Source organism: Ruania zhangjianzhongii (assembly GCF_008000995.1).
Taxonomy (GTDB): Bacteria; Actinomycetota; Actinomycetes; order Actinomycetales; family Beutenbergiaceae; genus Ruania; species Ruania zhangjianzhongii.
Map to the genome: position 1 here is coordinate 224,387 of NZ_CP042828.1, position 57,671 is coordinate 282,057.

Genomic DNA, 57,671 nt, shown 5'->3' on the forward strand with positions numbered 1-57,671 from the left:
TGCCCCGCACCGGCAGCACCAGACGGCCCCCGTCCGCCAGCTGGTCGGTGAGCGGGGTGGGGACCTCCTGCGCCTCGGCGGAGACCAGGATCCGCTGGTACGGCGCACCGGCCGGCCAGCCGAGCACCTCCGGGTCTGCCTGGTGCACCTGCGCCCACTCCATCCCGGCGGCCGCCACGTTCTGACCACCCCAGGTGGCGAGATCCTCGCGCAGCTCCACGGCGTGCACGACGCCGGTGGCCCCGACCAGGTGTGCCAGCAGCGCGGTGGTCCAGCCCGAGCCGCTGCCGACGTCGAGCACTGCATCGCCGGGTTCAGGGTCCAGGAGGGCAAGCATGGTTCGCACGGTGGTCGGCTGGGAGCAGGTCTGCCCGGCGGTCAGCTCGATCGGCTGGTCCAGGCCCGCCTCGCCACGCAGCTCCAGTGGCAGGAAGCCCTCGCGCCGCACGGCCTGCATCGCTTCATCAGCGCGGGCGAGGGCCGCTGCGCCGGAGTCCCGGTCTGCTCGGGAGAATCGGTCCGCCATCGTTGCCTCCACAGCCATGGTAGGCACGTCCGTTGCTTCTTCGTAGACTAGGCGGAGGTCGACGACGGGAGAGGCGGGGCAATGTTCGCAGGCATCACTGTGCTGATCGCATGTATCGCCGCAGCGGTGGTGCTGGCTGGCGTGGTGATGCTGCTCGTGATGCTGGGCCACCAGGACACGAAGAACCAGCCCGATCCGTGGCAGCAGAACGGGTCCGGCTATCCCCCTCCGCCGCCCGGCGGCCCCTCGCCGTACGACCACCCGGACGGTGCCGCACCGCAGGACCAGCAGCCGCCCCCTGCGCGCTGAGCGCCTCAGAGCGGCAGCATCGGGCGCCGGTACCGCGCCCGCGCGTCCGCGAGCTCGCTGTGATAGCGGGAACCCAGGTCCACCTCGCGCCCGTGGAACCGCCAGAGCACCAGGTGATCAACGGAGAACCCCGGCCGGCATCGGGTGCAGGACATCGGCCGGGTGGGTCGGCGGAATCGCTCGTGCCGGTGCCCGGCGGGGCACTGGCCCACCCAGGGCGCCGGGACCGTCGGAGCGTCTTCGGCCACGCAGCGTTGCCCGGTGGCACCGATCTCCCGTGCCACCCGGCGCCACTTCGGCCCGTGCGCGGCCTTTGGTCCGGCGAGTGCGTGCGCGATCTCGTGCAATACCGTCTCCCGGACCTCCGCCGGAGAATACAGCGCGGTCAGCGGCCGGCTCAGGCTGATCGCCCGGGTGTCGTAGCGGCACAGCCCAGCCCGTCGTTTCGCCGAGTCGAATTCCAGCGACCACCGGTGCAGACCGTGCTCATCCATCAAGGCCCGGGCCAGCTCCCGCGCGCCGGTCATGTCCATGCTTGCGTCCCTTCCGCCATCTACTCCGGGACGCTAACACCGCTCGCCCACGGTGTGGACCTGGCCTGTGGATACACAGTCGGAACGAGAGGGCCGCTGCTATCGCTGCGGCAGGCTCCGCTCAAGCAGGTCAGCCCTACCCGTCGCCGTTGGCCGGGTTCTGGCCACCAGACGGCGGTTCGCCACTGGGCATCTCGCCGTCCGGTGGCTCGCCCGACCCGTCCGGGCCGCTATCGGGACCATCGTGCCCACCGGGCGCGCCCTCGCCACCGGGTCCGCCCTCGGGTACGGAGCCACCGGTCGGCTCGGTGGCGGTGTCCACGCCTACCGTGAGCGCGACCGCGAGACTGGAACCGGTGTCCCCGGTGACCGTCGCGAGCTGGGCGGCCCCGCCGTCGTCACCGAACACGTTGTCCTGCTCGAGGTTGACCTGGGCGAGATTGGTGACCGACTGCTCGTAGCCCGCGGTGGCATACATCCGGTCGCACACGTCCGCCGGGAGAGCCACCTGGGAGGTGGCGATCGCCGTCGTCGCATCGTTGATGGTCTCGCCGTCCGGGTAGACCTCGAAGTGGATGTGCGGCCAGCGGCCGGAGTAGCAGGCCGGAAAGATGCTGGTGAAGGAGACCACGCCGTCCTCGTCGGCGATCTGCACCCCGCGCAAGTAGTTCTCCTCGGTGATGCCGTCTGAGTAGAGCGAATACTCACCGTCCCGGGTGCAGTGCCACACGTACACGGCCACCCCGGCGAACGGGACCCCATCGCGAGCCAGGTCGAGGATCGTCAGATCCAGGGTCATCGGGATGCCCTCGGCTACGCCGGAGGCCTCACCGAAGCTGGTGGTGAGGTCGCTGCGCACGATCCCGCTCTGCTCCAGCGCATTCGGTCCGTTCGAGCCATCACCCGGGTACGGCCCGGCGGTCTCGTCCGGTATCTCGGGCACTGAGCCGGAGCCGGCAGTGCTGCCGGTGGCGTCGGTGGTGCAGGCGGCGAGGCCGAGCCCGACCGTACCCGCACTGAGCGCACCGAGCAGACCACGCCGGCTGAGCACCGTGACCACGTCGAACTGCAGTCCCTGATCCTCGACATCCTCCTCCGGATGTGGAAGGGCTCGGCCCTCGTAGGTTCCGCTGGCCGGTCGGAACGGGACGGCGTGGCGCAGGAATCGATTCAGCTCGGTTGTCATAGCGCTGACGCTAGGCAGCCCGCCCGAGGAATCGCTGGGAACTATCTGGGCGCTGGCCCAGAACCGTCGCCCGCACCGAGCACCCGGACCAGGCGGATCCGGCGCTTGTCCACCGCCACCACCTCGAGCACCCCGGTGCCGACGGGGACCCGGTCACCGGGGCGCGCCAGCCGCCCGAGCGCGGTGAGCAGATAGCCGGCCACGGTCTCGTACGGTCCGTCCTCGAGCACCATCCCGCTCGCCTCGGTGAACTCTTCGATGGTCAGCCCTGCGTCGTAGGTGTCCGCCGCCCGGTTCGGTTCCTGCGGGTCGTACTCGTCCCGGATGTCGCCGACGATCTCCTCCATCACGTCTTCCATGGTGATGATCCCGTCGGTGCCGCCGTACTCGTCCACCACCACCGCCAGATGCCTGCGGGAGCGCTGCATCACGGAGAGCGAGGTGAGTAGCTGGTTCGTCGTCGGCAGGTGCACGATGGCCCGGGCCAGGTCGGCGACCGTGGCGCCCTCCTTGGTCCCCGGCGGTGGTTGCAGCACATCGCGAACATGGACGAAACCGAGCACATCGTCGAAGTCGGCACCGGTGACCGGATAGCGGGAGTAGGGATGTTCCCGGATTACCTCCGCTGCCTCGGCCAGCGAGAGCGCAGCGTCCAGGAAGGTCACTTCTCCCCGGGGGCGCATCGCTTCGGCCACCGACCGGTCCGAGGCGCGGAACACGTCGGTGAGCAGCCGGCGCTCGTTCTCCGGCAGGCTCTCGTGCGCGATCACGATGTCGCGCAGCTCCTCCTCGGACAATGCCTCGCTGCGGGCCGAGGGGTCCCCGCCGAGCAGGCGGACCACTGCGTTGGTGGAGCGGGACAGCAGCCAGATCACCGGCCGCATCACCGTGGCGAACCGGTCCAGCGGCGGCGCCACCGCCAGGGCGAACTGCTCCGAACGCTGCAGTGCCAGCCGTTTCGGCACCAGCTCCCCGAGCACCAGGGAGCAATACGCGATCAGCAGGGTGAGCAAGACCAGGGCGAGCGTTGCGGCGGCCGATTCGGGCAGGCCGAGGGTGACCAGCAACGGGGCGAAGTCCGGAGCCAAGGTGGAGGCACCGTAGGCGGCGGAGAAGAACCCGGCCACGGTCACTCCGATCTGCACCGCGGAGAGGAACCGGTTCGGGTCCCGGGCCACCGAGGCGACCCGCTGCCCCCGTGGGCCGCGCTCGTGCAGCTGGCGGATCTGGCTCTCCCGCAGGGACACCAGCGCGAACTCGGTGCCGGCGAACACTCCACCGAGCAGGATGAACAGCAGGACCAGGCCGATGCTGCCCCAGGTCGCAGCGTCCATCAGCCCTCCCGGTCCGGTTGCGCGCCCACCCCCTGATCATGACATCCCCTGTGCTGTGAGCGCTCTCTCGCGCGGCAGAATCGACCGACCCTGGCGCCGCTCCACGGCGCCCTCGCGAGCCCCAGGCGCTCCTCAGCCGCCCGCTAGAGCATCCGGGGCCAGCAGTACCAGCAGCAGCACACAGACCACCGCGACCGCCATGCTCAACGTGAACGGCAGCCGGCTGTGCGGCCGGCGGTTGCCCACCACACCTCCCGCCGTGGCCAGCACGCCGGCCAGCACCATCCCGGCCCAGCCGACCGGCCCCGGCCAGTGCCCGGGGCCGAGCACGATCACCGCAGTGGCGAGGGCGAGGATCACCGGGGCAAGGACGCTCGAGGCCCTCCGCCCGATCCGGTGCGGGAACCCGTGCACCCCGGTACGGCGATCCTCCTCCAGATCCGGGAGGGTATTGGCGACGTGCGCGCCGACGCCGAGCAACGCCGTCGCCAGCACCACCCAGGCGGGCACGCTCGCCCCGGCCACTGCAGCCGGTATCACGAACAACGGCAGCAGACCGAAGAAGACGGCGTACGGCAACCAGGACAGCGGCGTGGACTTCAGCCCGAGGTTGTACGTCCAGGCGCTCGCCACCGCGGCCAGGTGCACCAGGGCGGGCAGCACCCACCCGGCGGCCAACGAGAGCAGCACACATCCAGCCAGCGCTATCAGCGCCGCCCGGCGCAGCCCCGCCACGGTGACCCGCCCGGCGACTGTCGGCTTGTCCGTGCGGCCGCTGGTCGCGTCCCTCCCGGCGTCGATCCAGTCGTTCGACCAGCCCACCGAGAGCTGACCGGCCAGCACGGCCGAGGCCGCCAAGGCCGCCCGCCCTCCCGGCGCGCCCACACCCAGGGCGAGCGCGAGGGCGAGCATGGTCACCACCGCCGTCGGGCCCGGGTGGCAGGCCGTGAGGAGGGCGACGGCGGACCGCGGGTGGGACTTCACCGGTCCTCCCGCCTCTCGGGCCACTGCCGGAGCGTCGTATGCCTCCGGGCTGCCGGAGGACGTGCTCCGTGACACGATGCCACCATGCCGCATTTGCTGGCTGTCGGAGGTGCACTGCCCGGCCCGCCCCACGCGCAGCAGGAGGTCACCGCAGCGATCGGCCCCCTGCTCACCGATGACCGCCACCGGCTGGACGCGCTGCACCGGTTGCACGCCGCGAGCGGGGTGATGAGCAGGCACCTGGCCCTCCCGCTGGAGGAGTACCGCGACCTGACCTCGTTCGGCCGGGCCAACGATCTCTTCCTTCGCGAGGGACGGCTGTTGGCGGAGGAGGTGACCCGCGCGGCGCTGGCTGGTGCCGGGCTCCCCCCGGACGCCGTCGACTTCCTCCTGTTCACGTCGGTCACCGGAATCTCCGCTCCGTCCATCGACGCCGGGCTGGTCTCCTCCGTGGGGCTGCGTCCGGACGTGCGGCGGATGCCCTCGTTCGGCCTGGGCTGTGCCGGTGGCGCCGCGGGCATCGCCCGAGTACACGACTACCTGCTCGGGCACCCGGACCAGGTCGGGATGCTGGTCTCGGTGGAGCTGTGCTCGTTGACGTTCCAGGCCGGCGACGACTCCACCGCCAACCTGGTGGCCAGCGGCCTGTTCGGCGACGGTGCCGCGGCGGTGGTGCTGGTCGGGGATGAGCACCCGCGCGCCCGTGGAGCCGATCTTGACGTGCTGGGCACCCGGAGCGGGCTGTACCCCGGCACCGCCGACCAGCTGGGGTGGCACGTGCGGGACAGCGGGTTCGAGATCATGCTTGCCGCCGGCCTGCCGGAGACGATCAGCACTCACCTCGCCGCGGACGTCGGCGCGCTGCTCGCCGAGCACGGTCTGACCCCGGCGGACGTGGCCACCTGGGTGGTGCACGCCGGCGGGCCGCGGATCTTCGACGCAGTCAGCGACGCCCTCGGCCTGCCCGAGGACGCCCTGGCGGTGAGCCGCGAGTCGTTGACCGCGGTCGGCAACCTGTCCTCTGCCTCCGTGCTGCACGTGCTCGCTGACACGCTGCGCCGCGGCGACCCCGCCGCCGGTGGCTATCTGGTGGTGATGGCGTTCGGACCCGGGGTGAGTGCCGAGCTCGTGCTGCTGCAGCGCCCGGCCGGCTGATGGGCCCGATGACGATCGTCTTCGTGGTGCTGGTGGCTGCCACTGCCCTGGAACGGCTGGCCGAGCTGGTGCTCTCCGCACGGCACGCGCGCTGGGCGTTCGCTCGCGGTGGGGTGGAATCCGGCCGGGGGCACTTTCCGGCGATGGTGAGCCTGCACACCGCGCTGCTGATCGCCTGTGTGGCCGAGGTCTGGTTCGCCGGCCGGCCCTTCCTGCCGGTCCTCGGTGCGGCGGCGCTCGCCGTGGTGCTGGCCAGCCAGGCGCTGCGCTGGTGGTGCATCGCCAGCCTCGGCAAGCACTGGAACACCCGGATCGTGGTGGTCCCCGGGCTGCCGCTGGTGGCGCGCGGACCCTACCGATGGTTGCGGCACCCGAACTACGTGGCGGTGGTGGCCGAAGGAGTAGCGCTGCCGCTGATGCACACCGCCTGGATCACTGCGGCGGCTTTCACCGTGCTGAACGCCATCCTGCTGCTCGGCTTCCGCATCCCGGCCGAGGAACGCGCCCTGGCCCGCGCCGCGCCGGCACCAGCCCGGACACCGCAGTGAGCACGAAGTCGACTGGCACCGGGTCGGCCAGCACCGGGTCGGCCAGCACCGGGCCGACCAGCACCGAGGTGCTCGTGATCGGCGGCGGTCCGATCGGGTTGGCGGCGGCGATCGAGTCCCGCAGGGCCGGTCGGGAGGTGGTGGTGGTGGAACCGCGCCCGGCGCCGATCGACAAGGCCTGCGGCGAAGGGCTGATGCCGGGGGCGCTGCGCGGCCTGCACGAGCTGGGCATCGATCCGGTGGGACACCCGCTCGTCGGGATCAGCTATCGCGACGGCCGGCGCCAGGTCGACCACCGGTTCCGCAGCGGCCCGGGCCGCGGGGTGCGCCGGACCACGCTCCAGCAGGCGATGGCCGACCGGGCGGAGCAGCTCGGCGTGCGGATGGTGCGGGCCAAGGCGGAGAGCATCGAGTACCGGCCCGGTGGTGTCGCGGCGGCGGGGATCACCGCCCGGTGGCTGCTCGCCTGCGACGGCCTGCACTCACCCACCCGCCGGGCCCTCGGCCTCGAAGGCGCCCCCAGCACCTCGCGGCCGGAGCGCAGGTTCGGGCTGCGGCAGCACTTCCGGGTGCCCGCGTGGACCGACTTCGTCGAGGTGCACTGGGGCAGCGGCGTGGAGGCGTACGTGACCCCGGTCGGCACCGACGAGGTCGGGGTCGCCCTGCTCGGCCCACCGGGGCTGGACTACCGCGCCGAACTGGCCGGCTTCGCTGAGCTGTCGGAACGGTTGCGCGGCGCCGAGCCGCTCGGCCCGGTGCGTGGTGCCGGTCCGTTGCGGCAACGTTCCCGACGGCGGACGGCCGGCCCGGTCCGTCTGGTCGGGGATGCCTCCGGTTACGTGGATGCGCTCACCGGCGAGGGCATTCGGGTAGGTCTGGCGCAGGCCCGGGCAGCGGTGGCCACCCTGGAGCAGGATCCGGCGGACTATGAGCGGGAGTGGTCCCGGGCCACCCGCAGCTACCGAGTGCTCACCAGCGGCCTGGTGCAGTGGGCGTCCTCGCCGGTGCGGGGTGCGATCGTCCCGGTGGCCACCACGTTTCCCAGGCTGTATGGCGCGATCGTCGACCGCCTCGCCCAGTAGGCCGCCCGGATCCGAGCCGCTGGCGGGTGAGAGTACTGGGGTCATACCCCCAGTGATCTCACCCGCGAACGCTCAGGCGTCGGCGAGGGGCCTTGCGTATCCTCTTCGCCGAGACCGACACCGGCGTGCCAGAACTTTCCACATCAGGTCATGACGGTGTCGCGCTCGCGGGCAGGCCGAACCGGGCGAAGAGGCGCAGGTCGAAGAAGGCCACGATGTGCGAGATCCCGGTCGGGGTGAGGGTGAGCACCTGGAGGTTGAAGGCACGGTGTACACCGCGCTCGTCGGGCAGGTAGAGACCGAAAGCCGGCTGGCCGTTGGCGGCAGTGGGCAGGAGCAGGTGGTCGCCAGGGTGCTGTGCAGGGCTCTGCGCGGCAACCATCCGCCCAATCATCTCCGCGCCGCGGAACCAGGCCGGGTAGGGCGGCATCTCCCAGACGGCGTCAGCGGTCAGGACTGCGACGAGGCCCCCGATGTCGTTGGCGTGCATGGCCGTGACGTAGCGGCTGAGTAGCTCGCGCTGCTCGGGAGCGTGCGGTTCCTCGACATGGCCCTCGTCGACCCGCGCGTGGTCGAGCTGGGCCCGGGCTCGTTGCAGCAAGCTGTTCACCGCGGCTGGGGAGATGGCTAGCATCGCGGCGACCTCGGCGGCGCTGAACGCCAGGACCTCACGCAGCAGCAGCACTGCGCGCTGGCGCGGGGGAAGGTACTGCAGGGCCGCGATGAATGCCAGCCGCACGCTCTGGCGCCGGGTCACCGTGGCGAGCGGGTCGCCGGTATCGGTGCTCCCGCCGAGCATGGTGTCCGGGAGCGGCTCCAGCCAGGGAAGGTCGGGCCATTCGGGCAGGTCGGCGGAAGGGTTCTGGTCCGGGCCGCCCAGGCCCGTGGGCAGGGCTCGCCTGCTGCGGTTCTCCAGTGCACGCAGGCAGGTGTTCGTCGCGATCCGATACAACCAGGTCCGGATCGAGGAGCGATCCTCGAAACCGTCGTAACCGCGCCAGGCACGCAGGTAGGTCTCTTGTACGGCGTCCTCGGCGTCATGGATGGAGCCCAGCATCCGGTAGCTGTGGGCCAGTAGCTCGGGCCGGTAGCCCCGTGCCCGGTGATCGAAGTCGTCGCTGAGGGCAGTCATCCTAGTGGCCGCGTCCGTACTGCGGACCTGCGGGGTGTGCGCAGCAGGATTGCGGCACCGAGCGCCCCGAACAGCGCCAGCCCGGCCAGCACGAGCAGGGCCAGCCCGAGCCCTTCGCTGAGCGCTGCTGTGCCCGGCGAGTCGATGGCCCCGCGGGTGGCGAACCCGATCGCGATCGCCGAGGCGAGTCCCGCGCCCAAGGTATTGCCGACGGCGAAGGCCGTTTCCTCGAGCCCTGCTGCCAGCCCGGAATCGCGTTCGTGCACGTCCGCCAGTGCGGCGATCTGCCCGGCGACGAACGCCGCACCCATCCCGACGCCGAAGATGACCAGGCCTGCCAGAAGATCCTTGACCAGCGCGCCCTCGGCCGGCAGCGGACTCAGCAACAGGCATCCGACCACCAGCAAGATCATGCCGGAGACGCCCACGAGCCGGAATCCGGACCGGGTGACCAGATGCTGTCCGGCCAGCACCCCCAGCACCGAAGTGACGGTCATGATCGCCATCGTCAGACCGAACTCGAGCGCGGAGAACCCCAACACCTGCTGGGCATACAAGGTCACGACGATCAGCAGTCCATCGACCGCGATTCCGGCGATCACCACGATCAGGTTGCCGCCGACCAAGGTGCGCGAGGCGAAGATTCGCATCGGTACCAGCGGCGCCGGACTGCGCCGTTCGACGCCGACGAATGCCGTCGCCAACACCGCTGCCCCGGCGCCGAAGACCAGCACGAGGGGGTCCGTCCCGTGCTCGGCAATACGAAACAGGGTCAGGAGTAGCAGCACCAGTGCCCCGGTGGCCGTGATCGCACCCGGTAGGTCGAGCCGCACCCTGTTCCCGGGGCTTTCGGGCAGCAGCATCACGCTGAGCAGCAGCACCACGACGCACACGGGCACATTGGTGAAGAAGATCCAGGCCCACCCGGCCCAATCCGTGAGGACGCCGCCGAGCAGCAGCCCGGCCGATGCCCCGGTGCCGCCTAGGCCTCCCCAGATCCCCAGCGCCTTGTTCCGGTCTCGGCCATCGGGGAAGACCTGCATCAGGATGGATAGCCCGGCCGGCGTCATGACCGCCGCGCCGATACCTTGAGCGACCCGCGTTGCGATCAACACCTCGCTGGACGGGGCCAGACCACAGGCTAGCGACGCTGCCGCGAACACCCCCACCGCAGCCATGAACACCCGCCGCCGGCCCGCATAGTCGGCCAATCTCCCACCCAGGAGCAGCAACCCGCCGATCGCTACCCCGTAGGCGGTGATCACCCACTGGATCTCCGCCGGCTCGAAACCCAGATCCAGTGCTATCGCCGGTAATGCGGCATACACGCTGGTGGAGTCCAAGACCCCCATGAACATCGCCATGGACACGACGGCCAATGCCCACCACCGGTGTACTGCCACAGCCGGTCGCACAGAAGTACTCACCGCGTTTCCTCTCGCCGCACCGATATCGCCAGGAGCCTCGAGGGCCCCACAGAGGTAGATACGTGGCGCGGCCTCGACTCATCGCCAGGCTCGGTCAGCCCGCCTGCTCAGGCGTCGGCGAGGGCCTTGCGGATCCGCTTCTCCGAGACCGGCCCGGGCGTACCGAGCTGCTGGGCGAAGAAGCTCACCCGCAGCTCCTCCAGCTGCCAGCGGATCGGGGCCAGCCGGGCGGCCCGGATCGGCTCGTGCTCCGCACTGCGCACCGCTGACCACCAGGCGTCGGACAGCTCACCGATCTTCCACGCCAGATCGGCATCCCGGTGCGGGTTGGCCTCCGCCTTCTCCAGGCGCACGACGGCGGCCCGCAGGTAGCGCGGCAGGTGCACCAGCTGCTCGGGAGGGGTGTCGGTGAGATAGCCGGCGTAGACGAGCTCGCTGTGCTGGTCGCGCACGTCGGTGAGCACGTTCAGCAGCGCCATCGAGGTGGCCTGCTTGATGGTGGCCTCCAGCTCTCGGGAGGCGGTCTGGATCGTCGCGGCCAGGTCCGCGAGCCGCTGGACTTCGTCCTCGAAGGAGTCCCGCAGCGCGGTCGCCAGCTCCTCGAACGCCTCCCGGCTGCGCACTCGCGCCAGGTCACGGTCAGCGGTCAGTGCGGCGATCGCCGCGGCTTGGAGGCCGGTCACCAGTGCGTCGGTGTTCCGGTAGGGGCTCGCGGCCAGCGTCAGCGACTGGGCGCCGCTCCATCGGGAGGTGACCCGGGACGTGGCCAGGCTCAGCCGGCCGGCGAGCAGCTGCGCCACCCCGCGCCGATGCTCGATCGCCTGCCGGGCGGCATCGGTGAGCACGCGCAGGCCCACGGACTTCCCCTCGGCCACCAGCGCCGGATAGCCGCGCACCTCCAGCCCGCCCGGTCCGGTGGAGGTCACTGTGGTGGGGATCTGCGCCAGCTCCGGCCAGTCGGTCAGGCCCGCGACCTCGGCCAGACCCGGCGTGGTCACCCCCGCGCCGCCGCCGCCGCCACCGCCGGACGCGCCCGGCCCGCCGCCGGTGCGCCCGCCTGCCTGACCCCCCGCCTGGGCGCGCGGATCGCGCGGCCGGGCTGCGCCGTCGTCGCCCGGTTCGGTCGCAGCCTGAACGGCCCCACGCACGGCGGCTCGTACGGCGGCGGCCGACTCCCGGGCGAGCTGACGCTGCAGCAGCACCAGCTCGCGACTGGTGCCCAGTGCCTGCCCGCGGTCGTCGTGCACCTGGAACAGCATCCGCAGGTGGGCGGGGAGTTTCTCCACCGCCACATTCTCGGGGGCGACCTCCACCTCCCGCAGCTCCCGGGCGGCGTCGGCGAACGCCTGCAGGAACGAAGGCGCGCCGGGCGGCGCCGGCGCCACCTCCGGCCACTCCGGCAGCCGGGCGACGATCTGCGCAGCGGTGTCCGGAGCGGGCACCAGGTGGGTGCGTAGCCGCTTGGGCAGGGCGCGGATGGTGGCCACGGCCAGCTCGTCGATCAGTCCGGGTACCAGCCAGTCGAACCCGTCCGGGCGCACCTGCGCGAGCACGGCGATCGGGATGTGCACGCACACCCCGTCCTGCTCGCTGCCGGGCTCGAACTGGTAGGTCAGCGGCAGCGTCAGATCGCCCTGGCGCCAGGTGTCCGGGAAGGCGCCTGAGTCCAGCTCCTCGGCGCGGGGCAGCAGCAGCTCTTCGGTGAAGGTGAGCAGGTCGGGCTGCTCGCCACGGGTCTTCTTCCACCAGGAGTCGAAGTGCCGGGCGGAGGTGACCGTGTCCGGGATCCGTTCGTCGTAGAAGTCGAACAGGCCCTCGTCATCGATCAGCAGGTCCCGGCGGCGCTCGCGGGCCTGCAGCGACTCGGCATCGGCGAGCAGCTCCTGGTTCTTCACGAAGAACGCGTGGTGGGTGCGCCACTCGCCCTCGACCAGCGCCTGGCGGAGAAACATCTCCCGGGCGAGCTCGGGATCCACCCGGCCCAGCGGCACCGGCCGGGCGGCGACGATCGGTACCCCGTAGAGCAGCACCTTCTCCTTCACCATCGCCGCACCCTGCTTGGTGGACCAGTACGGTTCGGCGTAGGTGCGCTTGAGCACATGCTCGGCCAGCGGCTCCGCCCACTCCGGCTTGATCCGTGCCACGGTGCGAGCGAACAGCCGGGAGGTCTCCACCAGTTCGGCCGCCATCACCCACACCGGCTTCTTCCGCGCCAGGTGCGAGCCGGGGAAGATGACGAACTTGGTGCCGCGAGCGCCGGTGTACTCCCGCTTGCGCTCGTCCCAGTAGCCGATGTGCGAGAGCAGACCGGACAGCAGCGCCTGGTGGATCCGATCTGGGTCGGTCTCATCGCCGCGATGGGTCCAGCTCAGGCCGAGCTGTTTGGTCATCTGCCGCAGCTGGGAGTGTATGTCCTGCCACTCCCGGATCCGCAGGAAGTGCAGGTACTCGGCCTTGCACATCCGCCGGAACGCCGAGCCGGACAGCTCGCGCTGCTTCTCGCCCAGGTAGCTCCACAGGTTCAGCAGGGCGAGGAAGTCCGAGTGTGGGTCGGCGAACCGCCGGTGCTTCTCGTCGGCGGCCTGCTGAGCGTCGGCAGGGCGCTCGCGCACATCCTGCACGCTCAGCCCGGCCACGATCACCATCACCTCGCGCAGACAGCCCAGACGCGCGGCTTCCACGATCATCCGGCCCATCCGCGGGTCGATCGGCAGCTGGGCCAGGGACCGCCCGGTCTTGGTCAGCCGGTTCGTCTCATCCACGGCGCCGAGCTCGGCGAGCAGCTGGGTGCCGTCCTTGATGGCGCGGGAGTCGGGGGAGTCGAGGAAGTCGAACCTGGCGATGTCGCCGAGCCCGATCGCGGCCATCTGCAGAATCACCGAGGCCAGTGAGGTGCGCAGGATCTCCGGCTCGGTGTACTCCGGGCGGGATTCGTAGTCGGCCTGGGAGTACAGCCGGATGCAGATACCGTCCGCCACCCGCCCGCACCGGCCGGCCCGCTGGTTCGCGCTCGCCTGGCTGATCGCCTCGATCGGCAGTCGTTGCACCTTGGTGCGGTTGGAGTAGCGGGAGATCCGTGCCGTGCCGGTGTCGATCACGTACCGGATGCCCGGCACAGTCAGCGAGGTCTCGGCGACGTTCGTGGCGATCACGATTCGGCGGGTGGTGTGCGGCTGGAACACCCGATGCTGCTCGGCGGCGGACAGCCGGGCGTAGAGCGGGATCACCTCGACGGCGTTCGAGGCGTGTGCGGAGGCGCGCACCGCACCGGGACTCACATACCGCTGGCCGAGATGGCTGGCGAGGGCGTCGGTGGCGTCGCGGATCTCTCGCTCACCGGAGCAGAACACCAGGATGTCCCCGGGGCCTGCGGCCATCAGCTCGTCCGCCGCCTGGCAGATCCCGGTGGGCTGGTCGGTCTCGTCGTCCTCACTCCGGCGGCCTGGCTTGCCCGGCTTGCCTGGGGGAGTGCTGCGGGAGGTGGGCGAACCACCCGGCCCGACTGCGCCGTCGTCGATCTCGGTATCCGGCACCAGCGGGCGGTAGCGCACCTCGACCGGATAGGTGCGCCCGGACACCTCGATCACCGGAGCGGGCTTGCCGGCAGTGCCGAAGTAGGCGGCGAACCGTTCCGAGTCGATCGTGGCGGAGGTGACGATGACCTTCAGGTCCGGGCGTTGCGGGAGGAGCTGGTGCAGGTAGCCCATGAGGAAGTCGATGTTCAGCGATCGTTCGTGCGCCTCGTCCACGATGATCGTGTCGTAGCGGCGCAGCAGCGGGTCGCGCTGGATCTCCGCGAGCAAGATGCCGTCGGTCATCACCTTCACCAGCGTGGTGGGCGAGACGTGGTCGGTGAACCGGACCTGATAGCCGACGGCGCCGCCGAGCTCGACGTCCAGCTCCTCGCAGAGCCGTTCGGCCACAGTGCGTGCGGCGATCCGGCGGGGCTGGGTGTGACCGATGGTGCCGGTGACACCGCGGCCCAGCTCCAGGCAGATCTTCGGGATCTGGGTGGTTTTGCCCGACCCGGTCGCGCCGGCCACGATCACCACCTGGTGCTTCGCGATCGCGGCGGCGATGTCCTCGGCCCGGGCGGAGACCGGTAGCTGCGCCGGGTAGGAGATCGGTGGGACTGCTTGTCTGCGAGCGTCGAGCTGCTCGGGGGTGAGCGGGCGGAAGGCGGGTTTCGGGTGCCGGCGGGCATGCCGACGGCGGGAGTCGCCACGGCTTCGGTCCTTGCCGCGGCCTGGGGTGCTCTGATCTTGGCCGGGCTGGCGCCGGTCGCCGCGTCGTGGAGCCTCCTGGCCGGGGGAGCCCTGTCCGCGGGAGTTCTGGCCGGGGGAGCCCTGTCCGCGGGAGCGGTCGCCAGGGCGCCCGGGGGTCCGGGTCCTGCTGCGCGGGTTCTGCTCACTCACTGCGTCCCATTGTCGCCGATGCCGCCGGCGCCTTGGCCAGCCGATTACCCGCCCCGGCCCCACAGGTCGCCAGACGATCGTCTGAGGACCCCGTGAACATCTGAGTGCCGGAGTTTCGGGACTCAGATGTGGTTTCGGTGCTCAGACGATCGAGCAACGCGCTGGCCGGTGACTCGGCGGTTGCTACGGTCGCCTCATGAGTGCCGCACCGACCCCGCCGATCCTCATGGGCGTCTACCGCTTCGCGAAGATCATGACGTCGAAGTCCGAACCCGCCATCCTCGGCGTTCTGCCGGGCAGGGTGTGGCTGACCGGGACCGGTGGAGTCTTCTTTGACGCACCGGCTCAGGAGATCCAGGCGAAGGCCAACACGACGGTCGGGCACGTGACCTTTGAGGTGCACGGGACCAAGCACATCGTCGCCGGGGTCGGCAGTGCGAAGGGAGCCCCCTTCAGCCCAGAGCAGGTCCAGGAGTTGCAGGCCTCGCGGCAGGCGACCGAGGCCGACCCGGGGTCACGGTCGCTGATGGCCGGCCGGGCGCTCTACATCGGCACCGTCGGGTCAAACGATGGTTCCTATCACGGTGGACTCAATTCCTTCGCCCGCAACGAGCTGGGCCAGCAACGGGACTTCGGCGCGGCCATGCGGGAGTTGCTGTCCGCCGTCGGCGTCGCGCTCTGAGGGCGCCACCCCGGACGGATACCAGCGACTCAACGGCCGAGATCCGGTCCCACTGGAGAACCCTCAGCGATGCAGGCGATCTGGCGGTGGGCCGTGGCCCCTGGCCGGGCACCGGAGTGGGTTCACGACTGCGCACCCGGCGCCAGTGCGCGCACTCCGAGTGCCGTCGCAGCCGTGCTGAGGCGGTCGTCGTAGCTGACGATGGCGTCGAGATCGTCGCCGAGGGTGAGGGCGCTGGCCAGGTGGACGGCGTCCAGGCTGCGCAGAGCCGATGGCGCGAGCGTGGCGGCGGAGTCGAAGGTGTGTGCCGACAGACTGAGGATGGTGAGTGCATCGAGGACGTCCCGGGCGGCTACCACCCGGTCGGGTGCAACTCGTCGTACGGCGTGCACCAACTCCGTGCGGGTGAGGTCGGAGGTCACCGGATCGCGAGACTGCTCGCCCAGCCACGCGCGAAGCGCAGGAGTCTCGGCCTCAGCGACGACGAGTTTCACCAGCGCCGAAGTATCCACATAGTGCGCCACCGGTCAGTAGGGCTCTTCGTCGCGCATCTGGGCAAGAGTCTCGGAGATCTGCGGGCCCGGTGCCGGTGCCGGCAGATCCTCGATTCGCCCGCGAGGGGGCCGGGCGAGGCCAGCGTCCCGAAGAGTCTGTAACGGAGACGTCGGCAGTGCGGTCAGTTGAGCCACCGCACGCCCCCGATCGGTGATGACCACGCGTTCGCCTGCGACCACGCCGCGCACCACGGCCGATGCGTTCTGCTTGAGTGCCCGAACTCCTACCTTCGCCATGATCTACATTGTAGCTCTTCAGTCCTCCAGCCGCTCGATCGCCCAGTCCCAGTCGATGCGTTCCTGTTCCAGGCGCACCTGTGCATCGAAGCGGTCGCTGACCAGATCGGCGTACAGTGCCGCTTCGTCCTCGCGCAGGCGCGTCAGAGCCGCATGGGTCGGCTTCGGCTCGCGTCCCCACCGGTCCCGGTGTGCCAGCAGAGTATCCCGGTCCATCAGCACCGAGTCGGCGCGGGGAAGGCGGGCGCGTAGCCGGTCCAGGATTGCGAACCCGTGGGTGTCCAGGTCACCCCAGTAGCGGATCGGCGAATCGGCCAGAACCGCCAGGCGGGATGTCGCTCCCGCAGCTCCTCGATCGTCTCGACGTCCCTCACGCCTCCAGCCGGAACTTCCTACGGGGCAGGGTGTGTGAGGGCGCCGACACTGGCCGAATCGATGCCGGAGCACGTTGCGGATGTTCGGCTTGTCGTTGCCGTGCTTCCATCCTTGACGGCATCGAACGTCGAGAGTAGTGTTCGCCAAACTTCGAAATAAGGAACTCTGATTCCGCAAGATGGAATCGGGTCCGAAGGCTCAACGATGAGAATGTCGAGGAACCGATGAGATTCATCAAGAGTATGGCCGGCCAGATCACGATTGCCGCAGTGGCCGGCGTCCTGTTCGGGCTCATCGTCGGCGAGTGGGCAGCCAACCTGAAGTTCATCGGTGACATCTTCATCCGGCTGATCCAGATGGCGATCGTGCCGTTGGTGATGTCCTCGGTCATCGTCGCCACGGGTTCGATGACGGGTTCAGGGGTGGGCAAGATCGCCTTCCGGACCTTCAAGTGGATGATCGGGTTCTCCCTGGTCGCGGCGGTTCTGGCCTATCTCCTCGGCACCCTCATCCAGCCAGGTGCCGGCCTGACCGTGACCGAACCGCTCGATCCCAGCCTGCAGGAGTCCGCAGGAGAGGCCAGCGGCTGGCAGGACACTGTGGTCGGCTTCGTCTCCACGAACGTGTTCGAGGCGATGGCATCCGCCACGATGGTTCCGATCATCGTCTTCTCGCTGATCTTCGGCGTGGCCCTGAACAACTACATCCGCAGTACCGGGAAGCGGGAGGTGCTCACCTTCGTCGATCAGGTGCAACAGGTGGTCCTGATCATGATCCGGATCGTGATGCGAGTGGCGCCGGTCGGTGTGTTCGCCCTGCTCGCAGCGCTCACCGGAGACGTCGGACTGGCCGTGGTCACCACGGCACTGAAGTACCTCGGCGCCACGCTTGCCGGCGTGATCATCCTGTTCCTGCTGTTCGTCGTGGTGGTCTCCGCCCGCACGCGGCTCAACCCGCTGAAGCTGCCTCGGTGCTTGCTCGAGCAGACGGTGATCGCGGTGACGACCACGAGCTCGGCAGTGACGTTCCCGACGGTGCTGAAGAACACGGTGGAGAAGGCTGGGGTCAGCCAACGGGTTGCGAACTTCACATTGTCGGTCGGTCTGACGATGGGCTCCTACGGCGCCGTTCTCAACTACATGATCGCCGTGATGTTCCTCGCACAGGCCGGCGGGATCACGCTTACACCCGGGCAGATCGCGATGGGTATGGGCCTGGCGGTGCTGCTGAACATGGGCACCATCACCGTGCCCGGCGGGTTCCCGGTGATCGCCATGTTCTTGGCAACGACGCTCGACCTGCCGTTCGAGGCGGTCGGTGTGCTCATCGCCGTGGACTGGTTCGCCGGCATCTTCCGGACCTTCCTCAATGTCAACGGCGACACGATGGTCGCGATGCTCGTCGCCGGTGCCAGCGACGAGGTTGACCATGACGTCTACAACGGAATCAAAGATGTGACGGCCGAGGACTTTGATCCTGAGGATGAGGCCGGAGTCGATGGTGACGGGGACGAGCTGAAGCGCGCGGAGAGCCTCGGCTAATCTCTGGCTCAGAGGCAGGTGACTCCGGCCGCCGCACCGGCGGAGACGAGGCGTTCTGCACGCGTCCACAGCTCTGCGCCGCCGGTGAGGAGGACGGAACCGAGCAGGTGTGCGTCGATCAGACGAACCGGACCGCTCGCTGCAGCGTGGTGCGGGCCGCGAACAGGTCCTCGGCGCTCAGGAACGGCACCCCCGGCAGTCCATGGGCGAGCCGGTCGGCCAGCGCTCCCCGGCGCACCACGAACCGGGGAACACCCCGCTTCGTGCCCAGGGCGGCCAGGTCCATGCTCAGCGCGTCATCGTCGAGCACGATCACCAACGCTGACGGCCGCACCCGCCAGCGCCTGGCCACCCGGGCGCGCTCGGCGAGCTCCTTCATCGGGCGGGTGCCCTTGGCCAACCCGGTGCTGACCAGCTTCTTCCCCTGCACGGTCACCGGCGCACCCCAGTCCTCGGACTGCACGATGAACAGGCCGGTGGGGCCGAGCACCACGTGGTCGATCTTCGCCGGGTTCGTCGGTGCGGCCGAGGCATCCCGCGCCCAGGTCTCGTTGCCGCGGCCGGTGGCCACGTCGTGCCAGAGGGTGAAGGCTGACCCCAGCTCGGCGAGCAGCCGGGCGGTCGCCTCCTCCGCCTGCGCATCAGCCAGCGCGTGCCGGATCTCCGGCGGCGCGCTGGTCACCAGTCGCGCCTCGTAGGGGTCCTCGATCGCCACCCCACGGCCCACCCACTCGCGCAGCAGGGTCAGGTACCGCTCCCGTGACCACCCGCCCGGGTGACCGGAGGACCGGGCGCGTGAGGGTGCCCGGGTGCCACCCGCCGTCGTGCCCGAGGTCCACACTCTCCCGGGCGAGTAGTCGAACGGCGCGCTACTGCCCGAGCCGGCTCCGCCTGTCCCGGAACCGGACCTGCCGCGCCGCGCTCCGCCGTCGTAGGCAGCACGTTCCCTTGCGTGCGCGGCATCGTAGGCGCGCCGCGCAGCGGGGGTGCCGACCAGCTGCCACGCCTGCTGCACGGCGAGGAACGCGTCGGCATCGCCGCCGGTGTCCGGATGGCTGCGGCGCAAGCGCGCGACGGTAGGCACGCCGCAGCGCCTCAGGGCTCACCTCAGGAGTGACCCCGAGCACCTGGTACGGCGAGGTGTCGGACATCTGGTCGGTCACGGATCGGCTTTCAGGGCAGGGACACGGCTGGCCTCACGGTACCGCGAGTGGCTGGACGTGCGGGCAGGTCAGCGGGCGCAGGTGGGCACCATGCCAGTCAGAGCCGCACCGGGTCCACCAACATCCCGGCCGGGGTGCGCACCCACCACACCTTCTCGGTACGTAGCTCGTGGCCGGTGCTGTACCGATAGTCGAAGATGCGGGCGCGCACCCAGGCCGGCCGATCGCCGTCGAACGGATCGCGAGCGAGCAGCCGCAACGTAGCCGGATCCGCTTCCAGCAGCCGGAACAGGAACGGTTCGAACCAGCTCAGCTGGGCCCGCGAGCCCAACGCCAGGAACCACATGCCCCAGTCCAGGCGCAGATGGTAGGGCGCCCACTGTCGCGGCCACCGGCGCACGTCACCGGGCTTGCCGGCGAAGCCGTACTCGCGCCAGTCGGCCTCGGTTGGATCTGGATCGGCGGTGCCCTCCACCACGATCTCCTGCCGCCGCCGGGTGATCGAGCCGAACGCGCCGTAGGCGCCTACCAGGTGCCAGCCGTTGAACGAGGCGTTCATCAGCTGACGGCGGCTGACGAGGTTCCGCGCCGGCCGCCAGCTCAGCCACAGCACCAGGAGGCCCATCGCGCACACCGCCACGATCAGCCCGACCGGGCCGCTCGCCCGCACCGCCTGTTCCCCGGTGAGTACACCGTCGCTGACGGCAGCGAACGCCAGCAGCATGGTCAGCCAGTTCAACCAGGCGAAGTTCCCGGACGCCACCAGCCACAGCTGGGTCACGATCACCGCCGCGGCGGCCCAGGTAGCGATCGGCTGGGGGAAGAACAGCAACCACGGCACCCCGAGCTGCACCACGTGGTTGGCCGCCACCTCAACCTTGTGCAACGGCCGCGGCAGGTGGTGGAAGAACCAGCTCAGCGGGCCGGGCATCGGCTGCGTCTCGTGGTGGTAGTACAACGCGGTCAGGTCCCGCCACGCCTCATCGCCGCGGATCTTGATCATCCCGGCACCGAACTCCACCCGGAACACCAGCCACTTGATCGCCAGCAACGTCACGATCGGCGTGCCGGTCGCATCTGAGCCGAGGAACGCCGCCAGGAACCCGGCCTCCAGCAGCAGCGACTCCCAGCCGAACCCGTAGAGGAGGCCGCCGATGTTCACGATGGAGAGATAGAGCAGGTACATCGCGCCGAACACGAGGAGCGGTACCCACCAGGGCCCGCGCTGCGGCAACCCGGCCACGACAGCTGCGGCGAGCACGATCCCGACCCCGGCCACCACCCGCAGCATCCGGTCGGAGTAGTGGCGGTGGAACAAGGTCGGCAGGGCGCGCCACGGCAACCTCCCCGCGTGCGGGCGGGCCGGGATCAGCCCGCGTTCCCCGAGCAGGACCGGGAACTGCCGCAGCGCGGCGACGAACGCCACCAGGTAGACCAGCGCGATCCCCCGCTGGAGCACGAACCGAGCAACGTCGTAGTCCTCGGCGACGAACCAGCCGATCCCGTCCACTGCACTCGACCTCCGCCCCGCACGGTATCGCGGGTGCAGCCGCTCAGCAGGGCGCCGGGACACTGCCGGGCCGGGACACCGCCGGGCCGGGACACTGCCGGGCCGGGACGGTGCCCGGCCGGGACGGTGCCCGGCCCGGGAGGCGGATCGCGCCGGGGATCGCGGCCGCGGGGAACAAGATCCGCAGCAGCGGTGTTGGCTACGCCATGACCCACCACGCCCCTGCCGTGGAGCGAATCGGGATCGGCGTCGTGCTCATGCTGGCCGCACTCACCGCGATCGGCCCGCTCACGATCGACCTCTACCTCGCTGCCTTCCCGGAGATCGTCACCGACCTGGCCACCACCCCGGCCAAGGTGCAGCTGACGATGACCGCCACGTTGGCCGGCCTTGCCCTCGGGCAGCTGATCATCGGCTCGGTGTCGGACTCCTTCGGGCGGCGGCGCCCGCTGCTGATCGCGCTGACGGTGTACGTTCTCGTCTCGCTGGCCATCATCGGGGTCGGTCAGGTGGAGACGCTCACCGCGCTGCGGGTGCTGCAGGGCCTGTCCGGTGCTGCCGGCATGGTGCTGTCCCTGGCGGTGGTCCGGGACCGGTTCGGCGGTATCGGTATCGGCAAGGTGATCTCCCGGCTGATGCTCGTGGTGGGTGTGGCGCCGATCCTGGCGCCGACGATCGGTGCGCAGATCCTCCGCTTCGGCGACTGGCGGACCATGTTCGCGGTGCTCGCCGGGTTCGGCGTGCTGCTGTTGGTGCTCGCCTCGGTGTTTCTGAAGGAGTCCCTCCCGCCGGAGCGCCGGCGCCGCGGGGGAGTGCGGGCCGCCCTGGCCTCCTATCGGTCCCTGATCACCGACTGGTCCTTCATCGGTGCGGTGCTGATGGGCGCGTTCTACATGGGGGCGATGTTCACCTACGTGGCCTCCTCCACCTTCGTGTTCCAGGAGGGCTTCGGGCTCACCGCCAGCGAATTCGGCTACATCTTCGGCGCAGGGGCGCTGGCGGTCACCGCCGGCTCCCAGGTCAACGGCGCCCTGGTCGGCCGGCTGCGCCCGGAGCGGATCGTCACCGTGGTGATCGCGGCCGGCTGGGTGCTCGCGCTCGGGCTGTTCGTGCTGACCCTGACCGTCTCCGGTGACGGGCAGGGCTTCTGGCCGCTGGTGCTGGTGCTCGTACCGACGCTGAGCACGGTGGGATTCGTGCTGCCCTCGGTCCCGGCGATCGTGCTGGAGAGCAACGGCCACCGGGCCGGCTCCGCCGCTGCGCTGAACGGGGCGATGGGCTTCGTGCTCGGCGCGCTGATCACACCGATCAGCGGCATCCTCGGCGGTACTGCCACGGCGATGGCCGGGGTGATGTTTGGCGTGATCACGATCTCCGCGATGCTGCTGCTGGCGGTGCGCCGTGGCTGGTCGACGGAGAGGGTGTCGCGCGTCGACGCGCTGGTGGCCGGCCCGGAGGTGCAGGAAGAGGCGCTCAGGCCCTGATCCGGCGGCCGAGGCGGATCCGGCGGTCCGCAGCGGGTCTCGCGGTCACTCCCAGGCATCCATATGCCGGTGGTGCGGACCCTCGGGGGGTACGTACTCCACGTGGTGCTCGGGGTCCAGGTAGGTGCGCGCGAAGGTGAGCGAGGCGGCCAGGTCCGCCACACGTTCCGCCGCCGAATACGCGCGCCGGGTGCTGATCTCCACCACCACGTCGCCAAGGAAGTTGCGGCGGCTCAGCTCGGTGAGCACCTCGGCGCACGGCTGGGTTCCTCGGCCGGGCACCAGGTGCTCATCCATCATCGACGCCGTCCCGTCGGCAAGGTGCAGATGGGCCAGGCGGTCGGCGAACACGTCCAGCAGCTCCCGGCTGTTCTGCCGCGCCACCGCTGCGTGGGAGAGGTCGAGGGTGACTTTGTCGTAGTCGTGCTCCGTGGGGTCCCAGCCGGGCAGGTAGGCCTTCATCTCCCGTTTGCGCCCCCGCCAGGGGTACATGTTCTCGACGGCGATCGTCACGTCGCTCCCCTCGTTCAGCTCCCGTACGTGCTCGGCGAAGCCCCGGGCGTACCGGTACTGCCAGCGGAACGGCGGATGCACCACCACAGTCGGGGCGCCCAGATCCTCGGCCAGGGCTACCGTCTGGTCCAGCTTCCCGCCCGGTGAGGCGCCCAGCACCTTCCGGGAGAGCAGCAGCGTGGGTGCGTGGATGCTCCGGATCGGCATTCCATAGCGTGCACTCAGCTTGGACAGGGTCTTGCGATCCTGGCTGGTGGGGTCGGCGAGAACCATCACTTCGATACCGTCGTATCCCAGTTCGGCAGCGATCTCGAAGGCGAACGGAGCTTTGCGGGGATAGACGCTGACCGTAGAAAGGGTCACGGCGATCGAGCTCCCGCCCGGTTGCGGCTCCAGGGTCTCGTCGGCGGTCTCGACCATCCCGTCAGGGTAGCCCGGGGGCCTGGGTGCTGCTGACCGGCCGAGACCGGGAGGTGCGGGCCCTAGCCGCTTCAGGGCTCCACCACGCTCGCTGGCAGGTGGGCGTCGAAGCCGTCGATCGACCGGGCGTTCTTCTGCCTCTGGTACTGCGTCAGCCCGTCCGGACCTCGCCGATCCGCCCAGGAGTGCATCAGGTCGCGCTGGCCGACGAAGTCGTACAACGGCACGCCGAAACCACAGGAGGTCTGGCACTCGGTGACCGTGACGTCGAAGACCTGCCGGGCGCCGAGGAGCGGGGGAAACAGGCCGCTGCACTCGTCCCAGTCCGTATCGTCGGGCTGCACCGCGCGGGCCTGGCCGTACAGCCGCAGGATCCACGGCTTGCCCTCGAAGGCACAGAACATCAGCGTGATCCGCGGGGTCCAGCGCGATGTGCGCGGCGGTCTCGTTGCCGGAGCCGGTGCCGTTCAGCCAGGCCACCCGGTTCGGGCCGAGCACCCGGAACGAGTCCAGGCCTTTCGGGGAGACGTTCACCCGACCGTCGGGTGCCGCGGAGGCAACGAAGAACATCTGCTGGCGTTCGATGAACCGGACCAACTGCGGCTCGAGGGTGTCGTAGAGCTTGGCCATCACCCCATTGTGCCGCGCCGCACCGCCGTGGCTCGTGCTCGTGTGTGGCCTGGCTGGGGTCCGGACCACAGTGGAGTCACACACGAGGCCCGCAGGTGGTCAGGGTTGAGGCAGTGAACCGAACAGTCGCGCCACGTGGGCCGGGTCCACCGCCGCGAGTGAGGCGTGTTGCCACTGTGGGGCGTTGTCCTTGTCCACCAGCAGGGCCCGGACCCCTTCGACGAAGTCCGAGCCGGGCAGGAACGCCGTACCGAGCCGCAGGTCTTGGTCGAGTACCTGAGCAACGGAGCTCATCCCGGTGGCCCGCCGCAGCGCCGCGAGCGCCACAGTCACCGAGAGTGGCGACCGTGAGCGGAGCAGCCCGGAGGCGGCCCGAGCCTCGGCGGCCGGGTGTGTGCTGAGCGCGGCCTCGATCGCCGCAGCGTCGTTGCCGGTGTAGCAGGTGTCGATCCAGGCCCGCTGGGCGATCAGCCCGCTCACCGGTGTCCGATCGCCGACCGAGGCGTCCAGCTCCTCCCCAGCCGCCAGCCGGGCACAGATCGTCGGCCACGCCGCGGGCGCGATGAGTGCATCGGCCAACCCGACGGCGATCGCGTCCGCTCCGGACATGCTGGCCCCGGTCAGGGCCAGGTGCGTACCCACCGCGCCCGGCCCGCGGGACAGGTAGTACAGCGCCCCGACGTCCGGGAAGAACCCGATGCCGGTCTCCGGCATCGCCGCCGTGGTCCGCTCGGTGACCAGCCGCAGGGACCCGTGCGCGGACAGCCCGATCCCGCCGCCCATCACGACCTGGTCCATGAACGCCACATACGGTTTCGGGTAGTCGGCGATCGTCGCGTTCAGCGCATACTCCGCCTGCCAGAACCGCACGGGATCGGCGGAGCCGGTGACCACCCACTCCCGGATCTCTCGCACGTCCGCGCCGGAGCACAGCCCGCGGTCCCCGGCGCCGTCCAGGGCCACGGCGGTGATCGTCTCGTCGTCGGCGAAGTCCTGCAGCTGGCTCGTGATCGCCTCGATCATGGCCAGTGTGAGCGCGTTGATCGGCCGCGGCCGGTTCAACCGGATCCGGCCCAGCGCGCCCTGCCGCGCGACCAGCAGTTCCTCGGCCGGTGCGGTCCAGTCGGGTTCACCGCTGAGCATCGGGACTCCTCAGGTCGGGGCACGGGCGCAGTCTCAGTATGCCCACGCAGTGCCGGCCCTGCAGGCGGGCGCCCGCCGCCACCGCGGGCCAAGTCCCGTCGCCACCCGCGGGTCAACTCCTGCCCGCACCCGCGGGCCAAATCCCGCCCGCACCCCTGGGCCAACCGCGGCGCCACAGCGGGCCACCCCCGGCGCCAGAGTGCTGACCAGGGATCTAGCGGCCGAGCACCGGATCAGGCGCTGCGGCGCTCCTGGTGCAACTGGGCGTCCAGCGCGTCCAGGTCCTCGAGCAGCGCCATCTCCGCTGCATCCAGACCTTCGCCGGCCGCTCGCATTCGCAGTGCGTCCTCACCGTCAGCCACTGCGGCCAGCACGGTGTCCCGCTCGAGCCGCGCCCGGCGGGCCTCCGCCTCGCTCAGCATCGTCCGGTGCTGCTGGTGTGCTCCCACCATGGTGTGCTCCCTTCTCTTCCTTCTGCACCCGAGTGTGCCCTCCAGGTGTGACATTCCCGGGGGACGGCACACGCGAGGTGACGAACGCCGTCGAAAATCTCACGATCCGAAACGCCTTCTCCCAGCAAGTGAAGGCGGGTACGATCGAGGCACACCATCCAGAGCGGCTGAGAGTCCTGGCTCGACGACGCCGCAGCAACCCCCCAACGGAAGCCTCCCGCGGGGAAGGGTGCTACAGCCAGGATCGATGGAGTCGATTCATGAAGGCATATCTTTCCCGGTGGGGGCACCGATGAGTACCGCCCCGCTACTGTCCATGCCCGGCCGTGGTCCGAGCGTCTCGTTCGAGCTCTACCCGCCGCGCACCCCGCGCGGACAGGAGAACGTGCGCCGTACCGTCGCCGCGCTTGCCGAGGCCGACCCGGACTTCTTCTCGGTCACCTACGGCGCCTCGGGCTCGACCCGCACCACCTCCCGCGAGCTGATCGAGGAGATCCTCGCCAGCACCGATGTCACGCCGTTGGCGCATCTGACCTGCGTCGGCGCCAGCGCCGAGGACCTCGGCGAGTACGTCTCCTCACTGCTTGACCGGGGCGTCCGGGACTTCCTCGCTCTGCGCGGCGACCCGCCGGCCGGTGAGCAGGACTGGCACCCGCACCCGGAAGGGCTGACCCGCTCCGCACAGCTGGTCCGCCTGCTCCGCCGGCTCGCCGCCGAGCAGCATCCCGACCAGCAGGTCAGCGTCTCCGTGGCGACCTATCCGGGCGGAACCTACGACTCCACCGGTGCCCCCGTGGTGCACGCCGATGACGTCGCCGCACTGATCGAGAAGCAGTCCGCCGGCGCGGACTTCGCGATCAGCCAGCTGTTCTACGACGCCCGCCACTATGCCGAGCTGGTCCGCGCTGCCCGCGCCGCCGGCGTACACATCCCGATCGTGCCCGGCATCATCCCACTCACCGATCCGAACCGGCTGCGCCGGATGGTCCAGCTCACCGACGTACCGGTGCCCGAGCACCTGCTGCAACTCCTCGACAACGCACCGGACGCCGAGGAGGCCTACCGCCGCGGGCTGCGCGCCAGTGTGGACCTTCTGCACGCCGTGCTCGAGGCCGGCGCTCCCGGTGTACACCTGTACACCTTCAACTCTGCCCGCGCCGTGCTCGATCTTCTCTATCAGTCCGACCTGCGGCGAATGCCGGTCGCTCCCCGCTGAGCACGCCGCCCGGCGCACCCCCCACCCCCTCGCCGCACCCTAGGCGCGGCCGTCTTTGGAGACCCCTGATGAGTCAGCCCCTGCCCACCGCCACCATCCTCGGCTACCCCCGGATCGGCCCGAACCGTGAGCTCAAGCGCGCCCTGGAGGCCTACTGGGCCGGCCGCAGCAGCGCCGAGGAGCTACGCACGGCGTCCGCCGCCGTCCGCCGCGGTACCCGTACCCGCCTCACCGAACTCGGCCTGGACCCGGCCACTGCCGCGATCCCCTCCGACTTCGCCCACTACGACCAGGTGCTCACCACGGCGCTCCAGGTGGGTGCAGTTCCCGCGCGGTTCGGCATCGAGCCCACCGGTACCCCCCTCGGCCTGGACGAGGAGTTCCGCCTCGCTCGCGGCGATGCCGAGACTCCGCCGTTGGAGCTGACCAAGTGGTTCGACTCCAACTACCACTACCTGGTGCCGGAGATCTCCCCGACCACCGGGCTCCGGCACATACCCGGTAGCCAGGCCGTCACCGAGTTCGGCGAAGCACTGGCCGACGGGGTGCTCACCCGCCCGGTGCTGGTGGGGCCGGTGACCTTCCTGCTGCTGGCCAAACCGGAGAACCCCGGAGACCCGGCACCGCTGGAGCGGCTGGACGATCTGCTTGCCGTCTACATCGACTGGCTCGCCGAGCTGGCCGGCGCCGGTGCCACCTGGGTGCAGCTGGATGAACCGGCCCTGGTCGCCGATACCTGGGAGGTGCCCGCGGAGCAGGTCACCGCCGCGGCCGAGCGTGCCTACCGCGTGCTCGCCGGTTCGGCCGCGCGGCCGTCGCTGCTGGTCGCCGCGCCCTACGGCGAGCTGCGGGAGCGGTTCGGCGTACTCGCCAGGACCGGGGTGGAGGCGATCGGCATCGACCTGGTCCGCGGTAGCGTTCCGGACGGGCTGGAGATCGCCGCCGAGCACGGAGCGGGTGTCCTGGCCGGAGTGGTGGACGGGCACAACGTCTGGCGCACCGATCTGGATCGTGCGGCCGCGACGGTGGGTGTGGTCGCCGCACGGGTCGGGCAGGTGAGTGTGGGCACCTCCACCTCGCTGCTGCACGTGCCGCACACCACTGCAGTGGAGAGCGCGCTCAGCGAGCAGCTGCGGAGCTGGCTGGCGTTCGCCGACGAGAAGGTGACTGAGGTACTCACCCTCGCCCGCGCGCAGGCGGGCGAGGACGTCACCGGTGAGTTCGCGGCCGCGCGTTCCGCTCTGGCCGCCCGGGCCCAGGCCGACGGCGTTCGTCGCGCCCAGGTGCGCGATCGGGTCGCCGCGGTGACCGCCGCAGACATCCACCGCGCCGACTACGCCGACCGGGTCGAGGCGCAGCGCACCCTGGGCCTGCCGGTGCTGCCGACCACCACGATCGGCAGCTTCCCGCAGACCACCCAGCTGCGCCAGGCGCGCGCCCGGCTGCGTACCGGTCAGCTCGACGCCGCCGGGTATGAGCAGGTGATCCGCGCCGAGATCGCCGCGGTGATCCGGCTGCAGGAAGAGCTCGGCCTGGACGTGCTGGTGCACGGCGAACCGGAGCGCAACGACATGGTGCAGTACTTCGCCGAGCATCTGGACGGCTTCGACGTCACTCAGCACGGCTGGGTGCAGTCCTACGGGTCGCGGTGCACCCGACCGTCGTTGCTCTGGGGGGACGTGAGCCGGCCCGCGCCGATCACCCCGGCCTGGTCCGGCTATGCCGCCTCGCTGACCGAGAAGCCGGTCAAAGGCATGCTCACCGGGCCGGTGACGATTCTGGCCTGGTCGTTCGTGCGCGATGATCTCCCGCTGGCGGAGGTGGCCAGCCAGGTGGCGCTGGCGTTGCGGGACGAAGTCGCCGACCTGGAGGCTGCGGGGATCCGGATCGTGCAGGTGGACGAGCCCGCGCTTCGGGAACTGCTGCCGCTGCGCCGGGAGGACCAGCGCGCCTATGTGGACTGGTCGGTGGCCGCGTTCCGGCTGGCCACCGGCGGCGCCGCAGCGGGCACGCAGGTGCACACCCACCTCTGCTATTCGGAGTTCGGTGAGGTGATCGACGCCATCGATGGGCTGGACGCGGACGTCACCTCGATCGAGGCGGCGCGTTCGGCGATGGAGGTAGTGCCGGAGCTGGCCGCTGCGCGGTTCGGCCGCGGTCTGGGCCCGGGGGTGTGGGACATCCATTCCCCGCGGGTGCCGTCGGTGGAGGAGGTCGCGGGACAGTTGCGGCTGGCCGACGGCGGGCTGCAGCGGGGGCAACTGTGGGCGAACCCCGACTGCGGGCTGAAGACCCGCGGATATTCCGAGACGACGGCGGCGCTGACGAACCTGGTGGCAGCGGCCCGGCAGGTGCGCGCGGAGCGCTGACCAGACGGCTGGCTCCCGATCCACATCTCCCTGCGCCCCGGCACCCGGGGCACTCCTCGCCCTGCCCCTCTGCGCCCCGGCCCGCTGCCCGCTCCTCCCGGCCCCCGGCCCCGGGCCCCGGGTCATCGGAGGCAATCTGCGGGGTCGGAGGCAGGTTCTACCTTGGTTCCGATCCCGGAAGCTACCTCCGATAGGGGGATCGATACCTGCTGCGGTGAGTCGTTACCCGGGAGCGCTACTCAGTGCGCTGGGTAACGACTGGATCGATTCAGCGGGCGAGGGCGGGCGAGGGAGCGCGCGGCCGGGCGGCAAGGCGGGTGGGTGGGCTGGAGTGGGGCTGGGTGCGGGACGAGTGGCGCGGTCAGTGATGGCGCGGCCGGCGGGGTTGCGCGCGGCGGCAGAGCTCGATGAAGCCGCCGAGCTCGCGCAGCTCGCCAGCCTCCCAGGGCAGGTACCGGGTCAGGGCCCGGGAGCGGACCAGGATCGCAGCCCACTGACCTCGGGAGATCGCGACGTTCAACCGGTTCGGCGAGAGCAGGAACTCCAGCCCACGGGGCGTGGACTCTGCTGAGGACGTGGCCAGCGAGATCAGCACCACAGCGGCCTGTTGCCCCTGGAACTTGTCCACAGTGCCGACTCGGACCTCGGGCAGCCCGGCCGCGGCCAGATCGTGCCGCAGGCGCTGCACCTGCGCGTTGTAGGCGGCCACCACCAGGACGTCAGCGGGGGCGAGCGGGCGGGTCTGGCCGTTGGTCCAGCTGCGGTCCAGCAAGGACTCGAGCTGGGTGATCGCTTCGGCAGACTCCTCCGGGGAGTCCACGGTGCGGTGGGTGTGGTCCAGAGTGACTACATGCAGCCCGGCGTCGAGGCCATCGAGGTGCCGCTCGGCGGCTACCGGGTGGCTGTGCAGCTGCCCGTCGTAGTACAGCTCGGAGACCGGGCTGCACAGCGCCGGATGCAGCCGGCGGGTCTGCTCCAGTAGGTACCCATGCGTCGACGGCAGCGTGGCATGCCCGTGGGCAAGGCGGCCGAGGGCTGACTCGTCGACCGGGGCCGCATGGCTGCCCTGACTCACCTGGGGGAGCTGTTGCGGGTCGCCGAGCAGGAGGAGTCTGCGGGCGGCGGTAGCCACAGCGAACGTGTTCGCCAGGGCAAACTGGCCGGCCTCGTCGATCACCAGCAGGTCCAGCTCGCCGGCATCGAAGCGGCGCCGGTTCGCGAAGTCCCACGCCGTGCCGCCCACCACTGCGCCATGCTCGGCGTGCCGGGCGAGGAAGCCGTGATGGCCGTAGGTCTCCAGGGTGACCCACGGGGGCTCCTCGGCTTCGACGATACCGAGCGCCGCGAGGTCCTCGGTGCGCGGGACGCGCGCACGCTTACCGATCTGCTCGGTGGGCAGGCCGGCGTCGACCAGGCCGTGCAGCACGTGCTCGACCACGGCGTGCGACTGGGCCACCACGCCAACCCGCCACCCCAGCTCCTGCACCAGTCGGGCGATCACCTGGACGCCGAGGTAGGTCTTCCCGGTGCCCGGTGGGCCCTGAACAGCCAGGTAGGAGTCGTCGGTGGCGGTGAGAGCGGACACCACAGCCCCTGCCGTACCGTCCGCATCGGTACCCGCTCGCGGCGGTAGCGGTTGCTCCCCGCGCAGCCGGGGCGGGATACCGGCCGCGATATCGAGTGCGGCGGCCCCGACCCGGGCACCGGTGGCCTCCCGGTCCGCAGCGCTGGGAGCTGTCGGGTTCGGAGGGTCACCACCCGAAGCGCCAGGATCGCCATCGGCCGCGCTTGCGCCGGCTCCAGCGGCATCGCGTTCGCCGTCGCCATCGGTGATCCCGTGTGCGGCGAGCTCCCCGCGGGCGACCAGCTCGATCGCCTGCACCAGCGCTCGTGCCGGCGGCGGGGGACCGGGGGTGACCAACACCGGATCCGCGGTCAGCTCCCCGGCCTCGGGAGGGACCGACTCGCTCAGCGTGACCCGGTCCAGGCCGGTCGGCGACACGTCCCGGGAGACCACCTTGGCCCGTATCGCCGCCCGGTCACAGCCGGCGGGCGGCGTGAGTCCCGCGGGCAGCGGCGCGTCATAGACCACGAACACCTGCCCACCGGGCTCCACGGTGCTGCCGGTGCCGAACCGGCCGGCCAGGTCGAGCAGCGTGCGGGTGCGGCCGTACTCGTTGGCCACAGTGCGGCGCCGGGTATGGAACACCTCGAGCACGTCCCGAGTGTCGCTGACCCCACGGTCGCTGCGCAGCCGGTCGAAGTGTTCGCGCCAGTACGGGTCGTCTTCCTGACGGTGGTACTCCAGGGCAGCCGCGAGCAGCGGACCGAGCGGCTCGGGCACGTGCCGATGCAGCGCCTCGGCCAGCCGGCGCCGCTCCTGCTGTTCCGGGGTCTCCTCCACCTGCCCGGACCAGTCACCCGAGGGCTGGAACTCCGCGCCGGTCATCGCCGCCACGAACGCTGCCGACGGCGGCTGATCCGCGGCGGCTGCTCCGTCCCTCCCTGCCCCGGATGGACCGGCGGCACCCTGCTCAGCGAGCGCCGCCTCCCGCTGGGTGATCAGCCAGTCCCGCAGGCGGAGCGTGGACAGACAGTCGTACCGGTTGTACTCAGCGAGCTCGGCCAACCGTGCCTCGAACCCGGCGACGTCACCGGCATCGCGCAGTGCCTGCGCCTGTGCGTAAGCGAGCACCGAATCGCCACCAGAGGTGACGCCGTCGGCATTGCGTAGCTCACTGCCCATGTACAGCGGCTCGAGCTTCTTGATCGAGTACGAGCGCTGCGAGACGCGCACCGAGTGCTTCACCGTGGCGTACAGGTCGATGAACACCCCGGCGGCGATCAGCTCCTCGACCTCCTCGACTCCCACCTGATGCCGCTCGGCCAGCCGGCGCAACGTCGCTGTCTCGTACGCGGCGTAGTGGTACACGTGCATGTCCGGGAACTGCTCGCGCCGCCGGTGGAGATAGTCCAGGAAGTCCCGCAGCGCCTGCCCTTCGGCGGCGCGGTCATGGGCCCAAAAGCTGACGTACTCCTGCTCGCCGTCGGCTTGCAGCAGCCCGAACAAGTACTCGATGCCCCAGACCGTCCGGTCGGAGTCCACCCAGAGCGGGTCACCCTCAAAGTCGAAGAACACGTCCCCGGGATCGGGTGCCGGCATCGCCTGCAGCGCGGCGAGGCCGTGCACCTCGGCGAATACCTGCGGCTGGGTGCCCGCGGCCTCAGCCCGCTCCTGGCGTAGCTGCAATTTCGCCTGGGCCTGCAGCCGCCGCCACATCTTCGGATGCACTTTCGGAGCTGGCCGCGGCGCATCGGCGAGCTCCTCGATCGTGGTGATCCCGGCAGCGCGCAGCGCAGTGCGGTGCGAGCCGCGCATACCCCAGACCAGCTTCACGTCCCGGTTCGCGGCGACTGCCTCCTGGCAGTAGTCGCACCACAGGCAGGCCTGGTAGCGGTCGTCACCCCAGACCACCGGGCCGTCAGCTGCCCGACCCGCGTCCAGCATCGCCTGCACGTGGGCTCGGTGCTCGCGATAGACCGCGACACTGCCGGCCATGTCCTGGGTCGCGATCGTGCCATCGCCCAGGTGCAGCACAGTCTCCGGCGCCACCTCGATCCCGGCCGCGAGCAGCTGGTCGGCGTACGCCGCGAGCTGCAGCACCGCGCCCGGCTTCACCGAGCGGGCCAGCTTGGTATCCACGACGGCGTAGCTCACCTGCCCCTGTGCGCTCACCTGCCGCACGAGGAAGTCCGAGCGACCGTGGAACCGGCCGTCGAAGAACCCGCCCTGGAACACCACATCGGCACCGGAGCGCAGCGCCCGCCGGGTACGCTCGGCGTGCGCGCGCAGCGTCGCCGCGGTGTAGTCCTCCGGAACGGCGATCTCCACCACGCCGGTACCGAACCGCTGCCGATAGTCGGCCAGCACCTGGGCCTCGTGCTCGTCCCCGAGCCGGGCGGAGTAGTCCCGCATCGCATTCTCGACCCGGAGCCGGGGGCGGCGCCCGAGCTTCTCGTCCAGCTTGCTGAGCAGAGCGAACTCGCAGTCCCGGGCCAGGGTCAGGTCGCTGGCGCTGTAGACCAGAGTGTCGTCCTGCAAGAACACGAGCTCTCCTTGGGATGTGCTGCTCAGCCGGTTGCCGTTCGGCGCAGTACCGGGCTGCCTTCGCTGGTGAGGCTATCGGTGCCCGCCGACATCCCGGTGCCGCTATCGCCCGGCCGCCGACCGACTTCCTCCCGTCCCGTGCCATCGGAGGCAAGCTTCGGGGTCGGAGGGACGTCTGCCTTGCCTCCGATCCCGGAAGTTGCCTCCGATAGCGGGATCGACACCGGCCCCGGATCCGCCGGTGATGCCCGGCTCCGCCGCGTCGCATCCGGAGAGCACCTCACCGATGGCCCCGAGCTCCTCGGCGGAGACGCCGAGCCCGTAGGCGTCCTTCACCAGCACCTGTTGCACCACGTACGCACAGTGGAAGCCAGCGTCCGGGGGAAGCCAGGAGGCGGCGTCGTCGGCCTGCTTGTCCTGGTTCACCTGACCATCGACCGGGATGAGGTTGGCCGGATCGTTCGCGAACTGCAACGCCAGGTCCGCCGGCCACTCGGCTGCCCCCTTGCGCCAGGCATCCGCCAGGGCCACCACGTGGTCGATCTGGACGGCGGCGCTGGTCTGCGGCCCGCGCCGGAACTCCACCAGGTGCCCGGTGTACGGATCGGTCAACTGGCCGGTGACCACCACGCAGTCCGCCACCGGATCGAGCCGGGTGTCTCTGAGCCAGGCGCGGAGCACGTCGTTGCGGGTGTCGCAGCCGTTTCCGTCCACATCGGCCCACGGCCGGCCGAAGAACTCGCGGTCATAGTCCGCCAGACCCCGCGGGGCAACCACCGGCAGTCTGGGCAGAGCAGCGCGGGCCCGCTCGAGGCTCGCTGCCGGCACCGGCCAGGGCGGCGCGGCCCGCACGTGCTGCCACCACTGCGGCAGCAGCAGGGCCACCGCGAGAAGCAGGGCGCCGAGCACCACAGCCGTGGTGAGTCGACGTACCGGCTGCCGCTCGCGCATGATGTGATCGTCCCCACTAGCAGGCGATCACGGGAGCCGAGACCGGGCGGGTTGTGGAAAACCTGGCGAGAGCGGCCCCACAGGCCGCCGGACCGGTGGTGATCGACGGGTGATCTTTCCATCCGCCAGCGGGTGATGCGGGGGTGAGTCGCCCTCAACCAGGGCCCGCCACGAGGGGATCCCCCTACTTGCAGTACCGGGTACAAGCGTTGCCATCGCAACGATTCTGAAACGGCAGCCATCAGGTATCGGAGCGCCGCCCGGATCGACGGAGGGCCAGAACGGCTGTGATCCGCCGCACGTTCAGGGGGCAGACGAAACCGGGGAACGTATGTCACGGTAGACCCTGCGGCGAGATTTCCTTGGGCTGGCGACTCCCCCGCGCCAGATTTTCTGCCTTGGTTCACGTCGCTTGCGGCGCCGTCGATCACTCGGCGGCGCCGCTCCTTATTCCGGCCAGGGTTTCCTTATCGAGGGGACCGGCTGGAAGACTGGCGGTATGCCTAGTGATGCCTCGGTGGACCAGCCTCGTCCGGCCGAGATCCGTCGGTGGCGGCGCTACCTGGCGGAGGAGCGTGCGGAAGCGGCGGTCTACACCCAGCTGGCGACGCGCCGCGATGGCGAGGAGCGGGCTATTCTGCTCGAGCTCGCCCGAGCCGAGGGTCGGCACGCAGCACACTGGGAGGCTCTGCTCGGCGAGCATGCCGGCCGGCCACGCCCGCCCGCCCTGCGCTCCCGGCTGCTGATCGCCCTCGCCCGCCGGTTCGGCTCGGTGTTCGTCCTCGCCCTGGCACAACGTGCCGAGTCACGCTCGGACTACGCCGAAGACGACCACGCCACAGCAGCCATGGCAGCCGACGAGCAGATCCACGAGGAGGTGGTCCGCTCGCTCGCGGTCCGGGGCCGGGCCCGCATCTCCGGTACCTTCCGGGCGGCCGTGTTCGGGATGAACGACGGTCTGGTCTCCAACCTCGCCCTGGTGATGGGGATCGGGGCATCCGGGGTGAGCACCGGAACCGTGCTGCTCACCGGGCTGGCGGGTCTGCTCGCCGGCGCACTGTCGATGGGGGCGGGCGAGTTTGTCTCGGTCCGGTCCCAGCGGGAGCTGCTCGAGGCGTCCACCCCGAGCGTCACGGCGCACCAGGCGGTCGGGGACCTGGACGTGAACGCCAATGAGCTCGCGCTGGTCTACCGCGCCCGCGGGATGTCCGCCGAGGAGGCGCAGGCTCGGGCCGAGGAGCGGCTGGCGACGCACAATCCGACCATCGCGCCCCAGCATGCGGCGGCGCACTCCTTGGAGGAGATCGGCTCGCCGTGGCAGGCGGCCCTGTCCAGCTTCGGCTTCTTCTCCTCGGGAGCGATCATTCCCGTGCTGCCCTACCTGCTCGGCCTGACTGGATGGGCCGCGGTGGGTCTCGCCTCCGGTCTGGTGGGCGTGGCACTGATGGTCACCGGTGCGATCGTCGGCATTCTCTCCGGGGCCGCCCCGCTTCCTCGCGCGCTGCGACAGCTCGCGATCGGCTGGGGTGCCGCCGCAGCCACCTACCTGCTCGGTCTGGCGTTCGGCGCCACCCTGGCGTGAGGCGCCACGCGGATGATGGACCGCCACCCCGGGGTGGGTCGCCGGTCGGCCGCTGCTGGCACACCGACCTGGCTGCGCCCGGCTCCGGTGCGTCATGGGCGGCGCGGGATGCGACCCTAGAGACATGACGGATCAGCGGACCGACGAACGCCGGGTTGGGGTCAACGAGGGCTCCAAGGCCTGGGCCGAGGAAGCGGTGGAGGTCCTCACCGAGGTAGCGGGCCACTATCTCGGCATCATCACCTATGCCGAGCTGGCCGAGGAGGTTCAGGCGCGGACCCGGCTGCGTACCCGCGCCCCGTTCCGGAACTGGATCGGCGGCGTGCTCGCCACAGTGGTCTCCCGATGTCATGCGCTGGGGCTGCCGCCGCTGACCTCGCTGGTCGTGCACGGTCGCGGGAAGGACGGTGGCACGGAGGAAGGCACCGTGCACGCGCGGTTCACCTGTTACCGCCGCTTCGCCGACGACATCCCGGCCGAGGTTCTCGCCGCCGCGGCCGCTGCCGACCGGGCCAAAGCAGAGGAGGCGGCCGCGTCCACCCGGGCGAGCCGCGCCAAGTCGCGCGCGTCCGCACGCACCCGCGCCCCCCGGGAGCGCCGGCAGAAGGCTACCGAGGAGGCGCCGAAGATCTGCCCGTCCTGCTTCGTGCAGCTCCCGGGATCCGGGATCTGCGACGACTGCGGCTGAGTACGACCGACCGTCCTGGCACGCGGAGGCTCCTTTTTCGAGGTGGAGGCCGGGGACGCCGACCTCCAGACCCGGATGTGGCCTCGGGCCGCTGGGGGCGGCACCCACCGGGCTGGTCAGGCAGACCCGAGCGCGCGGCGCACCTGCGGTGCCAGATCGAACCCGTCCGCGCCGGACATCTCGGGTGCTGGCGTGAACTGCCGCTCCTCACCGGGTTGCACGGTGGGCACCGGTGTCCCGTGCGCGAGTACCTGCTCCCCGGGGGTCAGCTCGCGGATCGCGATCGCTGCCACCCGGTTCGGGTATTCCCGCGCGAACTCGCGATACAGTTGCGGGTCGTGCTGACCGTCGTCGCCCACCAACACCCAGCGGATGTGCGGGAACTCGGCGGCCAGCCGGCGCAGCGCCACCCGCTTGTGCTCCTGCCCGGAGCGGAACCAGCCGGTATTGGTGGGCCCCCAGTCGGTGAGCAGCATCGGCCCGGCGGGGAACCCGTGGCTGCGCAGGAACTGCACCAGTGTGGGCATCACGTTCCAGGCCCCGGTGGATAGGTAGAACAACGGCGCACCGGGGTGATCGGTGAGGATCCGGCTGTACATGCTGGCCATCCCGGGCACCACATGCCGGGCGGTGCCGTGCCGCACGAAGGTGTTCCACAGCGCCACCAGCGGCCGCGGCACCAGGGTGACCAGCGTGGTGTCGTCGATATCGGAGACGATGCCCAGCTGAGCATCGGTGGACACGATCCGCACGCGTGCGGAGATGGTCGCGGCGGCCTTGGCCGAGATCTGTACGTCGTGCCAGCCGGGATCCAGGCCGTGATCGCCCACCGTCAGATCGATGTAGCCGCTGCGGTCGGTGACCGTCCGGTGCGAGGCGCCGCCGACCTGCACGCTCACCGGCAGATAGGAGACCGGCGCGGTCACGTAGGAGCGCCAGCCTCGGCGCGCGATCAGGTCCTCCTGCAGCGAGGCCTTCCCGCCGGCGTCCTGCGAGCGCTGCTGGCGGCTGAGCACCACGCGGCCGAGCACGCGCACGGAGTCGGAGTTGCCGTAGCCGATGTAGCTGATGATCCGCGGCCGCCAGCCGCGCTTGCGCAAGAACGGGATGAGCCGGCGGTGGAAGCCGTCCTCGACCCGGGCGGCCACGTGCGTCGCTGACATACCTACAGGCTAGGCGAGTCGACCGGCCTCGTGCACTGCGCAGCGACCTGAGGTCCGGGTGGAGGTGGCAAAAAGTGCCCAGACATGGGTTGAGGCCGGAGCAGGGGGTACACCGGCCTCAACCAACTGCGCGCCCTTGCGCAGAAGTGACCCCATCGTGGCCCAGATCACGTGGCAGGTCAGCCCCCGAACCCTCATTTTCGGGCAACGATTAGGTCACGATTTGTTCATCGAGCGAACTTCTGCGGAATTCTGCGGCTACTGGATGCCCGCCTCCCGGGCGAGGATCGCGGCTTGCACTCGGGAGCTGCAGTCCAGCTTGGCCAGCACCCGGGAGACGTGCGTCTTGGTGGTGGCCTCGGTGATCACCAGCGTCGCGGCGATCTCCTGGTTCGAACAGCCGCGCGCGATCAGGACGAGCACATCGTGCTCGCGGTCGGTCAGACTCGCCAACGGTCCACCCGCCTCGTGTGCGGAGGCGCCGTTCGGACTGGTCGTGCTTTCGACGGCGCCCGGCCGGGAGGAGGCGAAGGCGGCCAGCAGCCGCCGGGTCACCTCGGGGGCCACGACGCCGTCACCGGTGGCCACCCGGTGCACGGCGGCGATCAGCTCGGCAGCGCCGGTGGACTTCAGCAGGAATCCGGCCGCCCCGGCGCGCAGTGCAGCGAACACGTACTCGTCCAGGTCGAAGGTGGTCAGCACGAGCACCTGGGCCAGCTCCTCGGCGACGATCTCAGTGGTCGCCTCCACCCCGTTCAGCCGGGGCATCTGGATGTCCATCAGCACCACATCGGGGCGCAGGGCGCGTGCGTTGGTCACGGCGGCCTGCCCGTCGCCGGCCTCGCCCACCACCTCGACATCCGGATCGGACTCGAGGATCAGCCGCAGCCCGGCCCGCACCGCAGCGTGGTCCTCGGCCAGCAATACTCGTACGCTCATCGACTCAGCCTTCCTGCTTGCTTGTGCGGGGAGAGGGGGGGGGGCCGGTAGCCGTGCCCGCACCAGCCAGCGCCCGTCGTGCGGGCCGGCCTCCAGGTCACCACCAGCGGCCCGAGCGCGCTCACCCATGATGACGAGACCCAACCCCGAACCCGGGTGCGAGGGCCGATCCAGCCGAGCTCCGCCGTCGGCGTCCGGTACCGCCAGCGCGACGGCGTTACGCACCTCGATCTGGACGTGCTGTTCGGCAGTGGTCACTGTGACAGCCACGGGCGGGCCGCCGTGCTTGGTGGCATTGGTGAGGGACTCCTGCAGGATCCGGTAGGCGGCCTGGTCCACTTCGGTGCTCAGCTCGGGCAGGTCGGGGCAGTCGATCGTGCCGCCGTGATCGCCGACCAGGCGTTCGCGTGCCTCGGCGTCGCTGAACCGGGAAGGCGCACGCTCTGGGGTGGTGCCGCGGAGCAGCTCGATCATCGTGCGCATCTCGGTGAGAGCGTCCAGGCTGAAGGCGCGGATGTTGCTGAGTGTCTCGGTGTCAGCCGGTGCGGGCCGCCGGACCAGTGCCGCCTCGGTCCGCAGCGCGATCGCGGAGAGATGCCCGGCGATCGCGTCGTGCAGGTCGCGGGCCATCTGCTCACGCTCATCCCGCAGCACCTCCTCCTGCCGCATCTCGGCGAGCCGCAGCTGGTCCTGTGCGCGCATCTCCGCGAGCTCGGTGAGCTCGCGCTGCTGACGGACCGAGCGGCCCCACCAGAGCGGTGTGCCGAGCACCGCGAACGACTGCAGGCCGAGGAAGACCGCCCCGCGAGGTCCGCCGAGCGCTGCCCAACCCAGGGCGGTCAAGATCGTGATCGCGATCGCGATGGCACCGATCAGACGGCGTAGCGCGGTCGCCGAACCCACCAGGGCGACGGTGAAGATCAGGTCGACCAGCACCAGCATCACGCCGATGCTGCCGCCGATCGCCACATCCGCGGCGAAGAGGACGGCGCCACCGATCAGGGTGGCGACTGGCGCATCGATCTTGACCACCATCAGTACGCAGCCGATCACCAACAGCCCCACGTGCCACCACACGGGGGGTTCGATCCAGGCCGAGTCGCTGGTGATCATCGTGCCGAAGCCGAGGAGCAGCACCAGGAGGCCGACGATGAGCACCGCGAGTGCGTCGGCCACCGCCCGCCGGCGCGGGGTGGCGCGCAGGCGTTGCCAGAGGTCGGCCAGGTGGATCATGGGCCCCATTCTCGCCGGTCCCGGGGATCGGTGGAATGCGACGAAAGGCGGATGGGTGCGGGCGCGTGCCCGCCGACCGCACCACCTGCCGGCCCTCCGGGCTCACCCATCGGAGGCCATCGCGGCGGTCTGAGGCACGCGCGGGCAACTCAGACCGCCGGAGTTACCTCCGATGCCAGCGTGAGCTTCAGGTCTGCGCCGGCGGGATCGGGAAGTTCGCGCGGAACAGGTTCTCCGGGTCGAACCGGGCCTTCAGCTCGCGCAACCGCGGCAGGTTGGCGCCGAACGCATCGGTCAACCGCTCCGGGCGGGTGTCGGTGTCGAAGGAGAGGTAGAGGCCGTCGGCGTGCTCGGTCATCTCGGCGTCCCAGACCGCATCGATCCGCTGCTGGTTGGAGGACATCGCGGTGAGCAGGAAGTTCTGCCGCCGGTGCGGGTAAGCGGTCGCCTCCGAGGCCAGATCGCCGGCAGCGCCCCCGGTCGCCCGCACCTGCAGGAAGTACGCCGCAGGCGAGGCCGCCACCCGTGCGAATGCGCCGCTCACGTCAGCGTCCAGGTGCTCCACCAGTGCCGAGCGCACCGCCGGGTCTCCGCCGCCGCTGTGCTGACGTTCCGCAGCCTGCAGCACCTGCGCGTAGGGCAGCAGGTAGGCGCGGTGGTCCAGCAGATCACCGGCTCCGGCGAGCCGCTCCAGCATCGGTACCGCAGCGTCGGTGTCCTCAGTGGCGAGAACGGTCATCAGCTGCGCCACCGGACCCTGACTGCCCCGGTTCGGCGACAGGATGAGGAAGCTGGTCAGCTCGCGCGGCGAGGTCTGCACCAGCTCACCCCAGCGCTCGAGCAGCCCGGCCGTGTCGGTCGCGTCCAGGATCATCTGGGAGTACACCACCCGGCGCAGCGGCATCGCCGCCACCTCCACCGAGGTCACCACGCCGAAGTTCCCGCCGGCCCCGCGCAGGGCCCAGAGCAGGTCCGGGTTCTCCTCGGCCGAGGCGCGGGCCACGCTGCCGTCGGCCAGCACCACGTCGGCGGCGAGGACATGGTCGATGGTCAGTCCGTACTGGCGTCCGAGCAGCCCGACCCCACCGGTGGTCGCCAGCCCGCCGACGCCCACCCCGCCGTAGTCCCCGGAGGAGATTGCCAGCTCGTGGTCGGTCAGGGTGTGGGCGACCTTCTCCCAGGTTGCCCCCGCCCCGAGGCGGACCCTGCGCTCGCCGGCGTCGGCCAGCCGCACCTCGTCCAGGGCGCGCAGGTCGAGCACGATGCCGCCGTCATTGGTGGAGCGTCCGCTGATCCCGTGTCCGCCGGAGCGCACCCCGAGCGGCACGTCCTGCTCCCGGGCGTAGCCGAGCGCCTCGACCACCTCCTCGGTGCTTCGGGGAAGCAGCACCAGCCCGGGGGAGCCGGACCGGAGGTAGTTGTGCCGCACCCCGGCGTAGCCCCGGTCCCCGGGTTCGACCGCGCTCGCGGCCAGCGAGGCCGGGACGGCCTCGTAGTCGATCCCCGGGCGCCGCAGCTCCAGCGCGCCGCGACCTCGCCGGGTGGCCGCCGCCGTCGTGCCTCTCGCAGTTCGCTCCGCGGCGACCGCCTCGCGTACGGCCGGTGCGATCTCCTCGCCGAAGGTCTGGATGAGCTGCGGGTCGTCACCGGAGAGGATGAACGTGCCGATGCCGTCCTCCAGGGCGAAGGCGGTGAGCTCGTCCACCCATTGCGCGACCGGACCCTGCAACATGGCGCCGCGGGACTCGGTGATCGCTCCGCCCACGTTCAGTAGCCGGCGCACCTGCGCGGGGTGGCGCCCGGCTTCCTCGGCGGCCTCGTCGATGATCGTGTTCCCGCGCGCCAGGTCACCGTCCTTCATGTAGCCGAGTGAGGGCAGCCAGCCGTCCGCCTCCCGCCCGGTCAGCCGCAGCATCCGCGGCTTATAGGCGCCGAGCCAGATCGGCACGTCATGGGCGGGGGCCGGGCCGCGCTTGGCGCCGGAGACCTGGTAGTGCTCCCCGGCCAGCCGGAACGGCCGGCGCTCGGTGGAGTCCCACAGGCCGCGAATGATCGCCAGTGCCTCGGTCAGCGCCTGGACCGCTTCACCGGGAGAGCGCCGCGGCCCGCCCATCGCCTCGATCGCGTCCCAGAAGCCACCGGCGCCCAGACCGAGCGCGATGCGCCCAGCGGAGAGCCGGTCCAACGAGGCCACCGACCGGGCGAGCACCGCGGGCTGACGCAGCGGAAGGTTCAGCACGTTCCCCGCGATCGTCACCCGCTCGGTCTGCGCCGCCACCCAGCTGATCAGCGTCCAGGTGTCCAGGAAGGCGGGCTGGTACGGGTGGTCCTGGAAGGTGACCAGGTCCAGACCAGCGGCCTCGGTCAGCTGCGCCAGCTGTACCGGCACGTGCGGGTCGGCGTTCTGCGGGGTCAGGAAGGTGCCGAACTGGAGGTCGTGGCCGTAGTCGGTCATCGCGGGCCCCCAGCGGGGTTAGCAACGGATGGGCTCATGCCAGCAGAACCTCGCCCGCCCGGCAGTCATTCCCGCCGTGATGTGGCCGCCCTTACCTGGAACCGGCCGTATCATCTAGCCCAATGCCTGATCAGCGGGAGCTCACCGAGCCGGTGTCCCTCACCCTGCCTGGCGGCCGGTTCAACCCCGGTGCCGCCGGCTGGGCGCGTCAGCCGATCGTGGACACCACCGGGATCGGGCGGGGCCGGGGCCGGAACAAGCGCTGGGAGTACTGGGGTGTGGTGACCCCCGCCCATCTGATCGGGCTGACCATCTCGCATATCGACTATGCGGCGGTGCACGAGCTGTGGGTGCTGGACCGCGCCACCGAGCAGACCTGGAGCCAGAGCGCCACCGTGATCCCCGCCCGTGGGGTGCAGCTGCCGGCCGTGTGCGAGGGCGGGCCCTCGCGCGGCTCTGCGAAGGATCTCGCTCTCGCCATCGATGAGGTCGACGGCGGAACTCGCCTTCGTGCGATCGCGCCCGGTGTGCGTCTGGATCTGCGGGCGGCCCGGCCGGCTGGGCACGAGCGGCTCGCCGTGGTGGTGCCGTGGAGCAGCACCCGGTTCCAGTACACGGTCAAGGACGTCGCCCGGCCGGCGTCGGGCCGGCTCTGGCTGGACGGGGTGGAACACCGGCTGCCCGAGGGCTCGTGGGCTGTGCTGGACCACGGCCGCGGCCGGTGGCCGCATGACATCGAGTGGAACTGGGGTGCGGGCTCTGGGGTCAGCGGCGGCCGGGTGATCGGGCTGCAGGTCGGCGGGAAGTGGACCGAGGGGACCGGGTCCACCGAGAACGCGGTGCTGGTGGATGGCCGGCTGCACAAGCTGCACGGTGAGCTGGACTGGGACTACGACCTCACCGACTGGCGCAGGCCGTGGCGGGTGTCCGGCCGGGGGTTGGCGGCGGAGTTCGTCCCGTTCTACAACAAGCGCTCACACACTGATTTCCTCGTGCTCTCCTCCCGTACGGACCAGTGCTTCGGGCACTGGTCCGGGCAGGTGGACCTCGGTGACGGCGAGCGGGTGGTCTTCTCCGGGCTCGCTGGCTGGGCTGAGGAGGTGCACAACCGCTGGTGACGCGCCGGTAGTGAGCGTGCCGGTGGACCGCGTCGGTCGACCGGCGGCATGGTGTCGGCAGGTCTACCGTCGGTGAGGTGAGCGAAGCGCAGACGGTCGGCTCCGGGCCTGGTGGCGACCACGCGGGCGAACACCGGATCAGCCTCACGGTGATCCTCGCGTTCGCCGCGAACCTGCTGATCGCCATCGCCAAGACGGTTGCCGGAGTGATCACCGGGGCGGCATCGATGGTGGCCGAGGCGGCACACTCCTGGGCCGATTCCGGCAACGAGGTCTTCCTGATGATCGCCGAACGCCGGGCGGCGCGGGCGCCCGATCGCGACCACCCCGCCGGATACGGGCGCGAGGCGTACGTGTGGTCGATGATGGCTGCGATCGGGCTGTTCGTGGCCGGGGCAGCTGTCTCGATCATGCACGGGGTGCAGGAGCTGCTGGACCCCGAGCCTGCGTCGAACTTCGTGGTGGCCTATCTGGTGTTCGCCGTGGCGTTCGTCCTGGAAGGCATCTCCTTCCTGCAGGCTTTCCGGCAGATGCGTGCCGAGGCACGGGCCTCCGGCCGGGACCTGATCGACCAGGCAGTGGCCACCTCCGATCCCACCTTGCGCGCGGTGTTTGCTGAGGACTTCGCCGCAGTGGTCGGCATCCTGATCGCCACCGCCGGTGTGCTCGCGCACGACCTGACCGGGTCGCCGATACCGGACGCAGTCGGCTCGATCCTGGTGGGCCTGCTGCTCGCAGTGGTCGCCGTCGTACTCGTCGGCCGGAACCGGGATTTCCTGGTGGGCCAGGTGCTGCAGCCGGCGAAGCGGGCACTGGTGATCGACGGACTGCGTCAGCACGCCGAGATCGACCGGCTGACCATGCTGCATGTGGAGTACGTCGGCCCGCGGAAGGTGCTCCTGGTGGCCCAGGTGGACCTGGTGGGCGATGCCCCCGAGCACGAGCTCGGCGAGCGGTTACGTCGGCTGGAGCGGGAGCTGGAGAGCAAGCCGGCTGTGATTCGCGCGATCCTCAGCCCGGCCGCGTCCGATGAGGCGGACCTGACCTGAGTGAACGCTCGCCGGAGGCGATCGCGAGCCGGCAGCCGAGGTGGGTGTAGCTCTGCGGCTCTCCTGGACCGATCGCGACTGAGAGGTCGGCGTCGCAGCGATGGCACGAATATCTGGGGTGAGGTGGACAGGGGCGAAAAATCGAACGGTTGGTCGGGATTGGTCATTACCGGGCACCCTGAATACGCTTTCGCCATGGCCGACGATGTCACCGACCCCTCCGCCGACACTGCTGCGCCGCTCGCACCGGCGGAGCAGGCGTCCACCGAGTCCGCTCCAGCGGCCGAATCGACAGGTACGGACGCCGCTTCCGCTGAAGCGCCGGAGGACCAGAAGAACGAGCAGGCCGATACCGCTTCCGCTGAAGCGCCGGAAGCCGATGCGGTGACCGAGGGCTCGAGCACCGCTTCCGCTGAAGCAGGTGAGGGTTCCGCTACCAGCGCCACCGATGACGCTTCCGCTGAAGCGTCCGAGGCGGAGGCCGAGCCGGCCGCTGAGGGCGAGGGAATCGCCGAGGCGGAGGTCGAGTCTGCGGCGGAGGAGACCGGGGCCGAGCCGGAGCCCGCGCCCACCCCCGCGAAGCCGGCCACTCCGGACTGGCCGATCGGCCTGACCGCCCTCGGCTACGGCGGCGACTACAACCCCGAGCAGTGGCCGATGCACGTGCGCCTCGAGGACGTGGAGCTGATGCGCGAGGCCGGCATCAACCTGGTCAGCCTGGCGATCTTCGCCTGGGCCAGCATCGAGCCGCGTGAAGGCCGGTACGAGTGGGCGTGGCTGGACAACATCATGGACCGGCTCTCCGCCGCCGGGGTCAAGGTCGCCCTGGCCACGGCGACCGCCTCGCCACCGCCGTGGCTGACCATGAAGAACCCGGAGATCCTGCCGCGCACGGCGGAGGGGGTGGTGCTGAACCAGGGGGGCCGGCAGGCCTACGCGCCCTCGTCCACGGTGTACCGCGACTATGCGGTGAAGATGGCCAAGGCGATGGCTGAACGCTACGGCGAGCACCCGGCGCTCGCCCTGTGGCACATCGACAACGAGATCGGTTGCCATACGCCGCACGACTTCTCTGAGTCTGCCACCCGCGCGTTCCGCACCTGGCTACGCCGCAAGTACCGCACGATTGACCGGTTGAACGACGCGTGGGGCACCGCCTTCTGGTCCCAGCGTTACGGCGCCTTCAAGGACGTGCTGCCGCCACTGGTCGCACCCACCTACGCCAACCCGAGCCAGCAGCTGGATTTCGCCCGGTTCTCCTCGGACACGATGCTCGAGTACTACCGCAAGCTGCGCGACGCGGTCCGCCCGATCACGCCGAAGGTGCCCTCCACCACCAACTTCATGGTGTCCCTGAACACGAAGTGGATGGACTACTTCCGCTGGGCCGAGGAGGTGGACGTGGTCGCCACCGACCACTACACCATCGCGGCCGACCCGGAACGCGAGATCGACCTGGCGCTGGCAGCGGATATGACCCGTGGCGTGGCCCAGGGCAAGCGCTGGATCCTGATGGAGCACTCCAGCGGCGCAGTGAACTGGCAGCCGCACAACCGTGCCAAGGGCCCGGGGGAGATGCTGCGCAACTCCCTGTCCCATGTGGCCCGCGGTGCCGACTCGGTGATGTTCTTCCAGATTCGCGCGTCCAAGGCCGGGGCGGAGAAGTTCCACTCGGCGCTGATCCCGCATGCCGGCCGGGACTCAGCCATCTGGCGGGAGTCGGTGCGCCTGGGTGAGGTACTCGGCTCGCTCAGTCCGGTGCTCGGCAGCACGGTGCGGGCCAAGGCCGCCCTGATATTCGACTATCAGGCCTGGTGGGCCACCGAGCTGGACTCCCACCCGAGCGAGGACGTCAGCTACGCCGATCGGATCCGTGCGCTCTACCGCGAGCTCTGGTACCGGGGCGTGCCGGTGGACGTGGTGCAGCCGAGCGCGGACCTGTCCGGCTACGACCTGGTGCTGGTCCCCACCCTCTACCTGGTCAAGGACGCGGATGCGGAGAACATCGCCGCCGCTGCCGAGGCCGGGGCCACGGTGGCGATCACCTACTTCTCCGGCATCGTCGACGAGAACGACCAGGTCCGCCTGGGTGGCTACCCGGGCGCGTTCCGCGAGCTGCTCGGCGTGCGCAGCGACGAGTTCTTTCCGCTGCTCGACGGCGAGGCAGTCACCCTGGACGACGGCAGCAGCGCCGATGTGTGGACCGAGCGGATCGAGCTGACCAGCGCCGAGGCGCGGCGCAGCTTCACCGACGGCCCGCTGCCCGGCGGTCCGGCGATCACCCGCAACCAGGTGGGCGAGGGGGCTGCCTGGTACGTGGCCACCCGTCAGGACGAGGCCGGCACCGGTGCGCTGCTGGATGCGCTGCTCGCCGAGTCGGGGGTGCAGCCCGTGGCTCAGGTGCCGCGCGGAGTCGAGGCGATGCGCCGAGTGGCCGAGGACGGCACCGAGTTCCTGTTCCTGCTCAACCACACCGACACCCAGGCCCAAGTGCCGGCGAACGGCACGGACCTGGTCACCGGTGTGGCGGTGACGGACACGCTCACCCTGGCGGCTGGCGATGTCGCGGTGGTGCAGGAGGACCCTGCGGCTCAGTAACCCCGGTCGCGCGGGTCCCCGGTCTCCGGCGGCGGCCGGTGCTCCACAGTGTTGATGTGGTGGGTGCGTGCCCGCTGGGCGTTGATCACCAGCGCGAGGATGACCGTCAGCGCTCCGGCCCCCATGCAGATGTACCCGACCATGGTCAGGTCCACCACATCCCAGCTGTCCCGCACGGCAAAGCTAAGGATCGCCCCGACGACGATCAGAAATATTCCGCCACCGACACCCATCGCAACGACCATCCTTTCCTGTGGGCGCGTTTGCCGCCCTCTCCTGGGGCACTGTTCGTCACCCTCACGGGGCATCCTGCTAGGTGTACCGGTGCGGCGCATCCCGGACGCCGGAAATACCGCCCCGGTAAGCGTTCACCGCTTCCCGGAGCACTGCGATAATGTGAGGCCACCACTCAGCCCTGAGAAAGGACGACGGTGCTGTCTGCGGTCAATGGTGCTCCGCACGGTCTGCGGCTGGAACGCATCGCCGACGCCACTTGCCTGGGAACGGCGACTCCGCTGCTGAGCTGGGTCACCCCGCCGCACAAGGACGATCAGCAAGCGGTCGAGGTGCAGTGGGTCGATGCCGCGCCCGGCAGCGCCGAGCGCAGCTGGCGGATCGAGACCGCCGCGAGCGTGTTCGTGCCGTGGCCGGGTGATCCGTTGCGCAGTGGGCAGCGCGGGCAGGTCCGCATCCGTACCGAGCACGACGGCGTAGTCTCGCCGTGGTCCGATCCGGTGCGTGTCCATGTCGCACCGCTGGGCCCGGACGACTGGACCGGCCGGTTCATCACCCCGGCAAGGGGCGGGGGCTTGGACGATCCGGCGCCGGTCCTCACCGCGGCCGTGACCGTGGGCGAAGATCTCGTGCACGCTCGGCTGCTGCTCAGCGCTCTCGGTGCGGTGCGGATGCGGATGAACGGCCACCGGGTGGGAGCGGACGTGCTCACCCCGGGCTGGACCAGCTACGCCCACCGGGTCCGGTTCCACGGCTACGACGTGACCGACCTGCTCACCGCCGGGAGCAATGACCTGCAGGCCACACTCGGCAACGGCTGGTATCGCGGAGCGCTGACCTCTACCCTGCGCCGAGATCTGTACGGTCCGGAACTGGCTCTGCTCGTCCAGCTCGAGCTCAGCTACGCCGATGGCCGCACTGAGGTGATCGGCTCCGACGAGACCTGGCGCGCACACACCGGGCCGGTCCGGGCCGATGATCTCTACGGCGGGCAGCACACCGACCTGCGCCGCCGGGAGCCGGACGGCCCCGGAGACGCGGTGCATCCCTTGGAGGTGGATCTGAACCGCCTGGTCGGACCCGAAGGGCCTCCGCCGCGGGTGACCGAACGTATCCCCGCACGCAGCATCACCCCGCGCGGGCAGGGTCGGCACCTCGCCGACTTCGGGCAGAACGTGGTCGGATGGGTGCACCTGGCCGGCGTGCCCGCGGATTCTGGCACTGGCACTGGCACTGGCGCTGGCGCTGGCGCTGGCACTGGCACCGCCGCTGGCACTGGCACCGGCACCGCCGCTGGCGAGACACCCGGAACCTCGCCGGCCACCCCAGACCAGGGTGCGGCCACCACCCAGACACCCTCCGCCGTCGTGCAGGTACGGCATGCCGAAGTGCTCGCCGACGGCGAGCTGTGCACTCGGCCGCTGCGGCAGGCCGCCGCCACCGACACCTATGAACTCCCCAGCGGCCGGAGCGATCTGTCGCCGGAGTTCACCGTCCACGGCTTCCGCTACGCCGAGATCACCGGCGTGGAGGAGTTGACCGCGGAACAGGTCACCGCTGAGGTGGTCGGCTCCGACCTGCGCCGGATCGGCTGGTTCGGGTGCAGCGAGCCGCTGCTGAACCAGCTGCACGAGAACATCGTCTGGTCCGCACGCGGCAACTTCCTGGATGTGCCCACGGACTGCCCGCAGCGGGACGAACGGCTTGGGTGGACCGGCGACATCCACGTGTTCGCCCGCACCGCCTCCTTCCTCTACGACGTGGACGGCTTCCTGGCCTCCTGGCTGCAGGACCTGGCCGCGGATCAGCACGGCGACGGTGGGGTGCCGGTGGTGATCCCGGACGTCTTCCGCGATGGCAACACGCTGGCCACCGCATGGGCCGACGCCGCCGTCGTGGTGCCCTGGGTGCTCTACGAACGCTTCGGCGACCACGATGTGCTGGCCCGTCAGCTGCCGTCGATGCGGGCCTGGGTGGACCGGATGGCTGCCGAGCTGGACGAGGACGGATTGTGGACCACCGGCGAGCAGTACGGTGACTGGCTCGACCCCACGGCGCCGCCGGATGACCCGTTCGCTTCGGCTGCCGACACCCACGTGGTGCAACAAGCGCACCTGGTGCGCTCAGCGGTGCTGGTCGGGCATGCGCTGCGCCGGCTCGGGCACGGCGCCCTGGCCGACCACTACGAGGATCTGGCCGATACTGCCCGGGCCGCGTTCCAGACCCACTACGTCACCGGCGCGGGCATCGTCCGTTCGGACTGCCAGACCGTGTACGCGCTCGCGATCCGGTTCAAGCTCCTGGCCACGGCGGAGCAGCAGCGGTTCGCCGGCGAGCGGCTGGCCGAACTGGTCCGCGAGGCCGGTGGCACCGTGCGCACCGGATTCGTCGGTACTCCGGTGGTGCTCGATGCCCTCGCTCAGGCCGGGCATGCCAACCTCGCCCAGGAGATGCTGCTCACCACCGAGTGCCCGTCCTGGCTGTACCCGGTGACGATGGGCGCCACCACGATCTGGGAGCGGTGGGACTCGATGCTTCCGGACGGCACGGTGAACCCGGGGGAGATGACCTCGTTCAACCACTATGCGCTCGGCGCGGTGGGCGACTTCCTGCACCGGCGGATCGCCGGACTGGCGCCGCTGGGGCCGGGCTACCGGGTGGTGGAGGTGAACCCGATCATCGACGGCCCGATCACCAGTGCCTGGGCCACGCACGAGAGCCCGTACGGCACCGTGCGGGTCGCCTGGGAACGAGACGACGACGGCGTCACGCACCTGGAGGTGGATCTGCCCGCCGGGGTCACGGCGCGGGTGTTCCCGCCCTCGAACCGGGCCGGCGCGCCGAAGGGGCGTTCCCGGGGTGCGGTGACCGTGGGCGCCGGGACGCACACGTTCACCGGCTGAGTCCACCGCGCCCCACCCGCTCCCAGGCCCATCCACACCCACATCCACACCCACTCCCAGGCCCACCCACACCCACACCCACTCACCCACACCCACCCACATCCGGGTGAATCGATTCAGTCGTTACCTCGGACGATGGGTCGATACCCGCGGTATCGACCGGGTGCAGCAGGTGACGAGCGGAGCGGAGCGTCTTCCTCGTGGGGGTGGCATAGCCATGCTCCCTGCAGTGATAGCGAGGGGGCTAGTGTGCACGGGTGAAGTGGCCACGCGGGATCGCCATGATACCGCCCAGCATTCGCGCCTCGCTCGCTCAGGGCGAGACGGCGCTGGCCGACGTCCAGGTGACCACGTTCGCGCAAGGCTCGGCCATCGGCGGGAAGCCACGTCCGGGCGTCGGGATGGACTGGAGCCCGCTCGTGGGCGGGCTGACCGTGAACGATCGGTGGTTCGGTGGGGCCCTCGCCGGGTACTCCGCCGGCGGCGAGCATGGCTCGATCGCCGCCGGGTTCGCCCGGGTGCTGGAGGACCTGGGTCACGCTCGGCTGCTGCTGACCACCCACCGGGTAGCGCTCTACCCCAGCGGTCAATGGGACAGCACCCGAGTGTTGCTGGCCTTCTCGATCGACCGGCGGGCGCTGACCGAGGTGGGGGTGGCGCCGCGGCTGTTCCAGCACGGCCGGCTACGGCTGCAGTTCGCCGACGGTTCCTGGGCGATGGCGATGGCCGGTGTGCTGCTGCCGATCGCGGCGCGCCGGTTCGCGCGGATCTACCGAGAGTCCCGGTAGCGGGTCTGCGCTAGCCCGCTCTGGAACAAGGTCGTACAACATCGGGCACCGGTGCCCTCTGTTGCACGACCTTGTTCCGCCGTCGCCGGCTGTTCAGCGCCGGACCAGGGACCGCAGCCCTCGCACCGCGACCGAGAGCGGTGCCAGCCCGTCCGCCGCGTTCAGGTCGGCCTCGCTCGGCAGCGAGCTGCGCACCCTGGTCAGGGCAGCACCGGCGGCATCCTCCCACGCGGCCAAGCGCTCGGTGGCAGGCAGGTCCGCATCGGTGGCCCGTTGCACGGTGCGGGTCAGATCGGCCAGCGTGGCGTACAGGTCGTCCCGCGCCGCGGCGCGGGCGAGGGCGTCCCAGCGGTCGTCCAACGGCAGCGCCGCCACCCGGATGAGCAGGTTGTCGAAGCCGAAATGCTCGGACGTCGCGTAGTACAGCGAGGCCACCGACTGCAGGTTCTCCCCGGTCTCGCGGGAGAGCTCCACCACGTCCAGCAGCCCGAGCGCCGGGATCAGTGTGGCGGCCCGTTCGGCGAGCTCGTGGCCCAGCCCGGCCTCGACCAGATCATCGGCGTGAGTGGCACAACGCTCCCGCTCCTCACCCTGCAGGAACTGCGGCAGCTGACCCACCAGGCGGCGCACCGGTTCAGCGAAGGCGGCCACCTCGCGGGCCACCTCCACCCCATCGGGGCGGTGCAGCACGAACCATCGCGAGCACCGGTCCAGCAACCGCCGGAAGTCCAGGTACAGCGACGTCTGCACGGCGGCCGGCACCTTGTTGTCCAATGCCTCCACGTCCTGGGTGTAGGAGGACAGGTCGAAGATCTCCCGGCCGGTCACGTACGCCCGGGCTACCTGTTCACTCGATGCCCCGGTCTCGTCACTGGCGCGGTAGGCGAAGGTGATGCCACCGCGGTTGACCATCGAGTTCACCACCGTGTTCACGATGATCTCCCGGCGCAGCGGGTGCTCCTCGATCTGCTCGGCGAACCGCTCCCGGAGCACCTCGGGGAAGTACTGCATCAAGGTGGTGTGGAACCAGTCGCCGTCGGCGATCGTCGTGCTCTCCAGGTCGGCCTTGAGGGCGAGCTTGGCGTAGGCCACCAGCACGGCGAACTCCGGCTGGGTCAGACCCTCACCGGCGGCGTCCCGGTCGGCGATCTCGGTATCGGAGGGCAGGAACTCCAGCTCCCGGTCCAGGTCGCCGCGTTCCTCCAGCCAGTGGATCAGCCGCTGGTGCACCCCCAGCATGGCGTGCGCCTGGGCCCGAGAGTTGCCCAGCAGCACGTTCTGCACGTAGTTGTCCCGCAGCACCTGGGCGGCCACCTCGTCGGTCATCGAGACCAGCAGCTCGTTGCGTTCGTCCAAGCTGAGGGCGCCGTCCTTGATCAGCGAGGTGAACAGGATCTTCAGGTTCACCTCACGGTCGGAGGAGGCCACCCCGGCGGAGTTGTCGATCGCGTCGGTGTTGATCTTCACCCCCCGCTGGGCGGCCTCGATCCGGCCGAGCTGGCTCGCGCCGAGGTTTCCGCCCTCGACCACCACCTGGCACCGCAACTGGGCGCCGTCCACCCGGATCGCATCGTTGGCCCGGTCCCCGATATCGTCGTCGGACTCGGTGGAGGCCTTGATATAGGTGCCGATGCCGCCGTTGTAGAGCAGGTCCACCGGTGCCTGCAGGCAGGCGTGGATCAGCTCGGCCGGGCTGAGGTCGCCTGGCCCCTCGCCCAGGCCGAGCGCTTCGCGCACCTGGGCGGAGATTGGCACGGACTTCGCGGTGCGCGGGTACACCCCGCCGCCCTCGCTGAGCAGCGAGGTGTCGTAGTCGGCCCAGGTGGAGCGGGGCAGGTCGAACATCCGGCGCCGTTCGGCGTAGGAGCTCGCCGCGTCCGGGTTCGGGTCCAGGAACACGTGCCGGTGGTCGAATGCGGCCACCAGTCTGATGTGTTCGGAGAGCAGCATGCCGTTGCCGAACACGTCTCCGCTCATGTCCCCGATACCCACGACGGTGAAGTCCTCGGTCTGAGAGTTGCGGCCCATCTCCCGGAAGTGCCGCTTGGTGGACTCCCAGGCACCGCGAGCGGTGATGCCCATCTCCTTGTGGTCATAGCCGGCCGATCCGCCGGAGGCGAACGCGTCGTGCAGCCAGTACCCGTACTCGGCGGAGATCGAGTTGGCCAGGTCGGAGAACGCCGCTGTGCCCTTGTCGGCGGCCACCACCAGGTAGGGATCGTCGCCGTCGTGGCGGACCACCCGCTGCGGGGGCACTACCTGTGGCCCCACCCGGTTGTCGGTGATGTCCAGCATGCCGCGGATGAATGCGGTGTAGGACGCTTTCCCCTCGGCCAGCCACGCGTCCCGGTCCACGGCGGGATCGGGCAGCTGTTTGGCCACGAACCCGCCCTTGGAGCCGGTCGGCACGATCACCGCGTTCTTCACCATCTGCGCCTTCACCAGGCCGAGCACCTCGGTGCGGAAGTCCTCGCGCCGGTCACTCCAGCGCAGACCGCCGCGCGCCACGGCACCGAAGCGTAGGTGTACCCCTTCCACCTGGGGGGAGTAGACCCAGATCTCGGCCATCGGCACCGGCGCCGGCAGGCCTGGAACTCTCGCACAGTCCAGCTTCAGGCTGACGTGCGCGTGACTGGCGCCGTCGGCATCGGGTTGGAAATAGTTGGTCCGCAGGGTCGCATCGATCACCCCGACGAAAGAGCGGATGATCCGGTCCTGGTCCAGGCTGGAGACCTGCTCCAGATCCGCGTAGACCGCAGCCCGGATCTCCTCCTGCGCGTGGCCGCGCGCCTCGGCGTCGGCCCCGGCGGGGTGGTCAGGGTCGAACCGGGCCTGGAACAGCGCCACGATCCGGGCCGCGGTCTGCGGGTTGGCCACCAGCGCCGACTCCAGATACTCCACGCTGAAGGTGGACCCCACCTGGCGCAAGTACCGGGCAATAGTGCGCAGCACCACCACCTCCCGCCAGGTCAGCCCGGCGGAGAGCACCAGCTCGCCCAGCTGGTCCGACTCCGCGCGGCCCTCCCGCACGGCCAGCAGCGCCTCCTCGAAGGCGCGGGAGGCGTCGTCGTCGGGCCAGTCCCGGCCCCCTCGCAACAGCAACCCGAAGTCGTACACGTGCTTATCGCCGTCGGCCTCATCGGTGATCGTGTACGGCCGCTCGTCCAGCACGTCCACACCGAGATCGGTGAACATCGGCAGCACGTCGGTGAGGATCAGCGGGGCAGCCCGGTAGACCTTCACCCGCCGCTGGGCGGGGCTGTCGGAGCTGGGGGTGTACAGCTGCACCCGGCTCTCGTTACCGGTCAGGCCGACCAGCTGGGCGAGGTCGGTGACCGCGGCCGCGGCGTCGAAGTCCTCTTTGTAGGCTTCCGGGAAACCCCGAGCGAACCGCATCCCGGCATCCTCCCCGGGCTGGTCGTGCAGCGCGTCGAGGAGGTCCTCCTCCCACGTGCGGGCGGCGGCGGCGAGCTGGACCTGCAGCCTGTCGACGTCCACGTCCGGGATCGAGGACTCCCGTGGCATCCGGAGCACGAAGTGCACCTGCGCCAGCGGTGACTCGCTCACCCGGGTGGTGTAGTCCACCTGCTCGGCGCCGAACTCCTCCCGGAGCATCTCCTCGATGCGCAGCCGCACCGTGGTGTTGTACCGGTCGCGCGGCAGGTAGACCAGGCAGGAGACGAACCGGCCGAACTCGTCCCGGCGCAAGAACAGCTTGGACCGGCGCCGCTCGGCCAGGTGCTGCACGCTCTCGGTGACCGCGGCGAGGGTTTCCACATCGGCCTGGAACAGCTCATCGCGCGGGTAGTCCTCGAGGATGCCGAGCAGGTCCTTGCCGGAGTGGCTGTGCGGGGAGAAGCCCGAGCGCTCCAGGACGGCGCTCACCTTCTCGCTGACGATCGGTAGCCGGAGCACGGACTCGGCGTAGGCGGCGGTGGTGAACATGCCCAGGAAGCGGCGTTCGCCGACCACGTTGCCGTTGGCGTCGAAGGAGCGGATGCCGATGTAGTCCAGGTACACCGGCCGGTGCACAGTGGCCCGGGAGTTCGCCTTGGTGACGGTGAGCAGGTGCGGTTCGCGGGCGCTGCGCCGGGCCTCCGGACGCAACCGGGCGAAGATGTCGTCCCCGTCCGGGGCATGGCGCAAGATGCCCATACCGGAGCCGGGGACCGGGCGGAGCACGTCGTCACCGTTCATCGTGTCCAGGCGGTACTCGCGGTAGCCGAGGAAGGTGAAGTTGTTCTGCGCGAGCCAGGTGAGGAACCGTTCGGTGGGCTCGATCTCGGCCCGGTCCACTGTGGCCGGGGTGTGGGCGTCCAGCTCGCGAGCGATCTCCTCGCAGCGCTGCCGCATCGGGATCCAGTCGGCGACGGCGTCGCGGACGTCCGCGAGCACCTTCTCCAGCCGTTCGGTCAAGTAGGCACGACTGCGCTCGGACATCCGGTCGACGGCGAAGGCCATCCAGGACTCGACCGTGCCGGCCTCGGTGCGCGCCGGATCCGGGAGTACCTCCTCCAGAGTGCCGTCCGAGCCGCGGCGCACGGCGACCTGGGGATGGATCACCAGGTCCACCAGGTGCTGAGCACCGGAGATGGCGGCGGTGACCGAGTCCACCAGGAACGGCATGTCGTCGGTGCAGACCTGCACGATCGTGTGCGGGGTGGTCCAGCCGTGTTCGACGGTCTCCGGGTTGAACACCCGGACCAAGGTCTGCTCCGCCTCGCGGCGCTGGGCCAGATCGCCCATCGCAGCGACCAGGCCAGCCATCACCTCCGGCGATCGCTCCACCAGGTCCTCGGTGGCTACATGTTCCAGCAGCCGGGCCGCCAGATCGCCCTGGTCATCTCCGACGAGGCGCGCGACCGCCCCCATGATTTCTTCTCGTTGCCGCGGCGTCGAGGCGTTCATCAACTCACCATCTAGTAGGCATGACCTGCTTCCTTGCGAGTGTAGCCACGCCCACCCAGCCGCGGGCCCACACCCGGCCGCACCATCGGCGAGTGACCGCTGGTGCGGTGAACGCGGACGATCTCACTCGCGCGGGCGAGCGCTCGCGATGATCCGGTGGCGAGGGTCAGGTCCGGTTGCGGCGGATGAGGGCAGCGAACGGGACCGCAGCGGCCGCGGCGCTCACGACGATCACTGCGCCCACCCAGGCAGGCGGGTCGGCGGCGAAGCCGAACAGCGGCCCACCGATCGCCGCATCCAGGGAGTAGCCACCCGGGCCGGTGATGCCCAGCGCCACGGCGACCACCGCGATCAGGTACGGGTATTCACCACCGCCGGCGACGTTCCAGAACTTGCCAGCCGCGAGCTGCATGGTCAGCCCCGCGACGGTCATCGTGCCGGCGGCCGCCAGCGCGCCGAGCGGGGTGAGCAGCCCGAGGGTGAGCAGGGTTGCGGCACTCAGCTCGGACGCCGAGGCGACCAGCACCATCGCCCGACCCGGTCGCAGTCCGAGCGAGGCGAAGATCTCCGCCTGCTTGGTGAGGCCGTTGCCTCCGAACCAGCCGACGCTCTTCTGGGTGGCGTGGGCGAGGAGGACAGCGGCGAGCACCAGCCGAAGGATGAGGATCCCGGTGTCCATGCGTTGCTCCGTCCGTGTTGTCGATCAGAGGCCGAGGTGGACCCCGAGCAGTTCCGGGCTGCGGTCCAGCTCGTTGGCAGTGCCGGTCCAGGCCACGGTTCCGTGCTCACCGAGGATGTAGACCCGGTCGCTCAGGGCCAGGGCCAGGTCGACGTTCTGCTCTGCGACCAGTACGGACAGACCTGTGGTCCGCAACTCCTGCAGCCGGTCCTCGATGGTGTCCAGCACGGCGGGTGCCAGACCTTCGGAGGGCTCGTCCATGATCAGCAGGCGTGGGTTGAGCATCAGTGCTCGTCCGATCGCGAGCATCTGCGCCTCACCGCCGGAGAGCGTCCGAGCGAAGGACCGAGCCCGTTCGGCGAGCCTCGGGAAGAAGGAGAACACCCGCGCCGGTGTCCATGGTTCATCTGCGCTGGCCCCGCGGACGATGCGCAGGTTCTCCTCCACGGTGAGGCTGCCGAACACTCGCCGCCCCTGCGGGACCATCGCGATCCCGTGGTGGCTGACCTCGTGGGTGCGCAGCCGGAGCAGGTCGGTGCCCTCGAGCGATACCGCACCGGCGGTGATGGTGGGCGGCTCGAGCCGGCAGAGGGCGCGCACCAGAGTCGTCTTGCCCATCCCGTTGCGGCCCAGGAGTCCGACCGTCTCGCCGGCCGCCACCTGCAGATCCACGCCGTTCAGCACGCGGGAGGTGGCATACCCGACGTGAAGCCCGGAGACGTCGAGCATCATGGTCGCCGCCCGAGGTAGACCGCCTGGACCTGGGCGTCGGCCCGGATCTCGGCCGGGCTGCCGTAGGCCAGTGGCCGTCCGTTGTCGAGGCAGAGCACCTGGTCGGTGAGCTCCAGTGCCAGTGACATGTCGTGCTCGATGAGGACGTAGGAGAGATCCGCCGGTAGCTGCTGGAGCAGGGACTGCAGCATCATTCGCTCCGACTGGGAGAGGCCGGCCGCCGGCTCGTCGAAGAGCAGCAGCCGGGGCCGGCTGACTAGCGCCATGGCGATCTCCAGCTGGCGCTGCTCACCGTGGGACAGGTCGCTGACGGAGTCACTCGCCCGGCCGCCGAGGCCCACCTGCTCCAGCGCCTCGCGGGCGTGATCGCCGTACGTGTCATCGGGAGCCGTTCGCCGCCAGAAGGTCCGTGCTGTGGCGGTGTTCACCTGGGCAGCGAGGCGGACGTTGTCCACGGCCGAGAGGCTCGGGAACAGGTTGGAGACCTGAAAGGTTCTGGACACGCCGCGGATGGCGCGTCCTCGCTCGCTGACCCGGGTGACGTCGTCGCCGAAGAGCGCCACGCTGCCCGAACTGACGGGCAGTTCGCCAGCGATCATCCGGAACAGCGTGGTCTTGCCGGC

At 70.4% G+C, this 57,671-nt stretch carries 43 protein-coding genes, 1 pseudogene and 1 riboswitch (2 of these 45 running past the window's edge); of the genes and pseudogenes, 16 read left to right on the forward strand and 28 right to left on the reverse strand.

Annotated elements, in window-relative coordinates; genetic code table 11:
• On the reverse strand, nucleotides 1-544 hold the 5' portion of the coding sequence (locus FU260_RS01295; RefSeq protein WP_235912161.1) for a protein-L-isoaspartate O-methyltransferase family protein. Its footprint begins 83 nt before the window's first position; the window shows 544 of its 627 coding nt (coding positions 1-544); it begins with the start codon at nucleotides 542-544; its stop codon lies off the left edge, out of view.
• A gap of 63 nt (nucleotides 545-607) precedes the next feature.
• Between FU260_RS01295 and FU260_RS01300 the strand changes: the two genes are divergently transcribed.
• Nucleotides 608-835, forward strand: a complete 228-nt coding sequence (locus FU260_RS01300) for a hypothetical protein (protein WP_147915420.1) — start codon at nucleotides 608-610, stop codon at nucleotides 833-835.
• Between the two features lie 5 nt (nucleotides 836-840).
• Here the strand turns inward: FU260_RS01300 and FU260_RS01305 are convergent, their stop codons facing one another.
• From FU260_RS01305 to FU260_RS01320, 4 genes are all read right to left on the reverse strand, one after another.
• Nucleotides 841-1,368, reverse strand: coding sequence for a SprT-like domain-containing protein (locus FU260_RS01305; RefSeq protein ID WP_147915421.1), 528 nt, complete (start codon nucleotides 1,366-1,368; stop codon nucleotides 841-843).
• Nucleotides 1,369-1,504: 136 nt separating this feature from the next.
• Nucleotides 1,505-2,554 carry an intradiol ring-cleavage dioxygenase gene (locus FU260_RS01310; RefSeq protein WP_147915422.1) on the reverse strand — a complete coding sequence of 350 codons (1,050 nt, stop codon included), beginning with the start codon at nucleotides 2,552-2,554 and terminating at the stop codon, nucleotides 1,505-1,507.
• A gap of 41 nt (nucleotides 2,555-2,595) precedes the next feature.
• On the reverse strand, nucleotides 2,596-3,888 hold the full coding sequence (locus FU260_RS01315) for a hemolysin family protein (RefSeq protein ID WP_147915423.1): 1,293 nt from the start codon (nucleotides 3,886-3,888) through the stop codon (nucleotides 2,596-2,598).
• Nucleotides 3,889-4,020: 132 nt separating this feature from the next.
• Nucleotides 4,021-4,947 (reverse strand): UbiA family prenyltransferase, encoded by a 927-nt coding sequence (locus FU260_RS01320; protein ID WP_235912135.1) that lies wholly within the window; start codon nucleotides 4,945-4,947, stop codon nucleotides 4,021-4,023.
• Nucleotides 4,948-4,956: 9 nt separating this feature from the next.
• Here FU260_RS01320 and FU260_RS01325 point away from each other — a divergent pair, with 9 nt between their 5' ends.
• From FU260_RS01325 to FU260_RS01335, 3 genes are read left to right on the forward strand one after another with little or no spacing between them, the layout of a single operon-like run.
• The gene (locus tag FU260_RS01325) at nucleotides 4,957-6,027 is read left to right on the forward strand and encodes a type III polyketide synthase (protein WP_147915425.1); all 1,071 of its coding nucleotides are present in this window, start codon (nucleotides 4,957-4,959) and stop codon (nucleotides 6,025-6,027) included.
• An 8-nt stretch (nucleotides 6,028-6,035) separates the two neighbouring features.
• Nucleotides 6,036-6,575: an isoprenylcysteine carboxyl methyltransferase family protein gene (locus FU260_RS01330; protein WP_147915426.1), complete on the forward strand. Its 540-nt coding sequence runs from the start codon at nucleotides 6,036-6,038 to the stop codon at nucleotides 6,573-6,575.
• Nucleotides 6,572-7,657, forward strand: coding sequence for an NAD(P)/FAD-dependent oxidoreductase (locus FU260_RS01335; protein WP_147915427.1), 1,086 nt, complete (start codon nucleotides 6,572-6,574; stop codon nucleotides 7,655-7,657). The genes FU260_RS01330 and FU260_RS01335 overlap by 4 nt, the downstream gene beginning before the upstream one ends.
• A gap of 148 nt (nucleotides 7,658-7,805) precedes the next feature.
• Here the strand turns inward: FU260_RS01335 and FU260_RS01340 are convergent, their stop codons facing one another.
• The 3 genes from FU260_RS01340 to hrpA form a co-directional block, all read right to left on the reverse strand.
• Complete coding sequence (locus FU260_RS01340) at nucleotides 7,806-8,789, reverse strand: sigma-70 family RNA polymerase sigma factor (RefSeq protein WP_147915428.1); 984 nt, start codon at nucleotides 8,787-8,789, stop codon at nucleotides 7,806-7,808.
• The gene (locus FU260_RS01345) at nucleotides 8,786-10,216 is read right to left on the reverse strand and encodes an MFS transporter (protein ID WP_147915429.1); all 1,431 of its coding nucleotides are present in this window, start codon (nucleotides 10,214-10,216) and stop codon (nucleotides 8,786-8,788) included. The genes FU260_RS01340 and FU260_RS01345 overlap by 4 nt, the downstream gene beginning before the upstream one ends.
• 107 nt (nucleotides 10,217-10,323) lie before the next feature.
• Entirely contained in the window at nucleotides 10,324-14,631 is a 4,308-nt protein-coding gene (hrpA, locus tag FU260_RS01350) for an ATP-dependent RNA helicase HrpA (protein WP_147915430.1), read from the reverse strand.
• Between the two features lie 196 nt (nucleotides 14,632-14,827).
• Between hrpA and FU260_RS01355 the strand changes: the two genes are divergently transcribed.
• Complete coding sequence (locus FU260_RS01355; RefSeq protein WP_147915431.1) at nucleotides 14,828-15,313, forward strand: hypothetical protein; 486 nt, start codon at nucleotides 14,828-14,830, stop codon at nucleotides 15,311-15,313.
• A gap of 122 nt (nucleotides 15,314-15,435) precedes the next feature.
• Here the strand turns inward: FU260_RS01355 and FU260_RS01360 are convergent, their stop codons facing one another.
• The 3 genes from FU260_RS01360 to FU260_RS01370 are packed head-to-tail and all read right to left on the reverse strand — an operon-like array spanning nucleotide 15,436 to nucleotide 16,551.
• Nucleotides 15,436-15,837, reverse strand: a complete 402-nt coding sequence (locus FU260_RS01360) for a type II toxin-antitoxin system VapC family toxin (protein WP_147915432.1) — start codon at nucleotides 15,835-15,837, stop codon at nucleotides 15,436-15,438.
• A gap of 3 nt (nucleotides 15,838-15,840) precedes the next feature.
• Nucleotides 15,841-16,104 (reverse strand): type II toxin-antitoxin system Phd/YefM family antitoxin, encoded by a 264-nt coding sequence (locus tag FU260_RS01365; RefSeq protein WP_147915433.1) that lies wholly within the window; start codon nucleotides 16,102-16,104, stop codon nucleotides 15,841-15,843.
• An 18-nt stretch (nucleotides 16,105-16,122) separates the two neighbouring features.
• Entirely contained in the window at nucleotides 16,123-16,551 is a 429-nt protein-coding gene (locus FU260_RS01370; RefSeq protein ID WP_235912137.1) for a DUF2220 domain-containing protein, read from the reverse strand.
• Nucleotides 16,552-16,703: 152 nt separating this feature from the next.
• On the opposite strand from FU260_RS01370, the gene FU260_RS01375 reads away from it, so the two are divergent.
• Entirely contained in the window at nucleotides 16,704-18,020 is a 1,317-nt protein-coding gene (locus tag FU260_RS01375; RefSeq protein ID WP_147915435.1) for a dicarboxylate/amino acid:cation symporter, read from the forward strand.
• A 118-nt stretch (nucleotides 18,021-18,138) separates the two neighbouring features.
• Here the strand turns inward: FU260_RS01375 and FU260_RS01380 are convergent, their stop codons facing one another.
• Nucleotides 18,139-19,086 carry a nuclease-related domain-containing protein gene (locus tag FU260_RS01380; RefSeq protein ID WP_342355247.1) on the reverse strand — a complete coding sequence of 316 codons (948 nt, stop codon included), beginning with the start codon at nucleotides 19,084-19,086 and terminating at the stop codon, nucleotides 18,139-18,141.
• A 194-nt stretch (nucleotides 19,087-19,280) separates the two neighbouring features.
• Nucleotides 19,281-20,684: a lipase maturation factor family protein gene (locus tag FU260_RS01385; RefSeq protein ID WP_147919255.1), complete on the reverse strand. Its 1,404-nt coding sequence runs from the start codon at nucleotides 20,682-20,684 to the stop codon at nucleotides 19,281-19,283.
• A gap of 215 nt (nucleotides 20,685-20,899) precedes the next feature.
• On the opposite strand from FU260_RS01385, the gene FU260_RS01390 reads away from it, so the two are divergent.
• Nucleotides 20,900-22,177 carry a multidrug effflux MFS transporter gene (locus FU260_RS01390; RefSeq protein ID WP_147915436.1) on the forward strand — a complete coding sequence of 426 codons (1,278 nt, stop codon included), beginning with the start codon at nucleotides 20,900-20,902 and terminating at the stop codon, nucleotides 22,175-22,177.
• 45 nt (nucleotides 22,178-22,222) lie between these two features.
• On the opposite strand, the gene FU260_RS01395 is transcribed toward FU260_RS01390, so the two are convergent.
• From FU260_RS01395 to FU260_RS01410, 4 genes are all read right to left on the reverse strand, one after another.
• Entirely contained in the window at nucleotides 22,223-23,110 is an 888-nt protein-coding gene (locus FU260_RS01395) for a sugar phosphate isomerase/epimerase family protein (RefSeq protein ID WP_147915437.1), read from the reverse strand.
• A 71-nt stretch (nucleotides 23,111-23,181) separates the two neighbouring features.
• Nucleotides 23,182-23,514: a hypothetical protein gene (locus FU260_RS23965; protein WP_244951260.1), complete on the reverse strand. Its 333-nt coding sequence runs from the start codon at nucleotides 23,512-23,514 to the stop codon at nucleotides 23,182-23,184.
• Nucleotides 23,515-23,839: 325 nt separating this feature from the next.
• Complete coding sequence (locus tag FU260_RS01405) at nucleotides 23,840-24,883, reverse strand: enoyl-CoA hydratase/isomerase family protein (protein WP_147915438.1); 1,044 nt, start codon at nucleotides 24,881-24,883, stop codon at nucleotides 23,840-23,842.
• A 233-nt stretch (nucleotides 24,884-25,116) separates the two neighbouring features.
• Nucleotides 25,117-25,335 carry a hypothetical protein gene (locus FU260_RS01410; protein WP_147915439.1) on the reverse strand — a complete coding sequence of 73 codons (219 nt, stop codon included), beginning with the start codon at nucleotides 25,333-25,335 and terminating at the stop codon, nucleotides 25,117-25,119.
• A gap of 151 nt (nucleotides 25,336-25,486) precedes the next feature.
• A riboswitch (SAM riboswitch) is annotated at nucleotides 25,487-25,589 on the forward strand.
• A gap of 38 nt (nucleotides 25,590-25,627) precedes the next feature.
• Between FU260_RS01410 and FU260_RS01415 the strand changes: the two genes are divergently transcribed.
• Together FU260_RS01415 and metE are read left to right on the forward strand one after the other, a co-directional pair.
• Nucleotides 25,628-26,551 carry a methylenetetrahydrofolate reductase gene (locus tag FU260_RS01415; protein WP_168211601.1) on the forward strand — a complete coding sequence of 308 codons (924 nt, stop codon included), beginning with the start codon at nucleotides 25,628-25,630 and terminating at the stop codon, nucleotides 26,549-26,551.
• Between the two features lie 68 nt (nucleotides 26,552-26,619).
• Complete coding sequence (metE, locus tag FU260_RS01420; RefSeq protein ID WP_147915441.1) at nucleotides 26,620-28,920, forward strand: 5-methyltetrahydropteroyltriglutamate--homocysteine S-methyltransferase; 2,301 nt, start codon at nucleotides 26,620-26,622, stop codon at nucleotides 28,918-28,920.
• Nucleotides 28,921-29,281: 361 nt separating this feature from the next.
• Here the strand turns inward: metE and FU260_RS01425 are convergent, their stop codons facing one another.
• Together FU260_RS01425 and FU260_RS01430 are read right to left on the reverse strand one after the other, a co-directional pair.
• On the reverse strand, nucleotides 29,282-33,028 hold the full coding sequence (locus tag FU260_RS01425; RefSeq protein WP_147915442.1) for a TM0106 family RecB-like putative nuclease: 3,747 nt from the start codon (nucleotides 33,026-33,028) through the stop codon (nucleotides 29,282-29,284).
• A 102-nt stretch (nucleotides 33,029-33,130) separates the two neighbouring features.
• Entirely contained in the window at nucleotides 33,131-33,979 is an 849-nt protein-coding gene (locus FU260_RS01430) for an HNH endonuclease family protein (RefSeq protein ID WP_147915443.1), read from the reverse strand.
• Between the two features lie 499 nt (nucleotides 33,980-34,478).
• On the opposite strand from FU260_RS01430, the gene FU260_RS01435 reads away from it, so the two are divergent.
• Together FU260_RS01435 and FU260_RS01440 are read left to right on the forward strand one after the other, a co-directional pair.
• On the forward strand, nucleotides 34,479-35,561 hold the full coding sequence (locus FU260_RS01435; protein WP_147915444.1) for a VIT1/CCC1 transporter family protein: 1,083 nt from the start codon (nucleotides 34,479-34,481) through the stop codon (nucleotides 35,559-35,561).
• 124 nt (nucleotides 35,562-35,685) lie between these two features.
• A complete protein-coding gene (locus FU260_RS01440; RefSeq protein WP_147915445.1) occupies nucleotides 35,686-36,249 on the forward strand; it encodes a hypothetical protein in 564 nt (187 codons plus the stop codon).
• A 116-nt stretch (nucleotides 36,250-36,365) separates the two neighbouring features.
• Here FU260_RS01440 and FU260_RS01445 read toward each other — a convergent pair whose 3' ends face one another.
• From FU260_RS01445 to FU260_RS01455, 4 genes and pseudogenes are all read right to left on the reverse strand, one after another.
• Nucleotides 36,366-37,412: an App1 family protein phosphatidate phosphatase gene (locus tag FU260_RS01445; protein ID WP_147915446.1), complete on the reverse strand. Its 1,047-nt coding sequence runs from the start codon at nucleotides 37,410-37,412 to the stop codon at nucleotides 36,366-36,368.
• A 258-nt stretch (nucleotides 37,413-37,670) separates the two neighbouring features.
• On the reverse strand, nucleotides 37,671-38,351 hold the full coding sequence (locus FU260_RS23970; RefSeq protein ID WP_148239301.1) for a response regulator: 681 nt from the start codon (nucleotides 38,349-38,351) through the stop codon (nucleotides 37,671-37,673).
• Between the two features lie 54 nt (nucleotides 38,352-38,405).
• Nucleotides 38,406-39,593 (reverse strand): annotated as a pseudogene (locus tag FU260_RS24450) (sensor histidine kinase); the annotation flags it as partial.
• A 178-nt stretch (nucleotides 39,594-39,771) separates the two neighbouring features.
• The gene (locus tag FU260_RS01455; RefSeq protein WP_147915448.1) at nucleotides 39,772-42,039 is read right to left on the reverse strand and encodes an LLM class flavin-dependent oxidoreductase; all 2,268 of its coding nucleotides are present in this window, start codon (nucleotides 42,037-42,039) and stop codon (nucleotides 39,772-39,774) included.
• A gap of 122 nt (nucleotides 42,040-42,161) precedes the next feature.
• On the opposite strand from FU260_RS01455, the gene FU260_RS01460 reads away from it, so the two are divergent.
• From FU260_RS01460 to FU260_RS01470, 3 genes are all read left to right on the forward strand, one after another.
• Nucleotides 42,162-43,157 carry a DUF2804 domain-containing protein gene (locus FU260_RS01460; protein ID WP_147915449.1) on the forward strand — a complete coding sequence of 332 codons (996 nt, stop codon included), beginning with the start codon at nucleotides 42,162-42,164 and terminating at the stop codon, nucleotides 43,155-43,157.
• A gap of 77 nt (nucleotides 43,158-43,234) precedes the next feature.
• Complete coding sequence (locus tag FU260_RS01465) at nucleotides 43,235-44,206, forward strand: cation diffusion facilitator family transporter (RefSeq protein ID WP_413038325.1); 972 nt, start codon at nucleotides 43,235-43,237, stop codon at nucleotides 44,204-44,206.
• A gap of 195 nt (nucleotides 44,207-44,401) precedes the next feature.
• Entirely contained in the window at nucleotides 44,402-46,804 is a 2,403-nt protein-coding gene (locus FU260_RS01470) for a beta-galactosidase (RefSeq protein ID WP_147915450.1), read from the forward strand.
• Here FU260_RS01470 and FU260_RS01475 read toward each other — a convergent pair.
• Nucleotides 46,798-47,139 (reverse strand): DUF6458 family protein, encoded by a 342-nt coding sequence (locus tag FU260_RS01475; RefSeq protein WP_342355248.1) that lies wholly within the window; start codon nucleotides 47,137-47,139, stop codon nucleotides 46,798-46,800. The two genes, FU260_RS01470 and FU260_RS01475, sit on opposite strands and share 7 nt — an antisense overlap.
• Before the next feature lie 96 nt (nucleotides 47,140-47,235).
• Here FU260_RS01475 and FU260_RS01480 point away from each other — a divergent pair, with 96 nt between their 5' ends.
• Nucleotides 47,236-49,941 carry a family 78 glycoside hydrolase catalytic domain gene (locus FU260_RS01480; RefSeq protein WP_147915451.1) on the forward strand — a complete coding sequence of 902 codons (2,706 nt, stop codon included), beginning with the start codon at nucleotides 47,236-47,238 and terminating at the stop codon, nucleotides 49,939-49,941.
• Between the two features lie 257 nt (nucleotides 49,942-50,198).
• Nucleotides 50,199-50,729, forward strand: coding sequence for a hypothetical protein (locus tag FU260_RS01485; protein ID WP_147915452.1), 531 nt, complete (start codon nucleotides 50,199-50,201; stop codon nucleotides 50,727-50,729).
• A gap of 93 nt (nucleotides 50,730-50,822) precedes the next feature.
• Here FU260_RS01485 and FU260_RS01490 read toward each other — a convergent pair whose 3' ends face one another.
• The 4 genes from FU260_RS01490 to FU260_RS01505 form a co-directional block, all read right to left on the reverse strand.
• Complete coding sequence (locus FU260_RS01490; protein ID WP_147915453.1) at nucleotides 50,823-55,637, reverse strand: NAD-glutamate dehydrogenase; 4,815 nt, start codon at nucleotides 55,635-55,637, stop codon at nucleotides 50,823-50,825.
• Nucleotides 55,638-55,803: 166 nt separating this feature from the next.
• Entirely contained in the window at nucleotides 55,804-56,316 is a 513-nt protein-coding gene (locus FU260_RS01495) for a DoxX family protein (protein WP_147915454.1), read from the reverse strand.
• Between the two features lie 24 nt (nucleotides 56,317-56,340).
• On the reverse strand, nucleotides 56,341-57,048 hold the full coding sequence (locus tag FU260_RS01500) for an ABC transporter ATP-binding protein (RefSeq protein WP_210418172.1): 708 nt from the start codon (nucleotides 57,046-57,048) through the stop codon (nucleotides 56,341-56,343).
• A protein-coding gene (locus FU260_RS01505) for an ABC transporter ATP-binding protein (protein WP_147919259.1) crosses the window boundary here: on the reverse strand, nucleotides 57,045-57,671 show its 3' portion. It continues 174 nt past the right edge of the window; only the last 627 of its 801 coding nucleotides appear in the window; its start codon lies beyond the right edge, outside the window; the stop codon is at nucleotides 57,045-57,047. Before FU260_RS01505 ends, FU260_RS01500 begins: the two co-directional genes overlap by 4 nt.

Excerpts from the sequence above, each read along its gene's own strand:
- FU260_RS01300 (WP_147915420.1), top strand. The coding sequence starts at position 608 with ATGTTCGCAGGCATCACTGTGCTGATCGCATGTATCGCCGCAGCGGTG.
- FU260_RS01305 (WP_147915421.1), bottom strand. The coding sequence starts at position 1,368 with ATGGACATGACCGGCGCGCGGGAGCTGGCCCGGGCCTTGATGGATGAG.
- FU260_RS01310 (WP_147915422.1), bottom strand. The coding sequence starts at position 2,554 with ATGACAACCGAGCTGAATCGATTCCTGCGCCACGCCGTCCCGTTCCGA.
- FU260_RS01315 (WP_147915423.1), bottom strand. The coding sequence starts at position 3,888 with ATGGACGCTGCGACCTGGGGCAGCATCGGCCTGGTCCTGCTGTTCATC.
- FU260_RS01325 (WP_147915425.1), top strand. The coding sequence starts at position 4,957 with ATGCCGCATTTGCTGGCTGTCGGAGGTGCACTGCCCGGCCCGCCCCAC.
- FU260_RS01330 (WP_147915426.1), top strand. The coding sequence starts at position 6,036 with ATGACGATCGTCTTCGTGGTGCTGGTGGCTGCCACTGCCCTGGAACGG.
- FU260_RS01340 (WP_147915428.1), bottom strand. The coding sequence starts at position 8,789 with ATGACTGCCCTCAGCGACGACTTCGATCACCGGGCACGGGGCTACCGG.
- FU260_RS01355 (WP_147915431.1), top strand. The coding sequence starts at position 14,828 with ATGAGTGCCGCACCGACCCCGCCGATCCTCATGGGCGTCTACCGCTTC.
- FU260_RS01365 (WP_147915433.1), bottom strand. The coding sequence starts at position 16,104 with ATGGCGAAGGTAGGAGTTCGGGCACTCAAGCAGAACGCATCGGCCGTG.
- FU260_RS01375 (WP_147915435.1), top strand. The coding sequence starts at position 16,704 with ATGAGATTCATCAAGAGTATGGCCGGCCAGATCACGATTGCCGCAGTG.
- FU260_RS01390 (WP_147915436.1), top strand. The coding sequence starts at position 20,900 with ATGACCCACCACGCCCCTGCCGTGGAGCGAATCGGGATCGGCGTCGTG.
- FU260_RS01395 (WP_147915437.1), bottom strand. The coding sequence starts at position 23,110 with ATGGTCGAGACCGCCGACGAGACCCTGGAGCCGCAACCGGGCGGGAGC.
- FU260_RS23965 (WP_244951260.1), bottom strand. The coding sequence starts at position 23,514 with ATGTTCTGTGCCTTCGAGGGCAAGCCGTGGATCCTGCGGCTGTACGGC.
- FU260_RS01405 (WP_147915438.1), bottom strand. The coding sequence starts at position 24,883 with ATGCTCAGCGGTGAACCCGACTGGACCGCACCGGCCGAGGAACTGCTG.
- FU260_RS01410 (WP_147915439.1), bottom strand. The coding sequence starts at position 25,335 with ATGGTGGGAGCACACCAGCAGCACCGGACGATGCTGAGCGAGGCGGAG.
- FU260_RS01415 (WP_168211601.1), top strand. The coding sequence starts at position 25,628 with ATGAGTACCGCCCCGCTACTGTCCATGCCCGGCCGTGGTCCGAGCGTC.
- metE (WP_147915441.1), top strand. The coding sequence starts at position 26,620 with ATGAGTCAGCCCCTGCCCACCGCCACCATCCTCGGCTACCCCCGGATC.
- FU260_RS01430 (WP_147915443.1), bottom strand. The coding sequence starts at position 33,979 with ATGCGCGAGCGGCAGCCGGTACGTCGACTCACCACGGCTGTGGTGCTC.
- FU260_RS01435 (WP_147915444.1), top strand. The coding sequence starts at position 34,479 with ATGCCTAGTGATGCCTCGGTGGACCAGCCTCGTCCGGCCGAGATCCGT.
- FU260_RS01440 (WP_147915445.1), top strand. The coding sequence starts at position 35,686 with ATGACGGATCAGCGGACCGACGAACGCCGGGTTGGGGTCAACGAGGGC.
- FU260_RS01445 (WP_147915446.1), bottom strand. The coding sequence starts at position 37,412 with ATGTCAGCGACGCACGTGGCCGCCCGGGTCGAGGACGGCTTCCACCGC.
- FU260_RS23970 (WP_148239301.1), bottom strand. The coding sequence starts at position 38,351 with ATGAGCGTACGAGTATTGCTGGCCGAGGACCACGCTGCGGTGCGGGCC.
- FU260_RS01455 (WP_147915448.1), bottom strand. The coding sequence starts at position 42,039 with ATGACCGACTACGGCCACGACCTCCAGTTCGGCACCTTCCTGACCCCG.
- FU260_RS01460 (WP_147915449.1), top strand. The coding sequence starts at position 42,162 with ATGCCTGATCAGCGGGAGCTCACCGAGCCGGTGTCCCTCACCCTGCCT.
- FU260_RS01470 (WP_147915450.1), top strand. The coding sequence starts at position 44,402 with ATGGCCGACGATGTCACCGACCCCTCCGCCGACACTGCTGCGCCGCTC.
- FU260_RS01475 (WP_342355248.1), bottom strand. The coding sequence starts at position 47,139 with ATGCGCCGCACCGGTACACCTAGCAGGATGCCCCGTGAGGGTGACGAA.
- FU260_RS01490 (WP_147915453.1), bottom strand. The coding sequence starts at position 55,637 with ATGAACGCCTCGACGCCGCGGCAACGAGAAGAAATCATGGGGGCGGTC.
- FU260_RS01495 (WP_147915454.1), bottom strand. The coding sequence starts at position 56,316 with ATGGACACCGGGATCCTCATCCTTCGGCTGGTGCTCGCCGCTGTCCTC.
- FU260_RS01500 (WP_210418172.1), bottom strand. The coding sequence starts at position 57,048 with ATGATGCTCGACGTCTCCGGGCTTCACGTCGGGTATGCCACCTCCCGC.